We start from the raw sequence: 57,671 nt of genomic DNA, 5'->3' as shown, positions 1-57,671 counted from the left end.
CCTGCTTTTAGCGATAGTGGTACTTTATTTACAAGATAATCCGCCCCTTTAAAAAGACCCATGATTAAAAAGATTAAAGCTAACATTGCTTGCAAAGCGATTAATGCTTGGATGCGTGCCTCTCCTTCTGGAAATCCAGATAAAAACGCAACATATAACGGAATTCCTGCCGTAATCCAACCAACGACAGAAGGATCACCAAAGTGTGTGTGCAACAAATATAAAAAATTGTTAATAATAACAAATACGATCGCTAGTTCAAAAGGAATTCCAAGTACCTCTAGCATTATTGCAGTAATACTCATCGGTACAACACTTAAAATAGCCCCTTGGATCCAGTCTGGCAATTCAATTTTATAATGAATAAATGGTAACCTTAATTGTAGTGGCCCTAACATCGATGGCTGTTCATGTCCATCTTGACGACGTTTGTAAATCCCCATATAGCAACCCCCTCGTTTTAATTTTTGTCCAATCATGTGAAACGAAAGTTTCACATGATTGACGATTTTTCTGTTCTTTCTTTAAATTTCACAATTTCTTTTATAAACGCTTCAGGCTGTTCAAGTGCAACATAATGACCGGCATTTTGAAGAGTAACAACTTCAACATTCGGATTGAGACTTATTAAAACATCGCTCGTATCAGGCGGAATTAAACGATCCTCATCCCCTAAAAGTGCTAAAATTGGAATTTCAAGCTTTTTTAACGTTTCTTCACCTCCTTTATAACGATCACACGCAACAAAATCTTTCATTGCTACTTCTGTTGGTGAAGAAGCGAGCTCTTGCTGTTCTTCTTCTAAAAGTTTAAGACTCGCTCCCTTTGCATACGAAGCGCGAAATAAATTGTCTGGAAACATTCCTTCTTCTAATGTTGCAATAATTTTCGGATGCACTGGTAATTGATAAGAGCTAGCTACTAAAACAATTCCTTTCACTTTTGGATTAAGAGCGGCGAGTTCAAGTGCAATTAACCCTCCCATCGAGTGTCCGATTACGATGCAATCTTCTGTTATCTCATCAGCTAATTGTTTTGCGTAATCATCGATTGTTTCACATTGATGTGCATCGTTGTCACCATGACCTGGCAGGTCGATAAACTTACTGTGATTTTTAAGAGAAGTGAGCGTGCGCCATTTGTTTTTTGTCCCACCTGCTCCATGAATAAAAAGAAACGATAAATTGCTTTCTGTACTCACGATTTACCTCCTATTTAGCTAATTCTGATTCTTCCACGTTTGTTCGATAAATGTATCGCGTCCAGAGCGTTGTCGATATTCTTTATACGCATGAGGACTCTTTTTATAGTAATCTTGATGATAGTCTTCAGCTACGTAAAATGTCGAAGCTGGCAATATTAGTGTTGCAATCGGCTTGTCAAATTTCCCGCTATCAGCGAGTGCTTGCTTTGAAGCTTCTGCTTCCTTTCTTTGCGCTTCATTATGATAAAAAATGGCAGTCCGATAGGAAGAACCGCGATTGATAAATTGGCCATCAGGATCAGTTGGATCGATTTGTGGCCAATACAAATCGAGCAGTTTTTTGTACGGAAAAACTTCAGGATCAAATGTAATTTGTACAGCTTCAAAATGACCTGTCGTTCCTGAGCAAACTTCTTCATACGTCGGATTTTCTTTATGACCTCCTGTGTAGCCTGAAACAACTTTTTTAATTCCCGGCATTTCATCGAAAGGCGACACCATACACCAAAAACATCCGCCTGCAAAAGTTGCCAATTCATAGTTGCTCATTCGGGTTCCTCCTTAAATAGTTTTTAACGTCATTACAGCTGTTCGTCTTGTTAATGACGGAATACTCATTTTCCACTTAACAATGTTTTTGCGATAACAACTCGCTGGATTTGATTTGTCCCTTCATATATTTGCATAATTTTCGCATCCCGCATCATACGTTCTACATTGTAATCTTGAATGTATCCATATCCACCTAGCAATTGAACCGCATCTGTCGTTACTTTCATCGCAACATCAGAAGCGAACATTTTCGCCATCGATGACGCTTGTGTTAACTCTGGATTTTTACCAGTGGACGACATATCATTCACTTTGGAAGCAGACCGATAAACGAGTCCTCTTGCTGCTTCAATTTGGGTAGCCATATCAGCGAGCATAAATTGTAATCCTTGGAATTGAGCAATTTTTCTACCAAACTGTTCCCGCTCTTGTACGTAATCTAGTGCAATGTCGAAAGCCCCTTGTGCAATGCCTAATGCCAATGCACCAATCGTAGGACGTGATTTATCAAAGGTTTTCATTGCAATGATCCAACCTTCACCTTCTTCACCCACTCGATTTTCAACAGGAACTTTACAATCTTCGATGTAAATTTGTGCTGTTGGAGATCCTTTTAATCCCATTTTCTTTTCGAGTTTTCCAATTACAAAGCCTGGTGTATTTTTGTCAACGACAAATGTTGTAATTCCTTTATCCGTTTTCGCAAATACTGTGTAATAATCAGCAACTCCGCCGTTACTAATGAACATTTTTTGTCCGTTTAAAATGTAATGTGATCCGTCACGTTCCGCACGGGTTTTGATTCCAGCAGCATCCGAACCAGCATCAGGCTCTGTTAACGCATAAGCTATGATTTTATTACCTGAAGCTACACTAGGTAAAACCCGCTGTTTTAGCTCGTCACTTCCCCCGATCATAATTGGAAGTGCGCCAAGTTCTTGTACGGCAACCGCTTGTGCAGTATTCGCACAAACACGCGCAACTTCTTCAACGATGATGCAAAAACTTAACAGATCTAAACCTGCTCCGCCATATTCCTCCGGCATATTCGCTCCGAGAAACCCTTGTTCGGATAACATGTTAACCGTTTCAAATGGATATTCGCCCTGTTCATCAATTTCCGTTGCGAGCGGTTTGATTTTATTTTGTGCTAAACGATGAATCGTTTCTTTTATCTCTTCGTATTCTTGGGATAATTCAAACAAGTTCATAAATAGTAACCTCCATAAGCTGTCATTCTGTCACTGTTAGATTTTCGAATTTTTTTTCAAGAACAAATTTTTGAATTTTTCCACTTGCTGTTTTTGGCAGATTATTAACAAAATAGTATTCACGAGGTCGTTTATATTTTGCTAGTTTATCACTTTCTATTAAAAATTGATCGAGTTCCTCGCCTGTTACTTCCTCTCCTTCTTTCAATACAACGAATGCAACAACGATTTCTCCCCAATTATCATCAGGCTTTCCGACAACAGCTGCCTCATCAACACTAGGATGTTCAATTAAGTTATCTTCAACTTCGCGCGGATAAATGTTTTCTGCACCCGAGTTAATCATAAAATCCATTCGATCTTCAATCCAAATGTAGCCTTCTTCATCGACACGCCCCAAATCGCCTGTATGGTACCAGCCATATGCAAGCGCATCTGCAGTTTCCTCTTCACGTTTGTAATATTCTGTCATCATACATGGTCCACGAACGATAATTTCCCCGATTTCACCAATATTACACTCATTATCAGGATGAGTCGGGCTCCCATCTTCATTTAAACGAACAACTTTCACTTCATGTGTCATTACAGCTTTGCCGGCCGAACCCGCTTTTTCAAGCTGCTCATCGGAATAAAGTACGGTAAACACAGGACCCATTTCTGTCGTACCTAACATTTGAACGAGTTCTGCATTCGTTCTAGATAAAAAGCGTTTGATTAATACTGGCGCCATCGATGCTCCACCGTAACCGAGCAAGCGAAGACTTGATAGATCATAATCATCGAAATTTTTATGATTAAGCATCATGTTGACCATCGTCGGCGCTGCAAACATATGTGTCACTTTTTCATCTTGAATCGCTTGCAATACTTTTGGTGTGTCAAAATGATGAAGAAGAATATTCGTTGCACCGACTTGTACTCTAGGCAAAAATGACGTATGCAATTCAGCAGTATGATTCATTGGTGCAGCAGTCAAACCGATGTCATTTTTTGTTATACCCATGCATTGCATCATAATAAATCCATGATGAACCATGTCACGGTGACGATGAAGAACACCTTTCGGTTTTCCTGTCGTTCCGCTCGTGTACATCATAATATACAAGTCTGATTCATCTACATGTACGTTTGGTTTATTACTGTTACTCGAATTGAGCAACTGTTCGAAATCTTTTGCATAGTCTGGTAACTCTTCATCCACGAATACGTAATGTTGTACGTCTGTTCCAAGTTGTTTCGCTTTTTGTACGGTTTCCCGAACCGCATCTTCAAAAACTAATACTTTCGACTCTGCATTGTTTAAAATGTACTGAAGTTCGTTCGCAGTCAGTCTATAGTTAATCGGATTAAATACCGCTCCAATTTTTGCTGCAGCGAATTGTGTTAATGCAAACTCGCTCGTGTTATAAAGAAAGGTTGAGACGATATCGCCTTTCTTTACCCCTAGTTTGAGCAAAGCCTGAGCAAACTGATTTGCTTTAGAGTTAAACTGTTCATAAGTCCACACATGGTTTTTCTTTCGATAAATCAAGCCAATTTTGTCAGGATAGTTTGTCGCAGACCATTCAAGCAACTGACCGACAGTTGTCATCGAATCATTCCTTTCCAAAAAAAATTTTCTAATTGTGGTTCGACGCTAGGAGCGCCGAACCTTATTTTATCCATACGTATAGAAACCTTTGCCTGTTTTACGTCCGAGATGACCCGCACGTACTAGTTTACGTAATAATGGAGCCGCACGATATTTCGAATCTTGTGTTTCCTCGTAAAGTGAGTCTTGCACAAATAGCAATGTATCCAAGCCGATCAAATCTGCAAGCGCTAACGGTCCAATCGGATGATTCGCTCCAAGCTTCATCCCTTTATCTATGTCCTCCGCACTTGCAACCCCTTCTTGAAGAACGAAAATCGCTTCATTGATCATCGGGACGAGTATACGGTTAACAGCAAATAATGGAGATTCCTTTACATCAATTGATTCTTTTCCTAGCGACTCTACTAACTTTGATGCTCTCTCATACGTTTCTTCGGACGTATCAAAACCACGAATGAGTTCAACGAGTTTCATCACCGGTACTGGATTAAAAAAATGGAAACCCATCACTCGTTCTGGATTGTTAATCGCACTTGCCATCTCCGTAATACTAAGTCCTGACGTATTACTAACGACGAGGGCATCTTCCTTTACGATATGACCAAGCTTTTTAAAAATTTCTTTCTTTAACTCCAAGTTTTCACTCACTGCTTCAATGACGCAATCAGCGGATGCAAGCTGTTGCCAATCCGTTGAAGTCGTTAAATTAGCTTCTAACCCCTTTTTCTCATCTTCAGTCATTCTGCCTTTTTCAATTGACCGGTTCCAATTTTTTTGGATTTGTTTTAGACCTCTTTCAAAAAATTGCTCTTCCTGTTCCACCGCAACTACATCATAGCCTGCTTCTAAACATACTTGTGTAATCCCTGATCCCATCGTGCCAAAGCCAACGACTCCTATTTTTTTCATGATTTTACCTCCTCATATATCAGATGATTTAAACGTTCGGAGCTTCTTACTTCAAAATAAAATGTGAGATTTAAACAGGTTAGCGAACATGAGCTTACAAGCAACCAACTGATAGAAATTTCGCCTCACCTGCGGGAAAAATTCGGTTTGCGTTTTTCAAAAAATGCGGCTACACCCTCGTTTTTATCTTCGGTTTCACATAAATCGCCAAACGCAAGGGCTTCAATATGTAGTCCTTGTTCAAGCGTAACGTCTAATCCTTCATTAATCGCTTGTTTCGCTTTTCTTACACCAAGTGGTGCACGACTAGCGATTGTTTCAGCAAGTTGCTTCGCTTTATCGAGCGCTGAGCCATCAGTTACTTCCTCAATAATTCCAACCGATTTTGCTTCTTCGGCGGATAAATGCTCTCCAGAAAAAATGATTTGTTTCGCTTTACCTGGTCCGATTAAACGTGGTAAACGTTGTGTTCCGCCATAGCCTGGTAAAATACCTAGATTGACTTCTGGAAACCCGACTTGGGATTTGGACGACGCAATGCGAATATCACACGCAAGGGCTAATTCCAACCCTCCGCCTAACGCAAAGCCATCAATTGCGGCGATAACTGGTTGTTCAAGTTCGGCAATTTTATTAAAAATCGCTTGCCCTTTCTTTACGAGTTCAACTCCATTTTCTTTATTTAATTCAGGGAAATCTTTAATGTCTGCACCCGCAACAAACGCTTTGCCTCCAGCGCCATAAATAATCACGACATCAACATTAGAAGGAATGTTCTCTACAATTTCATCAAGTTCATCAAGAACTTGTTTCTCCAATGCGTTAACAGGTGGAGAATCAATCGTAATTACACCTATTTTTCCTTCTTGCGAAAATGAAACTTTTGCCATGTAATGGTCCTCCTTATAAAAATATAATAGTTGATATTTATAATTATACATTATAACTCTAAAGCACAGTTTTCATATCGGAATTAATCATATTATAGCTTCTGTCTTTTACATTTGCAAACTATTTTTTGTATTCTACTAGAAATTTCATTATAATAATAAAAAAAGTTAGTTGGTGGTTGCGTGATTATTTACGGTTTATATGGTCCGAGCGGAACGGGAAAAAGTACAAGCTCTCTCTTCTTTGCTCACGAGCAGAACATTCCAGCAATTATTGACGATGGCCTGCTTATTTATAAAGGCAAACGAGTAGCTGGAGCTTCTGCAAAATTCGAAAAAAACTATATTACCGCAGTCAAACGAGCAACTTTTCATATGGAACATCATCGAAATGAAGTTGTGAAAGCGCTTAAACAATATAAAATTAAAAAGTTGTTAATTATTGGAACATCAATCCGAATGGTAGATAAAATAGCTAACGCATTACAACTTGGTCAAATTGATCATTACGTCAATGTAACCGATCTTCGTTCTTCCAGTGAAATAAAAATGGCACTGTACGTGAGAAAAACAGAAGGTAAACATGTTATACCTGTTCCATATTTACAAATAGAACAAAATTTTTTTAAAAAAATGATTACAAAAGGAAAGCGGTTGTTTTCTCATCAACGTGAATATATCGGAGAAACGACGATCGTTCACCCTGATTTTACACGCGGTACGATTCATATATCCGACAATATTTTAAACGCCATCGTTGAAAAAGAAGTCAGTCGGATAAAGGATATTAAAGCTTGTAAACACGTCACGGTACACATGTATATGACGCCGACGATTCAAGTACATGTGAGTTTGCACTATCCACTCTCCCGTCCTCTCAAAGAGGTTGGGACAGATATCCAAAAACGAATTATTGACGCCTTCCAACAATTTTTAGAACTTGAAATTGAACAAGTGAAAGTGACTTTTGAAAAATAACGGCTAATCGCGGATACGCCTTTTAAAACGCGGTGACCGTTTTTCAACGAATGCAGCTACTCCCTCTGGAAAATCATACGGATCGACGAAAGGTATATCGTCTTTCCAAAGCTCTTCGCTCGCATTTACACAATTTGATACAGATTGCTTAATTGCTTTTAACGAAGCGGGTGATTGAGAAGCCACTAATTTACCTAACTTAATTGCATAGCGATCAAGCTTTTCATTCTCAACGACTCGATTCAGCATACCTAGTTGATAGCTTTCGTCTGCGTTTAAAATTTTGCCAGTATAAACGAGTTCTTTCGTCCGACTCGGTCCAATTAAATGAACAAGTCGTTGTGCGAATTTGTTGCTTAACCGAATCCCAAGTCTGCCGACTGGAATTCCCATTCTTGCATGTTCAGAGCCAACCCTCATATCACAGGCGAGCGCGAGTTCTAATCCCGCACCCATCGCAGGTCCATTAATAACCCCAATCGTTGGAATCGGTAGCTTTTCAAACGCTGAAATTGCTTTTTCCATCAACATAAAGCTTGCTTCCGCCTCTTCAATAGACATTTGATGGAATTCTTTAATGTCTGAACCTGCAGTAAACTGCTGGCCACTCCCACGAAGTAATACTACTTTATTTTTCGGATTATCTAACACGACGCCAGCGATTTCTGACAATTCCGTCCACATTTTTGCGGTTAGCGCATTTTTCGATTGGGGGCGATGAATGCTGATAATGGCAAGACCAGCTGTCTCTTGATACGTGATTTTCGCTTCTTCTAACATCATTCGGTGTATTTTTATTTTCATAATGTCTCTCCTTCTCATTGCTGCTCACTTTTATATAATGCAACATTCATGCCAATGTTAAAAGCTAAGAAAATAAAGAGTTTTCATTTGAAAACGTTCCCAAAGAGAAACAAGAGTGTTTCCTAAAGAGACATCTGTATCCTTAGGAAACACTCTGACTATACGATATTATATTTTTTTAATTTTGCATAAAATGCTTTACGACTAATTCCTAATCGTTTAATTGCATCTGAGCGGGTCCGGCATTGTCGAACGACATTCAAAATTGCATTTCGTTCGGTTTCCTCGAGCAATGTTTGTAAATCATCATAATGACTAATTTGTGGAGTCGAGTATTGGACTAACTGAGACTCATCGTCTTGACTGTTTTTATTTCCGTTTCGAATTCGTGCAGGAATATCTTCAATTTTAAAATATGAATCAGTGCTAACGACGAGCATTTGCTCAATGACGTTTGTTAATTCACGTACATTTCCTGGCCATTTATAACTTTTTAATCTATTTAATACTTCGTCGTCAACGGTAACATGTTTATTATACTTCGATGAAAGCGTTACCAAAATATTATCAATTAAAAATGGAATGTCTTCAATCCGCTCACGAAGTGGTGGAATTTCAATCGGAACGACATTGATCCGATAATATAAATCTTCACGAAAATTACCTTTTTTAATCTCCTCATTTAAATTACGGTTCGTCGCACAAATGATCCGGACATCAAGAGGGTGAGGTTTCGTTCCTCCGATTTTATTAAATTCTCTCTCTTGAATCACACGTAAAAGTTTTGCTTGTGTATTCAGTGACATTTCTGCTATTTCATCTAAAAACAACGTTCCTCCGTGTGCAACTTCAAGCAGACCTTTTTTACCACCTTTTTTCGAACCAGTAAATGAACCTTCTTCATAACCGAACAGTTCACTTTCAAACAGTGTATCAGGAATGGACGCAATATTAATCGGAACAAACGGTTCGTTATGTCGTAAACTTGACTCATGAATGGCACGCGCAAATACTTCTTTTCCAACACCGCTTTCCCCTGTTAATAAGATCGTTGCCGTTGATTCTGCGACTTTCTTTGCTAACGATACGGCTCTTTTCATTTTTGGCGCTTCACTTTTTAACAATAAGAAATTCCGCTGTTCTAGCTGTTGACGTAACTGTCTGCTATACTCTACATATTTCTCTAATTCATTTTGCAACTTTTTAAATTCGTTAATATCTTTCATAATCGTAACTGCACCGACCCATTCACCATTTTCATAGTACGGGGTAATATTTGCACCGACATGCATTTTTAATGAATGGACGTAACTGTAATCATTCAACAATGGCTGACCTGTTTTTAACACTTCTAAAATGCGTGACGATTCTTCGATTTCATTTAATTTTTTGCCTTCGATTTTTTCTTTCGGAACGTTAAACTGTTTCGTATACGCTTCATTCACATAAGCGATCGTTCCGTCTTTTAATACGACGATAACAGCATCATGCAAAGACTCAAGTATCGATAAATGATCGATCTTCATTATCCCTTCCTCCCAAAAATGAATGGTCTTGATAGCGAAAACACCCTGTCAAAATGACAAGGTGTTAAAATCCCCACAGTATTAATCTACAAGTTCAACTGTAATAAAATATGCACACAATATTAACCCGATAATAAAGCCAACAATTTCAAACATGTGACCGCCTCCTTGTCCAACATGAATTTGTATATGTATGTATTATAATTATGCCTATTGTATCATATAAAAACATTTTACTAAAAGGTTTAACGTTTGAAATCTTGGCTATCCTGTTAAAAAATCAAGGTTAGGAGTGAACATAATGAAGAGGTTACTAATCGCATCGATACTATTGATTTTGATCGCAGCTTGTGCACATTCAACTGAAAACGAAACTGCACCTACTCATGAAATTGATGCTGTTGAAACGAGTAGCAAAAGCGATACATCTTCTCGTATCACTGTTACGTTGATAAATCAAGATAGCGAAATGGTTGGACAAGCCTTTCTGACAGAAACGAAAAAAGGAGTGAACATCGCCCTTGAAGCTGCAGGGCTTCCTCCTGGAACTCACGGATTCCATATTCATGAAAAGGGAGTTTGTGAACCTGAAAATAAATTTGAAACAGCGGGTGGACATTTTAATCCATTCAATAAAGAGCACGGTACTCTCAATCCAAAAGGTCCGCACGCAGGTGATTTGCCAAACATTATCGTACAAAACGATGGCACCGTCGTTGACGTCATTGATGCTGATCTCGTAACACTTAAAAAGGGAGAACCAAATTCGTTATTAAAACGCGGTGGCACGTCACTCGTCATTCATGCTGATCCTGATGACTATAAAACAAATCCAGCAGGAAATGCTGGAGAACGAATTGCTTGTGGTGAAATTAAATAAAAGACAACACGTTGTGATGATAGTGTTGCCTTTACAACTGTTTATTATGTGCCCGAATGAGTTGACGGACTAAGTGAAGGCTTGAAAATGCCCCAAATGAGAGGCGTTCAAGCCTTGCTTTTTTGGGAAATAATTTTTTAGCAATGACGCGTTCACTATACCCTTTTTCGTAAAGTTTGACAGCCTCAGCTTGAATCAACTCTAAATATTCAAGTTTTTCCTCTAACTTTTGTCTACCATCTTTAACTACCCCTTGATGAGCACAAAATATCGTATCAAACTCAAGTGAAAGTACCGTTTTTAACGACGTAATGTACTTTGAAAGTGACTCTGACCAAAGACTGACTTTCGGTTCTGGTGTTACATAAAGATCACCTGTAAAAAGCCAACCTTCGTTCGGTTCATATAAGCACGTATGATCACGTGTATGACCGGGAGTAAAGATAGGAATAAACGTATGTTCACGGCATTCAATGAGCTCTGGATATTGCTCAGATATTGCGTGGATACTCTTAAAAAACGAGCGTTTCGTGTTCGCTTTATTCGTATAAATCGGTACTGAATATTTTTTTGCCATCCATTTCGCTGTACCACAATGATCACTATGGTCATGAGTTATCGCTACTTTTTCGATTTTTCTCTCTTTCCAAAGTTGACCTAGACGGTATTTAAAATACTTCGGTCCTGTATCGATCATTAAGTTATCAATCATATAGAGATAAACGAACATGTAAGGAAAAAAACGATTAATTGGAAGTTTAATACACTGTACATTTTTATAATAGCTGATGTGCAACGCCTTCCACTCCATCCAAAAAACTTTTTTTATTTAAGATTTTACCCAATATTATAACAATTTCAACATTTCACGGTTAAACGCGTCGAGATCAGCTGGTGTCCGACTTGTCACGAGCTGATTTTGACATACGACAACTTCTTCATCATGCAACGTTGCTCCCGCATTTTTTATATCGATATGAATCGATTTATAACCTGTAACGTCACGTCCTTTTAACGTTTCAGCGGTAATTAAAAGTTGTGGTCCATGACAAATTGTAAATACAGGCTTTTGGCTTTCCATAAATTCTTTTGCAAATTTTACGAAACGATCATCCGCACGTAAAATATCGGGAGAAAAGCCACCAGGAATGAGCAGCGCATCGAATTCAGAAGGTTTGACATCGTCAATCGAAGCATCGACGGAAATTGGTTCATTGCCGTTTTTTCCTTTCAACATTTTACCTTTTTCTTTCTCGATAACGACAACGTTGTGACCCGCTTCTGTTAACGCTTTTTTCGGTTCTGTAAACTCCGATTCTTCAAATAAATCTGTCATTAAAACCGCAATTTGTTTACCCATATCAAATCCACCTCCACTATTATATACGAAAAATAATCAAACATCTGTATTTTTTTTGAGAATTTTATCATTATGTTCTCCGAGAAGCGGTGCTTTTGAATAAATTTTCGCTGGTGTTTCAGACAATTTAATTGGATTGGCAATTTGTCTCTGACCTTCATATGTTACGAGCATATCGCGTGCCTTCACTTGTGGATCCTCTATCATTTCATCAAGTGTCAACACTGGCGAGACACACGCATCGATTTTTTCAAAAATTACGTTCCATTCAGCTAACGTTTTTTGACCGATTTCTTGCTGAATCGTTTTACGAAGTTCCACTTGTGTTTCTTGTGGAGCATCAAGTAAAGAAATTAAATCTGGTCGTTCGATTCCTTCGCAAAACGTCCGCCAAAACTTCGGTTCAAGCGCACCAACGGAAAGATAACGCCCATCCGCTGTTTCATAAACTCCGTAACACGCCCTACCACCAGCTAAAGTAAGCTCACCTTCCGTAACGGGTTTCCCTGCTAAATATTCGGGAAGAACTGTCTGCATCCATGACACGACTCCGTCCATCATCGAAATATCGACGAACTGTCCTTTTCCAGTTACATTTCTTCCCATTAAAGCCGTTAAAATTCCCGCTACTCCCATTAACGCTCCGCCACCGAGATCGGCAATTTGAGTTGCAGGCACTGTCGGTTTCTCCCCTTGCGCTCCCACGTTAAAATGAAGCAAACCTGCATAGCTTAAATAATTAATGTCGTGACCGGGCTTATCTTTATATGGACCCGTTTGTCCAAAACCTGTAATCGCACAATAGACGAGTTTCGGATTCAATTCTTTTAAATCCTCATAACCGAGTCCGAGCCGATTCATCACACCAGGTCGAAATGACTCAATGAGAACATCCGCAGTCTTCACTAGTTCACGAAACTGCTTACGATCATCATCTAATTTTAAGTTTAATGTAACACTTTTTTTGTTACGATTTAATGAGGCGAACATTGCACTATACCCATCAACTCGAGGTTCAGTCCAGCGTGCATAATCTCCAACCTTCGGTTCTTCAATTTTGATCACCTCTGCACCAAAATCAGCAAAAAACTGACTGCAATATGGACCAGGTAACAATCTCGTCAAATCAAGAACACGAATATTTTTTAGCGGTAGCGTCATGACACTCCTCCTTAATAACTTTGTTTATTCGAGATATCGGCAGCGTACTGAATTAGATTTTTCGCACGTTCACCGAAAGATGCAAAACGCTCATCCTTTGTCTGTCCCATCTTATAACGGTAATATATTTGTTGAAGAATACCCGCTAACTTAAAATAAGCGAACACAATATAATAATGAATCTGCTCTACGTCGCGATTTGTTTCGTTCGCATATTCTTCAATCAATTGCCGGCGTGTATAAAACCCTGGTAGATATGTCACTGTTGGCAATACTTGCTTTAAAAATTCCGGATCGTCATGCTGTACCCAATAGCCTAGCGTTATTCCGAGATCAAATAACGGATCAGCGATCGTCGCCATCTCCCAATCAAAAACAGCAACAACTTCTTTATAGTCGTGTGTTAAAAGCATATTATTTAATTTGTAGTCGTTATGAATAACACTTACATCTTGGGACTTCGGCATATGATCTGCGAGCCATTTTGAAATCTCATCAAAACGAGGGGTTTCATCAGTTTTTACACGTAAAAACCGTTTCGTCCAACCTTGAACTTGTCGCTCCAAAAATCCTTCTGGATAGCCGAATGATTCAAGCCCTGCTTTTTTATAATCAACATCATGCAATTTTACAAGTGTATGAATAAATGTACGTGAAATGTTTCTACCCGCTTCTTCTGTTGCATCATCAGCACTTGGAAACGCGTCATTAAGAACGATCCCGTGTTTTCTTTGCATTACATAAAATGGAGCCCCTATGATCGATTCATCTTCACAAAATACGTACGGTTTTGGTACTAAATTAAATTCAGGATAAAGCTTCGACAGTAAATTTGACTCTCGCTTCATATCGTGAGCTTTTGGTGGCAACGGTCCGAATGGCGGACGACGCAACACTGCTTCCCAATCTCCGATACGCACAAGATAAGTTAAATTTGACGACCCGGATGGGAATTGTTTCACTTCCATCGGTTCATCACGTAAATCCAGCTTTTCAATTAAATAAGCTTTCACTTTTTCTCGATCGAATTCTTCACCTTTGCGAACTTCAATAACATCATGATCTTTATTCATTTAGAAGACCTCCTCTATACTCATTTGATATGAATTTTGAAAATCCTTTTTTAATATACAAAGTTGAAAGATAGGGATAAATTTTTTCCTTCCTTCTATCATACTATGAAATGAGTTTTTATAAGTATAAAAACGTAGTAACGAAATAAAAAAAGCGTTCCTACTTCAAAATGAAATAAGAACGCCGTGTCCAATTACATTAACAATTCCCTTATTGTAAAAACTAAAACTTGAGGTTCCTCATAGACAGTTCAAGAAAAATTAGCTTTTCATTATGTTTTTCAACTAAAGATATTTCGAGGGTTATCAACTAACATCGTCTCTACTTGTTCATCTGTTACTCCACCTTTTTTTAGAGTCGGGATAATATTTTCAAAAATGTGAGACACATTCCAGTTTGTGACTAACTGCGCTAGTTCCTCAGGAAATGCTGGCTCTTTTCCTAGCCAGATATTAACAGTATCGTGCGACATCATCAATTGCTCTACGTAACCGCTTCCAATTAAACCGATTAAAACAGAAACCCTTACAGAATCAAAGGGTGCGCCGACGAAACCTTGAATACCAAAACGATCAAAACCGACATAAACGCCGTGTTCAAGTGTGCGTACATGATAATTAATATCGGTATTTCCACACATATGACCGATTAAAATGCGGCTCGGATCGGCCCCTTCAGAGACAAGTAATTCGGCTTGCTCTGGTCCCATCGTTCCTTCTTGAGTGTGCGTGATAATAGAGACTCCTGTTTCTTGCTGAACTTTAGCAGCCGCCCGAAAAAACATTTGTTCATATGGCGTGATTTCATTTTTGCTAGATGCTAGTTTTATAACCCCTGGTTTTATTCCAGTGTTTCCGATTCCGTTAGTTATTTCACCCATAAACATTTCATAAATTTCATCTTCCGCTTGCCCGATACCTTGCTTAAACTTGAAATAAGCCGGGGCTCCTTCTCCTTCATAATAATAGCCTGTTGAACAAATAATATTTAACTCTGCCCTTTCAGAAACTTCTTTTAATAATTCAGGATCGCGTCCGCACTCATTTGGCGTTGCATCCACGACTGTTTGTACACCGTGGGCCTTCATTTGCTTAGCAATCTGCAATCCTCTTTCGAGTAGTTCTGAACGATCGCTAACATAAAGAGAATTTCCGTGATAGCCGGGATAACCGAAAAAGAAATGTTCATGCATTAATGTTTTGCCTAATTGATCTGCACGGATTGGACCTAATACGGTATTAACGATATTTTTACTCATAACGAAATTCCTCCTTAATTTTTTATAGCTAATCTTATTTAGATTGTTCTGGAACATAGCGTAAAGCTGTTTTAATAACTTTTCCGTTCGGGTTTCTCGGCAACTGTTCAAAAAACTCAACATAGGCTGGCACTTTATATTTTGCTAAATGTTTGCTAATCCATTGCTTCACGTCAGCTTCTGTCAAAAATTTATTCGGCTTGACAACGATGCAAGCTTTCACAATTTCACCATACTTCTTATCCTCGACACCAACAATAGCCGCCTCTAAAATGCTAGGATGAGAATAAAGAACGTCTTCCACTTCAACCGAATAAATTTTTTCACCGCCGCGGTTAATCATATCCTTCATACGATCCATAATTGTAATAAATCCTTCTTCATCCATGTACGCGAGATCACCGGTTGCAAGCCATCCATCTATGATCGTTTCTTTTGTCGCTTTTTCATTATTCCAATATTTTTCAATCACCATCGGACCTTTAAAAAGCAATTCTCCGATTTCATTTGTTGGGAGCTCTCGTCTTGTCATCGGATCAACAACTTTTGCTTCTGTAACCGGGGTTAGAACCCCGACGGATTGAATTTTCCTTAACTGATGTCCATCAGGCATAATGGTGGCTGGTGAAGTCGTTTCGGTTAAGCCATACGTGTTGTGTAATTCTAGAGAAGGAACCCAGCTTTTCAGAGCTTGCAACGTCTCAACAGGCATTGGTGCACCTCCGAAAGCGCACACTCTCCAATTTGACACATCATACTTCATATCGTTTTTTTCCATAAGTGTCATCACGTACACTGTCGGCGATGCAATCACATGCGTAATCTTCTCTCTCTCTAGCAATTGCAAAAATTGATTCGGATGAAACATCGGCATCAAAACGGTTTTCCCTCCAAGATAGATAAATGTCATGAGTTGAGCAGCTAATCCTGTAATGTGAAATACAGGTACGGCGATCAATGTTGAATCATCGCTCGTTAATCGGTAGCAATACGTATAGTTCAAACACGTATGAAGCATATTCCGATGTGAAATTAAAGCACCTTTCGGTTTTCCGGTCGTTCCCGAAGTATACATAATGAAAGCAGCATCATCTTCGGAAATACTTTCAAAAACGTCCTCATCTGCAACGTTGTTCACAAGACTAGCAAATGAAATCGTCCCTTTTGGTGGTCGTATATTTGTTACAAAAATGGCCTCAATCTTTAGCTTTTCTTTTATCACTTCAACTTGTGGCCACCACTCTTCATTCGTCATTAACACTTTCGCATTCGAATTCTCAATCATGTAAAACAGTTCATTCGATTTTAACTTTGTATTTAATGGGACAGCGATAGCACCTATTTGTAGAGCTGCATAAACAGAAATAACGAATGGAATTCCGTTCATTAGCAAAAGGGCGACTGTATCTCCTTTTTGAATTCCATATGAATGCTTCAATGTATACGCAACATTGTTAACTTTTTGATTTAATTCTGCATATGTCACTCGGTCATTGCCGTGAACGAGAGCTACCTTGTTTGGAAACCGTTCAGCGCTTTGTTTTAACGTAGCAACTAATGATGATGGGCGATTACGGTACGTTTTCATTATAACCCCATTTACAACTTCATCCACTACAAACGGTTTGACATTTTCTCAGTAATTTGCGATTAAAAATCGCCTCCTTTCTAAAAAAAATTATATATTAAAAATATGCAGCCAAGAGTAAGTAATAGTACGAATTCAAGAAATTTTCGATATTACCAAATTAGTAAAAACTATCGTCCCTTTGTGTTAGGATGATAGTTTCACAAAATTATTTTCGACGACTTTCCGTCATTTGCTGCCAAACTGAGCCAGCAGCTTCTTCCCCACTTTCAATTCGTTTACGGGCCATTTTTGCTTGCAAGCCAACTTCAAATTCAGGATCGGATTCAGCTTCTTTTAAGGCGGGAATTGCACTTTCATCTCCAACCTCATAAAGAAACATCGCTGCGCGCCAACGTACAAGTTTATTATTATCTTTGAGCGCTTCAATCATCGCAGGAATTGCTTTCGTACTTCCGATGTCAGATAAGCAGTCTCCCGCCGTTCTTCTCACTGAAACCGACTTATCTTTTAATGCTTCCAATAAATATGGGAGCACGACTTCATCTTCGATAAGTCCTAGGTACACTGTCGCAAGACGACGAATCGAAGCTTTCTCATCTTGAAGCGCGTTAGCAAGAATAGAAAGATCCTCTACCGTTGGATCCATTTTTTCTAAAGCAGCAAATCGGACTTTCCAATCGTCACTTTTCATCGCTTCACGGGCTTCATCAGACGAAATTCGAGGTCGAATATACGGTTCTCCTTCATCGCGATTAAATGCAGCTTTCACTAATTGTTGAACCCGTTCATCATCGTATGCAGCGGAAATTTCTTCCGCAACTGCGTTCCCTATTTCATCGAATTCACCGTAGCGTACACCTTGTTCGACCCATTTCCGTTCCATCACAACGTTCGGTGAGGACGCTTGCGCTTCCATAATCGCCTGTTGAAACCGCTCGGGCAAACCTACTCTTTTTTCTTCATCTCCCGCGACAAGCTTAATTTGCATCGGAATGTCGCGGAAAAACTGGACGAACACTTGCACTTCGCCAAATGCATCCGCAGTTTGCTTTTGCACTACTACATGGTCGACATCGTTGTCTCCAAATACTTCACGAACTTTAGGCAAAATCTGCTCCCATGCGACTTTCGGATGACGATCAAGCGCAATAAAATTAGCAACGTGATAAAGAGCTTTTACACCCTCGATTGCAAGTAGCTTTTTCATAAGTGGTGGAGTGGTTTCATCTATAGATTTATAATGGAAACTTTTTCGATCCGGTAATGGTTCATTCACAACAATTTTCATCGAATTCGGACTCGGTGTCGGTTCAATTGTAACAATCTTCATTGTTTTGAATCCTTCCTTTCACAATGATTTTCTTCTTGTCATTGTTACAATTTTACCATTGTTGCTGCTTGTAGGCGAATAATTGAAATGACTATTAAAAAGCAGACTATCCGATTTCTCTGCTGATTTCATGCCGTTTTCTTAACACTTGTTTTAACACTTTTCCAGCGGCGTTTCTAGGCAACTGCTCGATAAATTCTACTTCTTTTGGTTTTTTATAAGATGCAAGCTTTTTTGTACAGAAATTGATAATGTCTGAAACTTTTAAAGATTTTCCTTTTTTTAGCACGATGTAAGCCTTTACATTTTCTCCCCAATTTTTATCAGGAACTCCGATGACTGCACATTCGATGATATCTGGGTGTGTATAAAGCACTTCCTCGATTTCTGCTGGGTAGATGTTTTCACCACCGCTTATAATCATGTCTTTCTTTCGATCGACTACATAAACGAAGCCTTCATCGTCCATCCTTACTAGGTCACCGCTATGGAACCATCCACCGGCAAACGCTTCTTCTGTCGCTTCAGGGTTTTTATAGTATTCCTTCATCGTTGTTGGACCACGATATACAATTTCTCCAACTTCACCAACTGGAACGTCGTTCATCATTTCATCGACAACTCTCACTTCTACGTTAATAACAGGCCTTCCGACTGATTCTGGCTTTCTAAGCGTGTCTTCAGGATGCAAGCACGTCGTTACTGGACTCATTTCTGTTTGACCAAACGCATCAAAAAGGCCTGCATTTGAAAAATAGTGCATTATTCTTTTTTTAATTTCAACAGGAGTAATAGCGCCTCCAGTAATGCCAATTTTGACAGAGCTCAAATCAAAACTTGAAATATGAGGGACTTGAAACAAGAAGTTCCACATCGCTGGAACGAGAAAAATTGCATTGATTTGTTGTTTTGATATCGTTTCAAGTACTGCAAGAGGGTCAAATTCTCGGTGGATTACAGATGTGCCTTCAACATAACAGTTATTAATTAACGTAGACATTGCGGCTATATGAAAAAGAGGGGCGACAACAAGCTGCTTAAAGTTTAACCCGATACCTGCTTCCCAAAGCATATTCATTCCGTTTTGACATAGGTTTTTATGTGTGAGAACAGCACCTTTTGGTCTGCCCGTTGTTCCAGACGTGTATACGATCATACAACAATCGTCATCTTGTAAATTCTCATAAGCTTTATATTCTGTCGGTTTGTCAAAAATCGATTCATAACGAACAAAATCTTTTTTGTCTGGTGGGTTTCCAACGACAACGATCGTCTCAACGTTTTCTATCTTTGAACGAATTGATAAGACGATTGGAATATATTCTTCATCAATGATTAACATTTTACTATCAGAGTTTTTAACGATGTACTCAATTTCATTAGCTGTAAGTCGAAAATTAATCGGTACTCCAACAGCTCCAGACATCGCAATTCCGAAAAACACTTCGACAAACGGAAGACCATTTTTTAATACGAACCCGACTTTGTCATCGAATGAGATGTGCTTTGACTGTAACCAGCCCGCGAATTGTTTTGCACGAGTTTCCATATCTCTAAATGTTCGCTCTTGATCATGATAAACAAAAGCCGTTTTATCTGGGGATTTATGTGCCGCCCGCTTAAGCAGTTCTCCAACTAATAGTTGTCGTGATAATGAAAGTGAAGATGTCGTCATACGAATTATTCCTCCTTAGTCACGTTTAATATAATTATGAATATTCTAACAATTATTTTGTTTTTTTTCAATTTGTTATTAAAACAAAAAAGCCCAAGTTTGGGCTTAATCGATTAACGAACGAGTTGACTGTATTCTTTTGCAACCTTATAAAATGTTTTTCGATCACCTTTCACTAATGCTTCATCAATCTCTCTTTCAAGTTTTTTCTTTTTCCATTTCAAAACGGCTTCATCTGTAATTAACTGCGCAAATAAAGCTAAGAAAAAAGAATGTTCTTGTTTAACTTTCGCTCTTGCCAACGCCCTCACTTTTGCATCATACGATTTCCGTGGGTCCATTTTTCAACTCCCCTTTCAAAATCTAATGAGGAACGATCATTTTTAACATTGCTTACACTATATTCTATTCGTGTCGTGCAAACTTTTAACTAAAATTAGTCACTTACCTAAATAAACGGGCGTCTGTACATCTCTGTAAGATTTCCATCAATGATGACGTTGAAAACTTATTTAAGAAATCCGTTTGTAACATAAAAGCTGTACATGAAATAAAGGATTTTTCAATCATTCAGCGAATGATAAATGATAGAAGTATGTAAATATTATCTAAAAGGGAAGAGGGACATAGTTATGAAAACAGTGAAGACTGGACTATTAAAGCCACCGGTTTTTTCATCAGTCGAAGAAGAAAGACAACATTTGAAAGAGAGACTTGCAGCAGCTTTTCGCTTATTTTCGCGGTTTGGTTTTGATGAAGGTGTTGCAGGGCATATTACAGCACGCGATCCAGAGAAAAAAGATCACTTTTGGGTGAACCCTTTTGGAACACATTTTAGCCAAATTAAAGCGTCAGACTTAATACTAGTGAATCATGAAGGTAAAGTCGTTAAAGGCGATCGGCCTGTAAATCGAGCAGCATTCGCGATACATTCACAAGTGCACCAAGCTCGTCCTGACGTGATTGCAGCTGCTCACTCCCATTCTGTTTACGGAAAAACATGGTCAACACTCGGACGCTTGCTTGATCCGATTACACAAGATGCTTGTGCTTTTTACAACGATCATGCGATTTTTGATGATTATACAGGTGTTGTAAATGACGTTGAGGAAGGAAAACGAATTGCAGAAGCATTAGGCGAGCGGAAAGCATGTATTTTACGTAACCACGGACTACTTACAGTCGGGCATTCTGTTGATGAAGCTGCATGGTGGTTCATTACGATGGAGCGTTCATGCCAGGCACAACTTATGGCAGAAGCTGCGGGTAAGCCAATTTTAATAGAAGAAGCTCAAGCACAGCTTACCCGTCAGCAAGTCGGAACACATTTAGCAGGTTGGTTTAGTTTCCAGCCACTATGGGATCGGATTGTGAAAGAACAACCCGATCTGCTTAACTGAATGATGGTGTATCGTAGTCATCAAAAAAAGCCGCAACATAATGAATTAGCGGCTTTTTTTGGATTTAAGATTTTAAACGAACCAATGGCTTTTGCAATGAGGGTTCCATGTTCATCAATGATTGTTCCTTCACCAGTTGCAATGGAATTCCCTCGTTGTACGATTGTAGCTTTAGCAGTTAATATACTATTTTTTCTTGCTGGTGCAGAATAAAAGACACTCAAATTGATCGTAGCAACAGGACTTTTTGCCTGCTGTGCAATTGACTGGCCGATAATTGTGTCGAGTAGTGAAGCGTGAACCCCACCGTGTAGCGTGTCATTTAAATTAAGTACATGGTCATCCACTTTTAGTTCTAATTCAATGTTGCCGTTATCATTCCGATACGGTTTGATTTGCAAATGTTGGATAAAATTACTTTTGCTTAATCGTTTAACTGGATCTATTTCGAAACTCACAGTCAAAAATTCCACTCCTTTTACATAAAAATAATTGAAGAGAGTACTATATTTCTGCACTCTCTTCAATCTATATATGATTTCGCTAAAACTCAAATAACGTAATGAGTTCTCGCTTACGATATGCAAGGGATCACTTTATTCAATTTCAAGTGATTTTGCTTCTCCGTCTTCGACTACACCCATGCGCCATAAAGGCATGAACGCACCGTTTTCGTCGACTCCGGCTACCGTATAAACTTGCTTATCTTCTGGAATATTTTTAACCCCTTCATCGAACGCAGCCATAATCGCTTGTGTATCATCTACTGTCCCCGCTGCTTTCATCGCTTCGATTAAGCCATACAATGATACGTAATGATATCCTGCCTCAGAACCTGGATTCTTATTATAAAGTTCATTGTATTTCTCGATGAATGCTGCCGTTCCAGGATAGTCTGCATTCACAAGTGGATTCACTCCTGTTGCGCCCTCAAGGAACGACATATCTCCATCATAAACGGCTGCCATTTCATCAAGCTTCGCTTGGTCCATAACGAGAAATCCACCTTCAAAACCTAAGTCGCGAGCTTGTTTTGCAACACGAGCTGTCGGCTCAGATGGTCCGCCAATAAACAAAACGTCAGGATTTTTATCTAGAGCATTCGTTACAATCGTGTAGAAATCGGTATCTTTACCGAAGTCGATTGAGCCTTCATATACGACTTCGCCACCTTTTTCTTTCCATACTGGTTTTAATCCTTCAGCCCAATCTTTCCCATACTGTGTAGCGGGTGCTAAAAATGCGATTTTTTTACCAAATCGCTCCATTTGATATTCTGTAAATGGTTCAACATAACCATCATACCCAGGAGGGATACGAACTGTTAAAGAATTATCTTGTTCAAGAATACCAGGTTCACTTGAATATGCTAGTATAATAAAGTCATCTTGTTCATTAAACACTTGCGAAGCATAAATTCCACCACTATGCGGAATGTAAATAAATTTAGCATTCTCTTCTTGGACAAGACGTTTAGCGTTTTGTGCCGAATCGTTTGGCATATACTTATCATCAAGTGTTGCTAAATTAAGTGTGTACGTTTTCCCATCGACTTCAAAGCCGCCAGCTTCATTAACTTCATCAACTGCCATTTTTAAGCCATTCAATGTATTTTCACCATAATAAGCAGCGGCGCCACTTAGTGGACCAGTATAACCAATCGTCACTTCTCCATCCCCACTACTTGAGCTTCCTGATGAAGAGTTATCAGAAGAACCACAAGCTGCAAGTGCTAAAAGTAAAATTACTAGTAAACTTGCAAATAAACTTTTTGTTATACATCTCTTAGTTGCCATTATTTTCTCTCCTTTTTTATTTTGTAAAAACTCCTATCCAAAAACTCTCTTTTTATTTAATTGCTAACCTCACCCCTTTCAAGGCATTAGCAATTTTTTATTTTTCTCTATATTTATCTCTACTATATAAATAATTAGCTATGTTTACACAATATCGATAAGCTGCGGAATAGTGCTATAATGATTTTCGCTTCAGGCAGTCACTTTCCGCAGAAAGCGAAGCATTCTGACAAAGCGGTAGTTATGGAACGCAGAGTAAGAACGCCACGTTTGAGACACCTATATTCAAAGATGGATTGTTCATAGTTTACTCTCAGTGCAGCATACTCGACGAAGCATTATTTGAATCTTTGGCAACATCTGGAAATGCGATTACTCTTCATCCCATAAAGATTTACACTAGTACATCCTGTACGTCGCAGTTACGTTCAACTGTGAATTTAGAAATGAATATTAAGCTCCGATGTAAGCTTTACGTACTTCATCGTTTTCGAATAGTTCTTTCTGTGTCCCTTCGATGACGATACGACCGTTTTCAATGACGTAGCCACGATCTGCAATTTTTAGTGCAGCATTCGCATTTTGTTCAGCTAGCAAGACTGTCGTTCCACTTTTATTGATCTCTTGGATAACAGAAAACATTTGTTCAACGATGAGCGGTGCCAACCCTATAGACGGTTCATCCATCATAACGAGTCTTGGTTTTGCCATCAGCGCGCGACCAATGGCAACCATTTGCTGTTGTCCGCCACTTAATGAGCCAGCAGGATCATCTTTTTTCTCTTTTAAAATTGGAAATAGCTCATACACTTCTTCAAGTGATTGTCTTAATTGTGCTTTTTTATTTCTATGCACGTAGCCACCCATCATTAAATTTTCCTGAACGGTCATATCTGGGAACAACTTTCTACCTTCAGCACATTGCACAATTCCACTTCTCACCATTCTATCCGGAGATGTGCCGCCTACACTTTTCCCTAAAAACTCTACAGTACCGCTAACAGGTTTGTTCAGTCCGCTAATTGTGTTGAAAATCGTACTTTTCCCCGCGCCGTTAGCACCAAGTAGAACAACAAGTTCTCCTTCATTTACTTCAAAATTAATGTCGCTCAACGCTTCAAACGCCCCGAACCGAACAGTGACTTCACTTAGTTTCAGCAACGGCATCCCCTCCTAAATAAGCTTCGATAACGACCGGATCATTTTTGATTTCATCCGGTGTCCCTTCAGCTATTTTTGAACCTTGGTTTAAAACCATTATTTTATCTGCAAGATTCATAATCATTTGCATCTTATGCTCAATCGTACAGACAGTAATGCCGTTGTCGACCATTTTACGCATCAACTCTGCTAATCCGTCTGTTTCTTCTGGATTAATACCTGCAGCTGGCTCATCAAGAAAGACAATTTTCGGATCGGTTGCTAATGCGAGTGCGAAAGCAACTCGTTTTTGAGCTTCTTGCGAAATAAGTGCTACTTGACGATCAGCTAAATGTGTTAAACCAACAAACTCTAATACTTCCATCGCTTTCTCTATCGATTCTTTTTCCTCACGCTTTTCACGTGGAGTGCGGAAGATCGCATCAAATAAGCGTGATTTTGTTCGAAGTCTATGACCGACAATGACATTGTCTAGGACGGTTGACGTTTCAAATAAATGAGTCGTTTGGAACGTTCGAGCAATTCCTAATTTCGCAATGTTGTGCGGTGCGACTTTCGTTATATCTTGTCCGTCAAAGGTAACCGTCCCTGATGTCGCTGGATGAAAGCCACTTATCAAGTTAAAAAATGTAGATTTTCCGGCACCGTTCGGTCCAATAATTGCTGTTATTTGCCCACGTTCGATCGTAAAATCAACATTATTCACTGCTGTTAATCCACCGAACTGTTTCGTAAGCCCTTTCGTTTCAACAAATGCCATGACGTTCAACCCTCCTTCACTTGATTTACATCTTGATTTATTCCAGCTTCTGCTTTGAGACGACGTTTATTTTGAAACTTCATTTTGAAAATAGAAATAGCTCCAACAATTCCCGTAGGATAGAAGATAACGAGTAGTGTTAAAATTGGACCGAAAATTAACATTCTGTATTCTTGTAAACTCTGTAAAAATTGAGTTAAAAATGTGATTAACATCGTTCCAACGATAGGACCAGTAATTGTACCGAGACCACCGACAATTAAATACATTAAAAAGTCAAAGACCATCGGTAAGTTCGCAATATCAGGACCGAGAAATCTCACATACGAAGCATAAAGTGCACCTGCTACTGCGGCAAACACGATCGAAATAATGAAGGACGTTAACTTGTTCGTTTGTGTATTAATTCCAATCGTTTGCGCCAAATCTTCACTGTTTCTAATCGCAATAAATGTTCGCCCAGTCAATGACTTTACAATTCGTGTTACAACTAATGTTGCAACTAAGAAAAAGACTAATGCTAAATAATACATCGCCCGATCTGTATTAAATTCAATGGGTCCGATTGCAGACGGAGCCGGAATACCGATTAAACCACGAACGCCTCCTGTCATTTCATCCCATTTGTCAATAATGAGATAAATGAGATAACCAACGATGAGCGTATAAATCGCAAAAAAGTGTTCGCGTGTTCTTAATGCAATTAATCCGATAATCGCACCGACAACGGTTGTTAAAAGAATCGCTACAATAAATGCTAACCAAAACGACATTTCATAACGTGTTGTAAAAATTCCGAGTGCATAGGCACCGATTGCAAAAAAACCTGCATGGGCTAACGATAAATATCCTGTAAAGCCAGCCAATAAGTTCATCCCATAAATTGCGATAGTATAAATAAAACTTAATGTCATCAATCGCGCAATATATGGATTATCAACCATAAAAGGGAAAATGATGGCGATTACAATGAGCAAAGTAATTCCAATTCGTTTATCCAAAATTTTATTCATTAGTGAGCCTCCTTAGCAAACAGACCTTTCGGCTTCCATGTCATAATGACAACGAGTAAAAAGAACGCGATTAGGTCTTTATAGTCACTTGAAATATACGTAGCTCCTAAACTTTCAGTTATGCCAAGAAGGAAACCACCAAAAATAGCACCAGGAATACTACCCATTCCTCCAATAATAACGATGATAAACGCTTTCATTATTACGAGATGTCCCATTGCAGGAAATAATAGATTAATAGGTGTTGACAATGATGCTGCAATTGCGGCAAGCGCACCAGAAATTGCAAATGTCATCATAGCAACTTTGTTCGCATTTATTCCGACGAGGAAAGCCCCTTCACGATTTTGAGCCATCGCAATGATCGATGCACCGATCATTGTTTTTTTCAAGAACCAGTAAAGTATTAATACAACGGCAATTGATACGACGATTATAAGAATTCGTTGAGCTGAAATTGTAATCGAGCCTAAGTTCATCGTTCCTCCATATGGAGTGTTCATATTACGATACTCTGACCCCCAAACGAGTAATACAAGCGCTTCCAAAAAGAGCATAATTCCAATCGCTGCAATTTTGTCATGAATTGGAGGGGCATTTCGCAAATGATGAAATACCCCGCGCTCCATTAAAACAGCAATAAGAGCAACAACGACCATCGATAAAATGATCCCAAGAATATAATGAAGTCCTAATGATGTCATCGCCATAAATGTGACGTAACCACCGAGCATGTATAATGCACCGTGAGCAAAGTTTGGAATGTGTAAAATTCCAAACACGAGCGTAAGCCCAATTCCGACTAGAATATACACACTCCCTAATGTCAATCCATTAATCAATTGCTGGATAAACAGTTCCATATTTTCTCCCCCTTTAACCCTCTTCTTGCAATTTCCTTTTTAAAATTTTACCGACTGCCGTTTTTGGTAATTCATCGCGGAATTCAACAATTTTCGGCACTTTATATGCAGCTAATTTTTCTTTACAGAATTCAATGATTTCTTCTTCTGTTAACGTTTGTCCATCTCGAGGGACGATCACTGCTTTAATCGTTTCGCCACGGTACGGATGTGGCACACCGAAAACCGCAGCCTCGAGTACTTTAGGATGTTCGTAAATAACATCCTCAATTTCAATCGGATAGACGTTGTAGCCACTAGCAATGATCATTTCTTTTTTGCGACCGACAATGTAAAAATAACCGTCTTCATCCATTTTTGCTAAGTCGCCCGTATAAAGCCAGCCGTTACGAATCGTCTGCTCTGTTTCTTCCGGCATATTCCAATAGCCTTTCATCACTTGTGGACCTTTAATAATCATTTCACCAATTTCACCAACTTCTAATGTCCGCTCACCTGTTTCTTTATCAACAATTTTTACATCTGTACTTGGAAACGGAATGCCGATACTTCCTGCCTTTTGAATCCCAACGACAGGATTACGGTGTGTTGTTGGTGACGCTTCTGACAGTCCATATCCCTCTGCTACTGGTGCTCCAGTAACTTCATGCAACTGTTCAAGTACTTCAACAGGAAGAGGTGCAGATCCACTTGTGCATGACTTAAACGAATCAAGCTTAATGTCATGGTTTTTCGCATAATTTAAAAGACCGATATACATCGTCGGAACACCTGGGAAATTTGTCGGTTTAAACGTCTCGATCGTCTTAACAACTTGCTCTATATCAAATCTCGGTAACATAATTAAATTATTGCCATTATAAAATGCTAAATTCATCCCACTCGTCATACCATATACGTGGAATAATGGAGCAACCATTAAGACTCTTTCTTTACCGGGCTCAGAAACGGGCTTTATTGCAACAGCACTTTGAATCGTGTTCGCAACTAAATTGTAGTGTGTTAGCATTGCACCTTTTGAACGACCGGTAGTTCCTCCTGTATATTGAAGAACCGCAACGTCTTCTTTTGGATCGATTTCAATGTTCGGTACTTGGTCACCAGCATCTTGCATTAACTCATGAAACTGTGAAGCGCTTTCAGCTGAAGCATAGATTATTTCTTTTAATTTTGTATCATTTTTTACAGCTTCGACAACTGGAGAAAGAGGTTCAAACGCAACGATAAACGTTGCCCCTGAATCGCTTAAAATGTAACGTAATTCATCGGGTTTATACAACGGATTTACTTGTACAATCGTTGCTCCACACATTAAAGTTGCAAAATAACTGATCGGGTAAAAAGGTGTGTTTGGTAACATTAAGGCTACCCGATCTCCTTTTTTTAGACCACGCTTCGAAAAAGCGCTCGCAACTTTTTTTACTACCGCTAACAATTCTCCGTATGTCATCTTTTGATTAATAAATGTAATCGCTATGTTGTTTTGATATTTTTTAACCGTTTGCTGTAAAAGTTCAGGAAGTGAAATTTCTGGTATCTCTACTTCAGCTGGTTGGCCTTCTACATAATGTTTTAACCAAGGTCTCTCTTCCACAAGTAAAACTCCTTCCAAACATACTGACTAGTTAGTAGCGTTTGTTTTATTCTAATAGAATTAAGTATGTTTGTAAAGGCTATTTTCTATGCAAAGTTTGGCGATTGATTATACTAATGATGCAATAACCTTCGAAATATAGCGAGTTCATCAAACTTTAAACTTCTACTATACCTTTAACTTTAAAAAGGAATATGAAGATTACTATTTATTGAAATTATTCGATTAGTGTTAAAAAAAGAGCGCGGGTGGCGCGCTCTAACTTTGTTTATTCGTCATCTTCTCCAACAGCTACGACTTCACCGTCTTCAACGACCCCCATACGTTGCGGGCTTAAGTTTGCTCCTCTTTCGTCTACACCATCAATCGTATACACTTGATGTTCTTCAGGTACATTCCGGATTCCTTCATCTAATGCTGCTCGAATCGCCTCAATATCATCAACCGAACCAGCAATTTTCATTGCTTCAATCAATGCATATACAGCGACATAGTGGAAACCTGCTTCAGAACCAGGGTTTTTATCGTGCAATTCATTGTATTTTTCAACAAATTGGGCTGTACCCGGGTAATCAGAGTGCACGAGTGGTAGAACCCCTGACGAACCTTCTAATATATCCATGTTGCCATCCAATACCGCTGCCATTTCATCGAGCTTTGCTTGGTCCATTATGAGAAACCCACCTTCAAAACCTAAGTCACGTGCAGCTTTCGCAACAAGAGCTGTCGGTTCAGATGGTCCACCGATAAATAGTACATCAGGATTCTGTTTCAATGCATTCGTTACGATTGGCTGTACGTCCGTATCTTTATTAAAGTCAATTTGTGTTTCATATACTACTTCGCCACCTTGCTCTTCCCAATAAGGTTTCAACATTTCCGCCCAGTCTTTTCCATATTGGCTTGCTGTAGGGAGAAATGCTATTTTCTTACCGAAACGCTCCATTTGATATTTTGTAAATGGTTCGATGTACGTGTCGTAACCGGGAGGGATTCTCCAAGTTAATTTATTTTTATCTTCTAAAATCCCAGGTTCACTCGTATACGCACCGATTAAAAATCCATCTTGCTCATTGAAAACTTGCATAGCATAAATTCCACCACTATGTGGGTTAAAAATAATTTTCGCGTTTTCTTCTTGAACGAGACGTTTCGCATTATTCGCTGCTTCGTTCGGTAAATATTGGTCATCTAGTGAAACAAATTTAAATTTATATTGTTTACCATCAACTTCAAAGCCGCCAGCTTCATTCACTTCATCAATTGCCATTTTTAATCCACTAGATGTGTTTTCACCGTAGTATGCAGCTGGACCACTTAATGGACCCGTGTATCCAATTGGAACTTCCGTTACTCCTTCATCCGAACCACCCGTGTTATCAGAGCTGGATTTATCGGTCCCTCCACACGCTGTAAGCGCTAACATTAGTATGAAAAGTAAACTATAAAACAGACCTTTCTTTATATTCATTCTATTTTCCCCCTTTATTTATATTTAAGATGACAATAGATAGTTTTGCCCCTCCCTAAAACTAGAAACCACTCCTTTCCATGTAATCGTTTTCATAAAACGGGTAAAATTAACTGACTATTCAGTATCCCTAAGCCTAATCCATTTAGAAAAACTAACCATTTAGTATGTTTCGAAGCTCTTTAAGTCTTTCAGTTTGCTAGATTAGGGGGCAATATCTATCTGTGATTCAACATTCTAATCGATTAAATATTATTTGTAAAGTGTATTTTTAAAATATTTTAATATATTGTAATAAAAAACAAACAAATTAAATAATAAAAAGCGCCCAGGAAACGTTTACTAGGGCGCTTACAGTCTTAAAACTATTCGTTTATTCAGGTACTTATAATCCTAGATCTTCCAGAGTAACTGCTTTTACTTCACCATTTTCAACGACACCGATCCGGAGCAATGATTCATTCGCACCTTCTTTAGTTACACCTTCAAAGGTGTATACTTGATGTTCTGCTGGTATTTGTTGGACAGCTTCAGGAAGTGCATCTCTAATCGCTTTTGCATCATCCACCGTACCAGCAATTTTCATTGCTTCAACTAAAGCAAATAAAGAGACGTAATGTAAACCAGCTTCTGAACCGGGATCTTTTCCTAATTTATCATTGTGTAGTTTGATAAATGCGTCCGTTCCAGGGAAATCCGTATTAACTAGCGGTAGCACACCGATTGTCCCTTCTAACAAGTCCCAATTTCCGTCTAAGACAGCAACCATTTCATCCATTTTCGCTTGGTCCATAATCATAAATCCACCTTCAAAGCCAAGGTCTCTCGCAGCTTTAACTACGAGTGCAGTTGGTTCAGAAGCACCGCCAATGAATAGCACGTCAGGATTATTTTGGAGCGCGTTCGTCACGATTGGTTGTACATCAGTATCTTTGGCAAAATCGATTTCTGTCTCATAAACCACTTCTCCACCTGCCTCTTCCCACACTGGTCGTAGTGCTTCTGTCCAATCTTTTCCATATTGGCTTGCCGTCGGTAAAAAAGCAATTCTCTTACCGTGTGTATCGATTTGGTGTTTGACGAATGGTTCTAAATAAATGTCATATCCTGGGGGAATTCGCCATGTTAACGTGTTACCATTTTCAATAATACCTGGTTCACTCGTATACGCACCGATTAAAAATCCATCTTCTTCGTTAAACACTTGCATCGCATAAATTCCACCACTGTGTGGATTAAAAATGACTTTTGCGTCGTTTTCCTGGATGAGACGTTTAGCATTGTTAGCTGCTTCATTCGGTAAATATTGGTCATCGAGTGAAACAACTTTAATATTATACAGTTGACCATTCACTTCAAAACCTTCTTCATTGATCACATCTGCTGCTAGCGTTAATCCATTTAATGTATTTTCTCCATAAAAAGCTGCTGGACCACTTAATGGACCACTATATCCGATTACAACTTCAATAGCTTCATTTGAATCAGACTTTTCTTCCTTATCATTATCGGAACTAGCAGATTCTTTTTGATTACATGCAACGAGAGCAAGGATGACTAACATGATGATAGAAAGAAAAATTTTCCTTTTCATTTTCAATTCGAAACCCCCTCAACATTAATAGTTTGATTGATGTGCATCATGTTGATAGATAAATAGAAAAAGATTATTATCTACCACCTCCACTATGTTGTAACCGTTTACAATTTAGGTATTTCTTCACGGTTTATAGATTCATTTTAATTGATATTGAATTATTTGTAAACATATAAAATTCATAATATTGTTTTATTTACTATTATATTAAATTTTTATAAATTATCCTTTGCAAATAAAAATTGTCAATTAGCTGAACTTTATACTCTTCACTATAAGTGTGTTATAAAATGTTCTATAATAAAGATTAGCATTTATAAAAGTTGTTCATTCAGTTAAAACATTCCACGATTATTACATAGCATTGGAGGGGTACTATGACACCGATGACGGTTATCGTCATATCAGTAGTTATCACAATCATTGTATTATGGGCAAGTGTATGGGTTATCGTAAAGGGGTACGCTTACAAACATACGATAGATACGGATGTTAATGAGGACGTACAAAATAGGTTTGCTAACGAACGAAATTCAGACGATGACGACAAGGCTTAAGCATATATTCACGCTTAAGCCTTTAACGTTTTAAATTATCTTATTCCGGCGTAAATAGTCGATAATTTTCGTTGAAGCTTCATCAACTGCAACATGTTCGGTATCAATTATAATTTCAGGATTTAAGGGCGCTTCATACGGCGAGCTAATTCCAGTAAAATGTTGGATCTCACCGATTCTAGCTTTCTTATACAATCCTTTCGGATCACGTCTTTCACATTCTTCAAGCGCGCATTTGACATACACTTCAATAAATTCTTTATTACGAAACAATTGCCTCACTCGGTCACGATCTTCCTGAAATGGCGAAATAAAGGCAGTTAATGTAATGATCCCACTATCAACAAATAATTTTGCTACTTCACCAATTCGACGTATGTTTTCTTTTCGATCACGTTCACTAAATCCCAATCCTCGATTTAATCCGTGACGGATGTTGTCACCATCAAGCACGTAGCTTCTCACTTTGTTTTGAAACAACTTTAAATCAACCGCATTTGCTAATGTCGATTTTCCAGAACCAGACAATCCTGTAAACCATATGACTGCACTTCGATGTTGATTAAGTTGATTCCTATCTTCTTTCGTCACCACTGCTTTATGCCACATTACATTTTTTGTGATCGTCATCGTTTCCAAAGCCCCCTATATATACAGACATGTTGACTTCCTTAGCATAAGTGATTAAAAGTTCAAATCGCTTTTAATATTTCTTTCTATTTATTAACACTTTGATTACTTCTGGACGACTGAACTGTACTGGAGGAAATTCCCCTTTCTTGAGCATTTCCCTTACTTTTGTTCCTGACAAAATGATATGTTCTTCTTGATTATGGGGACACGTTCTTGCTGATGCCATGTTGCCACACGCTTTACAATAAAAACTATGTTCGAATTTGAAAATTTGAATTCCGAGTTCCTCTTCGTATTGGCTTATCAATTGTTGAGCTTCATATGTGCCGTAATAATCACCAACCCCTGCATGATCACGACCTACAATAAAGTGTGTACAACCGAAGTTTTTACGGACAATCGCATGAAAAATCGCTTCACGAGGACCTGCATATCTCATCGCAGCTGAAAAGGTCGCTAGCCAAACTCGATCATTTGGATAAAATTCATTTAATAATGCTTCATAGCTTTTCATTCTAAGATCAGCAGGAATATCATCTGACTTCGTTTCTCCAACAAGAGGATTTAAAAATAATCCGTCGACGATTTCAAGTGCAACTTTTTGAATATATTCATGAGCACGATGAACAGGATTACGGGTTTGAAAACCGACAATCGTCTTCCAACCTAATTGCTGAAATTTTTCACGCGTTTCTATCGGATCAAAATGGTATTCAGGAAATTCTTTTTTAGGACGGCGAATTAACGTAATCGGACCAGCAACGTAGATGTTTGGACGCTCAAACAATTTATTTACACCAGGATGATTCCGATCCGTCGTTCCAAAAACATAACTCGCTTCGACTCGTTTGTTCGGTGAATATAGTTCAGTCACATGAATAACACCATATGCATTACCTCGATACATAAGCCTTACTTTATCGCCAATCTTGATTGTCTCTGCTATTTTTTCATCAACTGGCAACGTAATCGGAATACTCCATAACGTCCCATCTGCAACACGCATACGTCGTAAGACTGATTCATAATCTTCACTATTCATAAACCCATCTAACGGACTGTAAGCACCATTTGCCAGTAATTCTAAATCACTTAATGCGACACGATCGATTTCAATTTCTTTAAGTATGTGATGAACATCTGCTTGAAGATCGATCCGATTAATAAGAACACCGCCATGTGGACTACTTACCGTCATTTAAAATCCTCTCCCGTTCTCGTTTCGTTAATTTCATAAGTACCATCGTACCGATCGTAGCGAATAAAACACTAACAATAGCAACTAACGTATACACATCATCATCTAGAAAAAGTTTGACGAATCCGTACGAAATGGCGAGTGAAAACATTGGTGAGACTAACCAAACGGTCACTATTTTCTTTATGATGTTTCGTTTAAAAATCGAGACGCCTACTTTCGAGGCACCCATTCCTAATATGCCAGTCGTCGTAATTTGCGTCATCGGAATCGGTATTCCAAAAATTGAAGCAACGATAACGAGACTTGCGCTTGTACTTGATATTGTAATGCCCTCGAGAAGCGAAAGGTTTGTAATTTTTTTTCCGTTCGTTTCGATCACTTTTCCACCTAAAAATAGAGCTCCAAGCGCTACAAACAATCCGCCTAATAACATTCCTTGTTGAATCGTAATGACTCCTGCTCCGACAAGTGGACCAAACGCATTCGCTGCATTATTCATTCCAGCAGAAAATGCCTCTAAAAAGCCAGCGACGATAATTAAAATAACGAACCATTTATACACCTTTTTCTGATGAATCATCGGAAAAGTTCGTTCACTCCAAATGAGAATTTTCCCAAATAAAAAGGCGAGCATAAATGCGACGATCGGAATAACAATCCACCAGATTATAATATTTAAGACACTTCCAAAAAAAACGGAGTTATAAGCGATTCCGACTCCAACGACTGAACCGACTGTCACTTCACTCGTTGAAAGTGGAATACCGAGCAAATTTGCAATAAATAATGTTAACGTTGCTCCAAATAAAATGATAACTGTGAGTTGAATAGAGATGATCGACGTTGGAATAAGACCAGAACCGATTGTTTTCATAACTGCTCCTCCACCAATCGCAGCTCCAACAAAAATCCCAAGTGCACTAATAAGTAGCGCCAATTTACGCCATTTCACAGCTCCTGACCCGTATGCAATGCCCATCGATGCAGCTGCTCCACTTGCGCCAATATTCATTGCGAAAAATAATGCAATTGCGAATGCTATTATAGTAACCATTTCTCACCACGAACTCTCTATTTAAAATGAGTGAAGACCACACTCAGTTTTCTCAAACTGTACCCAACGTCCTGAGCGTTCATCGGTCGGATCAGTAGCAGGAAGTGTGCACATTTCACATCCAATGCTTGGAAACCCTCGATCGTGCAGTTCATTATAATCCAACTCGTGCAACTTCACATATGTCCATATTTCATCTAATGTCCAATCGATAAGCGGACAAATTTTGATCGATTGAAATTTAACGTCTTTATTAATGTAATTCGTATTTCTTCTCGCTTCCGACTGTTCTCTTCGAATTCCGGAAATCCAAGCAGGAATTTCTATCAATGCTTCGGCAAGCGGTTGGACTTTTCGAATGTGACAACATTCATTTGGCTCTCTTTCCCATAGTCGCTCTCCGAATTTATTCGCTTGCTCTTCAAGTGTTAAGACAGGCTCTATTATTTTAATGTTAAGAGCGGGATAACGCTTTTTTACTTTTTCAATCAATTCGTACGTTTCTTTAAAATGTAAATGAGTGTCTAGGAAAATCACACGGGCATCTTTTTTCACTTTGCTAATTAAATCAATGAGTACAATCCCTTCTATTCCAAAACTACAAGCGTACACGATTTCATTACCGTACTCACGAAATGCCCATCCCAATACATCAAAACAGTCTTTAAAATTTTTTTCAATTTCTTTCGCTTTGTCCTCAGTCCACGTTAAATATGTCAATTTATCTCCCATCGAAATCCCCTTTCCAACGAAACAATGCAAACGATAGACTGACATATACTATTAAATAAATGCCCATAATGTTCCACGTTCACTATGACTGATAAACGATTCAAAACGATAGTGAAGAGGATTTATGTTTATTAAGATTGTTTTGTAAAGAGCGATAGCCTATTGAGGTTATGTAAGCGGAGTTGTGTAAGTAAGGAGTAACTGGGAAAAGAAAATAATAAAAGGAGAGAAAATGAATTCTCTCCCTATCGTACGATGGTCAAGCTAGATGATCTTTTAACTGCTCACGTAATTCACGTTTTAAAAATTTTCCGACAGACGTTTTCGGAATTTCATCAATAAAGATAACATCGTCAGGAAGCCACCATTTCGCAAATTGCGGTGAAATAAAGTCTAAAATATCATCCTTCGATATTTTTCCTTTAAAGTCTTCTTTAAGTACGACAGCTGCAACAGGACGTTCTTGCCAACGCGGATGCGGAACAGCGATGACCGCAGCCTCAAATACAGCTTCATGAGCCATGATTGCATTTTCTAAATCAACTGAAGAGATCCATTCACCACCACTTTTAACGAGGTCTTTCGTTCGATCAACGAGCTTAATAAAGCCTTCTTCATCAATCGTCGCAATATCACCAGTATAAAGCCAGCCGTCACGAATCGCTTCTGCCGTTTTCTCTGGCTCTTTATAATAATGATCAGTAATCCATGGTCCACGTAAAAGCAATTCGCCCATTTCTTTACCATCACGAGGGACTTCGCCATTTTCATTAACAATTTTTGCTTCAACACCCGGTGCAAGCAGCCCCTGTTTAGAACGATACTCCAATCTTTCTTCATAAGGTAACTCTTGTTGGTAACTTTTTAATCGTGATACTGTAACTAACGGGCTCGTTTCCGTCATGCCATACGCATGGAGAAACGGAATGTTATGCTTTTCTTCATATGCACGAATGAGACTTTTCGGCGCTGCCGATCCACCACAAATGACTCTCGTTAAGCTGGACATATCGTAACTTCCTGATTCGATTTCTTGAAGTAAACCGAGCCAAATCGTCGGTACTCCAGCTGTCATCGTTACTTTTTCCGATTCAATTAATTTTGCAAGTACTTTTGGTGTAAAGTTCGGTCCAGGTAAAACTTGTGTCGCTCCAAACCATACGGCTGAAAAAGGCATTCCCCAAGCGTTTACGTGAAACATTGGAACGACTGGCATCGCAACATCCGATTCAGATAAAGCGAGTGTATCGACTAAACCGACAGTCATACTATGCAATACAATACTGCGATGAGTATACAGAACACCTTTCGGATTTCCTGTCGTTGCCGACGTATAACACATACCTGCTGATTCATTCTCATCTAGATCGTCTGGAAATTGAAAATTTGCATTGCCTTCTTTAATCAGTGTTTCATAATGATACACCGGTTTAAGTGACGTATTCGGCAGTTCTTGCTCATCGGTTAAAACGATGAACGCTTTTACCGAAGGAATGTTGTCTTTTATTTGCTCGAGTAGAGGTAATAACCCATCATCAATGAGCAGCACCTTATCTTCAGCGTTGTTTATGATGTACGTTAAATGTTCAGTAGATAGACGAATGTTTATCGTATGCAAAACAGCACCCATACTCGGAATCGCAAAATATGCTTCTAAATGACGATGATCGTTCCACGCAAGTGTCCCGACACGATCACCTCTTTCCACACCTAATTTTTCAAGGGCACTCGCTAATCTTCTCGTCCGTAGACCAAATTCTGCATACGTAAAACGGTGAATTCCAGTAACTGTGCGTGAAACGATTTCTTTTTTTGGAAAATAGTTTTCTGCCCTTTCTAGCAACTTATCTAACGTTAGCTGTGTGTTCATCATTGTTTCATTACCCCCTGTTTTATTTGTAAGCCTTTTCACAATAAAATTTATAATTAAACATTTAATATGAACCGACGGTTCACATAACATCATTACGAAAGTTAAAAAGCAGGACGTTCTATGCAACGTTTGCTTAAGCACGTCCCGTCAGTTAATCCATGTGACGTAGTTTTTATAAATTCATATTTTTTGCGATAATTGTTTTCATAATTTCATTCGTTCCTGCATAAATCGCCATCACCGGAATGTCGCGAAAACGTCTCGCAATTTCATATTCTTCCATATACCCATAGCCACCATAAAGTTGCATACATTCAGTAGCGATTGATTTCGCCATATTTGTTATCCACCACTTCGCCATCGAAACCTTAGTTACGACATCTGTTCCTTCAAGATGCTCAGCGATGAGTTGATCGAGAAATGAGCGACTTACTTCAATTTGTGTTGCCATTTCGACAACTTTAAACTGCGTGTTTTGAAATTTGCTTATCGGCTGTCCGAATGCTTCACGACTTTTCACATAATCAATCGTTTGCGAAAGCATCACTTCAGATGAAACTTGTGCAGCGAGAGCAACGACTAAACGTTCTTGCTGAAGTTTTTCCATCATATATTTAAAACCTTCGCCTTCATTCCCGATTAAATTTTTAGCTGGTACTCGACACTCTTCAAAAATTAATTCAGCCGTATCTTGGGCATGTAAACCGACTTTATCTAGCTTTCTTCCACGAGAAAAACCTGGTGTTCCGCGCTCAATTGCTAGTAAACTGATGCCTTGATGCTTCGGAACTGCATTTGGATCTGTTTTACAAGCAATAATCACGAGATCCGCATGAATTCCGTTAGTTATAAACGTTTTTTGACCGTTAACAATATAATAGTCTCCATCTTTAATAGCAGTCGTCTTAATGTTTGCTAAGTCCGAACCTGTGCCTGGCTCTGTCATACCAATCGCTGTAATCATCTCACCTGAAACACATTTCGGCAGCCAACGCTCTTTCTGTTCTTCCGTTCCGTAGGTAGTAATGTAAGGAACGACGATATCGCTATGCAAACCGATACCGACTAAACTTGAACCTACGCGTTCCAGCTCTTCATTAATAACGACATTAAAGCCCCAATCAACATTTGATCCACCATACTCTTCGTCAATATTAGGGCAGAGAAAACCTTGCTCACCCATCTTCGTCCAAAATTCTCTAGGAATTATACGATCTTTCTCCCATTGTTCGTAGTTTGGAACCGCTTCTTTTTCTAAAAATCTTCGTAACGCTTGACGAAAAATTTGGTGTTCTTCTGACAAATAAAGATGTTTCACGACTCCACCCTCCTTTTATGAAATTTCCAAAAAATCCCATAATTGTAACGTATTTTTAGACAAACTGAGCAGTCATTCAGTTTCTATTATTGTAAACGCTCTCATTAAAAGCGTCAATATGTGATTTTTATTTTTTGTTATAATTTTATAGCTTCTATTTCAAAAAGTCATTTGATTATAGATTCACAGTTTCCTTCTCCTCTATTCCAAACAGGTCAGTTAAATACGGATTTAAAAATAAGCCATCGGGATCGAGTTGTTTACGAACATGAAGAAACTCTTGTAATCTCGGATAAAGCTTATTTAATTGTTCTCGATTTACGCTATGCATTTTTCCCCAATGAGGCCTACCTTCATATTTTTGCATAATTTCTTCCATATCATAAAAATACTGTTCATACGGCATACCTTTGTACATATGGAACGCGATATATGCTGAGTCACGCTCATACGATGGACTAAGCCAGATATCGTCTGCTTTCACAGTACGGCATTCAATTGGAAAGTGTACCGCATACTCATTTTTCTCAATTGTTTCACGAACTTCTCGCAAGGCGTCGGTCAAACAATGTAATGGAATACAATATTCAATTTCGCGAAAACGTACGAGTCGTGGTGTCGCAAACAACTGATAACTGTAAGCTGAAATTGTTGACGTTCCCACTCCTTTCGCTGACACTCGGCTAAAAAACTTGCTCGTTTTCGGCAATAACCTGCAACATTCACTTATGAGATAGAACAAATAGTTTTCTAATAGCAAATTTTTAAAGTGATAGAACGATGCTTTTTGTGGCTGCTTCTCCGTTATGTTCATCGTTTTTATTTGCACGAGTTCCGAATAAGGAAACAAATAGAACTCAAAATGGCGGTTCGATTCTATCAATTGTTCGAGTTGTGCTTCTAATTTCCGATATTCTAGTTTATAACTATGGAACTCATAAACAGGACTTTTTACAATTTTAAACGTCACTTTCACAATGATCCCTAAAGTGCCTAACGACAGAAGACATGCTTTTAACAGATAAGGATTTTCTTCCTCTGAAATAGTTAATACTTCTCCCATAGCAGTGACGAGTACAATTTCAGTTACTTGTGACGAAAGGTTTCCAAATGCAATGCCTGTACCGTGTGTCCCCGTTGATATCGCACCGGCAACACTTTGAACATTGATGTCTCCTAGGTTTTCCTGTGAATATCCACGTGTTCCTAATTCTTCACCAAGTTCATATAACCGTGTTCCAGCGAACACGGTCACTGTTTTTTCGTCTTCGTTCAGATCATCGATGCCTGTTAAATAATCGAGTGATATTAGCCAATCATCCGTTTGCACTAAACGTGTAAACGAATGTCCTGCCCCGACAACTCGAATCGTTTTATTTTGTAGAATCGCTTCTTTTACGATTGTACATACATCAGTAATTGACGCTGGATAAAATGTTTTCGCTGGTCTGCTTTCACTCGTATGTGCCCAATTTCTCCACATCTTTTGTTCTACTGTTTTCATGATCATAGAAATGAAACTCCTTCCCCTCTATATGTTTTATAGTGTTGAACGATTTCATTGCCGTGGAAACAAACAATTTCATTAAAGCGCTCACAAATTTCTCCTGCTTTTGCATGCCGAAATAATACCGGGTCACCAATGTTTAATTGTGAGTTTTCAAACATTATTGGGGTTTGTACTTCACCGGCTCCCTCTAAATCGAGTAACCTCCCATTAGGCGGGTACACCGGTTGGGGAACTTTATCTTTCCCGTGAGGTCCTGACGCAATATATCCCCCACCTAAACATGTAAAAATGTTAGACGCTGGCTTACGCACGACAGGTAAAGCAAAATACAGCGACGGACTATATTTAAAATGTTTATAATAGTCGAATAATAGTGGGGAGTAAAATCCGGAACCGACTGTCACCTCTGTGACAACATCTTCTGTTGATGTCGTGTGTAAACTTCCAGTTCCGCCACCATTAATAAAATCTAATGAAAAACCCGCTTCTTTTAAAGCATCGACTGCTGCTTTTCTCTTTCGTTCAATTTCTTTAATTGATTTTTTCTTCAACGTGTTAACTACTTTGTTTTTTAAGTTTTGAGCAGGTACATTATCTCCGACACCAGCAATTTGCGCTTCATAACCCATCAACCCTCTCAATTCAACACGTGAGGATTGTTTGATTTTATTTGCTAATGCTAATACAGAAGTAACGTCTTTTAACGGCGATCTCCTTACACCGAAGTACAGCATCGGAAACGCCGAACTCATATCTACATCAATACAAACAAAAAATTTCCCGTTCGTTTCGATGGCGAGCGATTCTAGCAAATCGATATGTTCTTGTGCGTCTACCATGCAAAAAATAGTCTTTCCCTTGACCGTTAATGTCGCAATCTCTTTCAACGCCTCTTCGTCCGAGCAAGGATAACCTAACAAAATATCATCAAAGCCTTTGTCCGCTAAAAACACCGCCTCCCTTGGACTAAAGCACATTAATCCTTGATACGTCTCATTGGAGTGCAAAATTCTTTGTAAAACATCGACTGAACGAATCGATTTTGTAGCAATTCGAATTTTTTTCCCATTAGCCTTGTGCGCAATTTGTTCACAATTGTTATCAAACGCTTGCAAATCTAATAATAAAGCAGGGAGTGTAACTTGTTTTGCGATTTTTTCCAACATTCTCTCTTCTCCTCTTTCAATTGAAATCTCACATGGATACGTTATCTTGATTATAAACAAACTTTCTTGATTTGTATAAATTATTTAGAATATAATGATAACAGGTAGTATGAATGAACATCAATAAAGGAGCGAATAAACATGAGAGAAGCGGTCATTGTAGAAGCTGTACGAACGCCAACAGGGAGAAGGAATGGTGCCTTGAGTGGGATTCGGCCTGATGAACTTGCTGCAACGGTCTTAAAAGAATTAGTGAACCGAGCTGGAGTTTCGCCTGACATCATTGAAGATGTCATTCTCGGCTGTGTGTCACAAGTGAGTGAACAAGGTGGTGACATTGCACGGATCGCAACATTAATCGCAGGTCTGCCAATTGAAGTGCCCGGCACAACGATCGACCGGCAATGTGGCTCAAGTCAGCAAGCCGTTCATTTTGCATCACAAGCGATTATTAGTGGTGATATGGACGTCGTTATTGCTGGTGGAATTGAAAATATGTCAAGAGTACCTATGGGCTCAAGCATGAAAGGAGCATCGTATAGCGAAAAGCTCACGTCAAGATACGAAGTAATTAACCAAGGATTATCTGCAGAACGAATTGCGGAAAAATGGGGTTTTGATCGAACGACATTAGACGAGTTTTCTGTAGAAAGTCACCGAAGAGCTTATGTAGCACAACAAGAAGGTCGGTTTGAAAAAGAAATTGTTCCAATAGACGTCACATTGCCTGATGGGACAACGACGACAGTCAAACATGATGAAGGTATTCGCCCCGATACAACCGTTGAGATACTAGCAGGTTTAAAACCTGTTTTTAAAGAAGACGGTCTCATCCATGCTGGAAATTCTAGCCAAATTAGTGATGGGGCATCAGCTCTTTTAATTATGTCTCGTGAAAAAGCTGAACAGTTAGGACTGAAACCTCGCGCTCGCGTTCTTGCTCGTACTGTTGTCGGATCTGATCCGACCTTAATGTTAACTGGACCTATTCCAGCTACAGAAAAAGTGTTGCAAAAAGCAGGCTTAACGATTGATGATATTGATATTTTCGAAGTGAATGAAGCATTCGCTCCTGTCCCACTTGCATGGCTGAAAGAAACGGGTGCCGATCCTAAAAAATTAAACCCAAGCGGCGGTGCAATCGCACTCGGTCATCCACTCGGCGCAAGCGGTGGCCGTCTCATGTGTACGATGCTTCACGAACTAGAAAGAACAGGCGGTCGTTATGGACTTCAAACGATGTGTGAAGGACACGGAATGGCGAACGCAACAATTATCGAACGATTAGATTAATATAGGAGGCAGTGTAATGAACATCGATAAAACAGTGGCTGTTGTTACAGGCGGTGCATCAGGATTAGGAGAAGCAACAGTAAGAAAAATCGTTGCAAACGGAGGAAAAGCAGCTATATTTGACGTTAACGAAGAAAAAGCAACGCAACTTGTTGAGGTACTTGGTGAACAAGTCATGTTTATTAATACTGATGTCACAAGTGAAGAAAGCATCGAAACTGCATTTTCAGAAGTTGTAAATCGATTCGGTGAAGTCACTGCAACTGTTAATTGTGCGGGCATAGGTAACGGAGAAAAAACATATAGTAAACATGGACCACATCGTTTAGAAACGTTTAAAAAAGTGATTGATATCAACTTGATTGGGACATTTAATACGATACGTATCGCAGCCGAAAAGATGGCAGAAAACGAATCGAACGAAAACGGTGAACGTGGCGTCATTATAAATACAGCATCAGTCGCTGCTTTTGATGGCCAAATCGGCCAAGCAGCTTACAGCGCATCGAAAGGTGGTATCGTCGGAATGACGTTGCCAATTGCACGTGACTTAGCAAGCCTCGGCATTCGTGTCATGACAATTGCACCGGGATTATTTAACACGCCGTTATTTGAAAAACTTCCTGAAAAGGTTTTCAACGCACTCGAAGCATCAGTACCTTTTCCGCAACGGCTTGGATACCCAATTGAATACGCCTCACTTGTCAAACAAATTATCGAAAATCCATATTTGAACGGAGAAACTATCCGTCTCGACGGAGCCATCCGCATGCAACCAAAATAAGTCATCTCTCCCACGTGCCTGTCCATGATCAAAAGGAGCGTGGGTCTTTTATTTTGCCAAGTCCTACCGCTTCATTTCAAACGAAATTTAACCGTTCTTCAAAAGACTGACGTTGTTAGTAGAATTCCCGAGGATACTATTGCATCCGCAATGAAAAAACTAGCCTACCATTCAAACCGCCCATGCACATAAAAAGCATGCGCGGTTTTTTATTTAATCTACTGACACTCCCATACCGGATTAGCCATATCAACTAGCTACAAGCACTGCTTCCTTCATATAAATCAAATTTCTGTTACAATAGAGCCAAGTTCACTATAAAAGGAAGTTGACATTCGTGAAAACTGTTGTGACAACATTAAATGCTAAATATATTCATACATGTCTCGCTCTACGCTATTTAAAAGCGTATGCAGAACCTGATTTTCCAGTTGAGATTGCTGAATTTACGATCAAAGATCCGTCGATAAACATTGCAACTGATCTATTTACGAAAAATCCCGATGTAATCGGATTTAGCTGTTACATTTGGAACATCGAAGAAACGATTCCGATCATTAATATGCTAAAAAAAATTAATCCAAACCTTACGATTGTATTAGGTGGTCCTGAGGTCTCATATGATACAGATTATTGGATGAAGCGCATTCCAGAAGTAGACGTCATCGTCATCGGTGAAGGTGAAGCTACGTTTAAAGACCTTCTTCATGCACTTCAAGAAAATCGCAACTTTTCAGATGTAAATGGAATTGCGTATCGAGAAAATGGAGAAATAAAATTTACGTATCCACGAGAAAAAATGAACCTAAATGACATTCCATCCCCATTTCGATTTGAAGAAGATTTGCCTAATTTAGCAAAACGTGTCACATACGTCGAAACAAGCCGTGGTTGTCCTTTCTCGTGTCAGTTTTGTTTATCGTCTATTGAAGTCGGTGTTCGCTACTTTAACATTGATCGGATGAAAGATGAGATTTTATTCTTAATGAACCACGGTGCAAAAACGATCAAATTCGTCGATCGGACGTTCAATATTCGCAAGAGCTACGCAATGGAAATGTTCCAATTTCTTATCGACCATCATCGCGAAGGTTGTGTATTTCAATTTGAAATTACAGCGGACATCATGCGGCCAGAAGTGTTGGAATTCCTTAATGAGCATGCACCACCAGGACTTTTTCGCTTTGAAATCGGCGTACAATCAACAAATGATGAAACGAATAAACTCATAAAACGACGCCAAAACTTTGAAAAATTAGCACGCACCGTTACAATGGTAAAAGAAGGCAAAAAAATCGTTCAGCACCTTGATTTAATTGCTGGACTTCCTGAAGAAGATTACCAATCGTTCCGAAAAACATTTAACGACGTTTTTGCGATGCGTCCCGAAGAACTCCAGCTCGGTTTTTTGAAATTATTAAGAGGAACAGGTCTACGAATTCAAGCGGACGAATTCGGTTACGTTTATATGGATCAGGCACCGTATGAAATTTTGTCGAATCACGTCTTATCGTTCGCCGATATCGTAAAAATTAAACAAGTTGAAGACGTTCTAAACAAATATTGGAATGACCATCGAATAGATATTACACTTGAATATCTTGTCACCCACAGTTTCGATACACCGTTTGACTTTTTCCAAACATTTGGGTCGTACTGGGAATCTCAAGGTTGGTCACGAATCGGACACCAGTTAGAAGATTTGTTTACACGTCTACTTCAATTTATAAAAAATGAAAAACTTCCAGACCGTGAAATAATCGAATCATTAATGAAACTTGATTATTTGCATAATCATAAACATAAACCGCGAAAATTGTGGTGGCCATCCTCAATGAATAAAGAGGAACGTCAAACGATAATAAACAGATTGCTTCTAAAGCCTGAACAACTTGGAGACGCATTTACTAAGTTACAATTAAGCGAAAGAGATTTATACAAACATACCGTAGTCGATTATGTGCCGTTCGATGTTCAGCATTTACTTAAGACAAAAGAGATTTTAAACAAAAAATCACTATTGCTCGTTTACTATGAACCGAAAAATCAGCAATCGTTTCTTTTTTCAGCACCACTAGAAAAACTCAATGTTTCTATAACATAGAAACGTACTATCAAAAGATTGGAGCTTGAACGATGTGTATTTTGTTTGTTGCTTACCGTAGCCATCCCGACTATCCGTTTATTGTGGCTGCCAATCGAGATGAATTTTATGCCCGTCCTACTAAGGAAGCGCATTTTTGGGAAGATGAACCGTTCATCCTTGCTGGGAGAGATTTAGAGAAACGTGGAACGTGGCTTGGGATAACTAAAACAGGACGGTTTTCGGCATTAACGAATTTTCGCGATCCGAACCAAAATCATAAAAATAAACAATCACGGGGGCATATCGTAAGGAATTTCTTGACAGAAGAAGCAACTCCTTACGAATTTTTACTAGATTTGCAACAAGAACGGAACAACTACCCGGGGTTTAACGTTTTCGTTGCTGATACAGAGTCGTTTTACTATTATTCAAATGTTGAAAACGAAATAAAAAAAGTACCAATTGGTATCCACGGTCTAAGCAATCACTTGTTGAATACACCGTGGCCAAAAGTAGAAAGAGGAAAACAACAACTGCGATCCCTTGTAGAAAACAATAAAGTTGAGTCTGATGCACTCTTTCAGTTACTGGCAGACAAAAAACAAGCCCCGCTAAAATCATTGCCGAACACTGGACTTCCTCTTGAAATGGAAAAACAAGTGTCATCCATTTTTATCGAAACAAACCATTATGGCACACGGTGTTCAACTGTTTTGACAATTGATAAATACGGTACCGTCACATTCCAAGAAGTAAGCTTTCCATCACGCAAAGAAAAACATTATCAATTCAAGATTAGTAAAGCCTCAAGATAATCAATCTTGAGGCTTCGTACATTTACTGATTTGTATCGTCATCATTTTCATCGATGATCTCATCTACTTCATCTTGGGCTTCATCAAGGCCCATATCCATATCATCATCTTCATCACCTATACCTGCATCACCATTATCTCCATCCATGTTATCATCATTTACTCCACCGTTGTCATCCTCTACACCAGGAGTATTATTATCTGGAGGTTGATCTTGATTATTATCTCCGCAACCCGCTAACAAAATGGAGAACGCAAACATTGCTGTTAAAAGTAACCTATATTTTTTTATCATTCAATCACACTCCTTCTTTTTTTCTTTCTTAGTTTTTCTTTTTTCTACAAAAATATACAATTAATGACTAAGAAAAAAGATAAAGTGTGAAAAACAGAGCGAAACAGAATTTAAAAGAGTTCTTTTGTGTGCGAATATATTAAGCTGAAATCTTTCCATGGTCTAGCGCTGTTAAACGACGGTTGTTCGTTGCAATAATGTAAATAAAGAACATCCAAATGAGAACAGCAATGACCGATCCAAGATTGAAAATGCCTTTCTCGGCTGTCCATATAATTGAATATCCGATGGAACCACCAATTAATGAGTAATAGACAAATGGTAATAACGTTTTTCGAATCACATGACCTTCTTTACCAAGCATACCTACAACGGCTGATGCAGCAACGACGTTGTGTACACAAATCATATTACCAGCTGCTCCACCAATCGCTTGAAGTGCAACCATCCATGAACCATCGGCACCAATTCGATCAGCAACACCAAATTGGAAATAGGAGAACATCATATTACTAACTGTGTTCGAGCCCGCTACGAATGCACCAAGTCCGCCAACGATTGGAGCGAAGATTGGATAAACTGAACCAGCTAAAACTGCAACACCTTCAGCAAGTGCAATCGGCATTTCCACAAAACCAGCTGCTCCTCCATCACTATTAATGAAGACTTGTACCATTGGAACAGTAAAAACGAGAGCAGTTGAAGCGCCGATCATCGTTTTCGCAGATTCTTTCCAAGCTTTTGCGTAATCAGAAGCATTCATCTTGTGAACAAAAAAGGTTATGACTGAAACGACGATAAAAACAAATCCTGGTGAATATAAAATTTCCCAATTTGAAGAAATGTCTGTTCCAAAAATGTTTGGAATCGAGATTTTTACATCACGAATGGCTGTTTGCAATGGTCCGATTAATCTTGTCGCAAGCAACAACAACGCGACGAAAATATACGGTGACCATGCGCGAACCATACTAATTTTTCCAGCATATAAATCGTTGTTTTTAATTTCTAATTTACCTGTCCATAGCGGATCCCAACGATCTTTCGGTTCAAAATCCCATACCTCGTCTTTTGGCATAAGGAATCCTTTCTTCGCAGCTGGAATCACAATCGCTAAACCGATTAGTCCCCCAATCATTGATGGAAATTCTGGGCCAAGCACGTGTGCAACAATAACGTAAGGAATTGTCATTGACAGTGATGCGAAAAGTGCGAATTTCCATACTTTTAATCCTTCACTAAACGATTTGTTTTTTCCGAAAAATCGTGTTAAAAACGCCGCTAACATTAATGGGACGAAAAGCCCTGCAATGGTATGAAGCGTTGCAACTTTTGCCGCTGTCTCAAATACAAAACCATCAACATCATCGAGACCGGCTGCCCCCATTCCAGGACCAACTCCCCCAAGCATCGGTGTACCGACAGCGCCAAACGAAACGGGCGTACTTTGAATAATCATGCCTGATACGACAGCCGCCATCGGTGGAAAACCGAGACCGACTAAAAGTGGGACTGCTACCGCTGCAGGTGTACCAAATCCAGATGCTCCTTCGATAAATGAACCGAAGAGCCATGCAATAATAATCACTTGAATCCGACGATCTGGTGTAATATCTGTAAATCCGCGACGAATCGTATGTAGTCCGCCACTTTCTTGAAGTGTGTTCAATAATAATACTGAACCAAAAATGATAAATAATAGCGTAATCGCTGTAATAAGACCATGCACGGATGCAGCGGCGACTTGTGAAAAGTCAACCTTCCAAACAAACAATGCCAATAAGACAGCAACGATGTACGATAGTGGCATCGCTCGACTAGCTGGCCATCGAAGCCAAACTAGGAAAATACCAACAACGACTATTGGCAATAAAGCGAGAATGGCCAATGTTCCTGTTCCCATTAGGAATCCCCCTCTTTACATTTTCAGAAAATTATTTCATTATAGTAAATAACAACATTTTTTCTAGAACTGTTCATAAACAACGTTCTGAAATTAATATTGTTATATAACATAATATACAAAAAAAGAGGAAAAAGAAAGGTTTTTTTAAAATTTTTATTTCCTCTTTTTTCATTTCTGAAAATAACTTGGATTTTACCCCTATTTTACTGGATTTCGCAACTGTCCAATTTCTTGAATTTCACAAACGATTTCGTCGCCAGCTTTCATCATAACAGCTCCTAATGGGCTTCCTGTTAAAATGACGTCTCCAGCTTCAAGCGTCATCACTTTTGATAAATAAGCGACCATTTTCCGCATCGATACGATCATTAGTGATGTTTCACTATCTTGTTTTTTCTCACCGTTTAGGTACGCTTTTACAACGACTTTGTCTGGATCAAGTTCTGTCTCTACGAACGGTCCGATTGGCGTAAACGTGTCAAACGATTTACCTACAGTCCAATGTCCATCTTCACGGAAAAACTGTGGTGCTGTCACATCATTTGCTACGGTATAACCGAAAATGTAATCTGTAACTTCATCTTCCGAGATGTTACTTGCACGTTTACCGATAACAACCGCAAGCTCAGATTCAAATTTCACTTCATCAATAGAATCTGGAATGACAATGGGCTCACCTGTTGCAATAACGGATGACGTCGGTTTGTAAAAGAACACAGGGATTTCAGGCAATTCATTCGGTAATTCCGCTTTGTTACCAACATAGTTTGCACCAATTCCAATGATGTGGCGTGGTTCAAATGGAACTAACAGTTCGACTTCTTCGAGTTTAAATAGCTTGTCTGTCTTAGACCAATTCGTGTAAGGATCCCCTTCAATCTGTTGAATCCCTGCATCAGTAACGATTCCTTGATAAATGGTGTTGTCTTTTTTAAAACGAGCAAATTTCATATTAAACACTCCTAACCTGTCGAATTGCTAAATTTTTTATGTACATGTTCATTACTGTTGTTCCCATCGACTCGCGATTATACTCTTTAAAAAAAGCTAAAAGAAGGCACAATGAGAGGCAGTGAATGGGCAATTGCCCATTCATTTACCTTTATTTTATCGTGCTTCTGCTTTTTTTAGTTCTTGCTTAATTTCTGCACAACGACCTGGTTGCGGGAACAATTTACCAGGATTTAATAAATCTTCTGGGTTGAAGACCGCACGGATATTCGTTTGTGCTTCAATTTCTTCATCTGAGAAAATAAAGCGCATTTCTTCTTTCTTCTCAATACCGACACCGTGTTCACCTGTAATTGAGCCGCCAGCATCAGCACAAACTTTTAAGCATTCAGAACCTGCTTTTGAGGCTCGTTCTGCTTCACCTGGAACTCTTGCATCATAAAGGACGAGCGGGTGGAGATTTCCATCTCCCGCATGGAAAATATTTGCAATGCGGAGGTTATATTTTTTACTAATTTCTCCAATTTTTGTTAGTACTTCTGGTAGACGTGTTCTCGGGATTACACCGTCTTGAACGAGGTAATCTGGTGAGATGGCTCCCATCGCACTGAAACCAGTTTTACGGTTTGCCCACCAACGTTCTCGCTCTTCTTCTGTTTGTGCAACTTTTACTTCACGAACATTGTTGTTGTTACAAACAGCGACAATTTCATCCATTTGGTCGTCAATTCCAGCTTCAATTCCGTCTACTTCAATGAGTAAAAATGCTGCAATATCTCTTGGGTGTCCTACCGGATGCGCTCCCGACTCCACACCGTGAATCGCGGTATTATCCATCATTTCAAGTGCAGCCGGAATGATCCCAGCAGAGATAATATCGGATACCGCCTGGCTCGCATCGTTAATATCATCGAAATACGCAAGGACTGTTTTCTTGCCTTGAGGATTTTTTAATACTTTACACGTAATTTTCGTAACGATCCCTAGTGTACCTTCTGATCCCGTTAATAGACCGAGCAAATCATAACCGGGACGGTCTGGAATACCTTCCTCTCCAATTTCAACAACTTCACCGTTCGGAAGCACAACTTCTAAGCCAAGAATGTGGTTCGTCGTAACCCCATATTTTAGACAATGAGCTCCACCAGCGTTTTCTGCCACGTTCCCACCGATCGTACAGGCGTATTGGCTCGAGGGGTCTGGAGCGTAATAATAACCTTTATCAGAAATCGATTGAGTCAATTTTAAGTTAATGTAACCTGGCTCTACGACCGCTTTCCGATTTTCTAAATCTACGTGAAGGAGCTTTTTCATGCGGACCATACTAATGATGACTTCGCCCCCTAGAGGAGTTGCTCCTCCACTTAAACCTGTTCCTGCCCCACGAGCAATGTAAGGAACGTTTTCTTTGTTTAAAAGCTTTACAATCTGTGAAACTTCTTCTGTATTATGCACAAAGGCAACGGCTCTTGGCATTCCTGTTGTCATTGTAAAACCATCACAATTGTAAGCGACTAAGTCTTCTTTTAAATATAAAACATCATTTTCCCCAACGATCTTCATTAATTTGCGAACGAGTAAATCTTCCGGTTGTTTTCTTCGTTTTCTTCCAAACATTCAATCAGCCCCCCTTACACTTCCATAAGTTTTTCAGCTTCTTTTTTCTCTTTTTCATAAGCCCAGTCAAGCAATTGTACAGTATGAACTACCTTCTCACTTCTGCCGTACTTTTTAACACCCATCGCAATTTGCATCATACAACCTGGGTTACCCATTGAAATCATTTCAACATCTTCTGGAATGTCGTCAATTTTTCTTTCTAGTAATTTACTTGCCATTTCTGGATGCGTAATGTTATAAATTCCAGCACTTCCACAGCAACGATCAGCATCTGGCAAGTCAACTAATTCAACACCTGGAATCTCTTTTAATAGTTGACGTGGTTCGAAGCGAATACCTTGAGCGTGAGCTAAGTGACACGCATCGTGATACGTAATTCTAGTTTTCACTTCAACGTTAGGGCGTTTAAAGTCGTTGTCATATAAAAACTTTGAAATGTCCTCAACTTTTGCAGAAAACTCCTTTGCAATAGGTAACATTTTAGGATCGTTACGGAATAGCTCATCATATTCTTGTAATGCCGCACCACAGCCAGCAGCGTTGACAAGTACTTTATCAAAGTCTTTGAACGCTTCGATGTTTTGCTTTGCAAGTGATTTACCTGTGTCTCGATCCCCTGCGTGAATGTGAAGTGCTCCACAGCAACGTTGATTTTTCGGCAAATGAACATCATAGCCATTATGTGTTAAGACGCGGATCGTCGCTTCATTAATATCACTAAACATAACGTCCATGACACAACCTGTCAGCAACGCGACACTTCCTTTACGCTCACCTTCAGCTGGAACAACTTCAGGATATGTGCTTAGTACTGGTTTGCCTACTTCAGGAAGAATCGCTTCCATATCTTTTAAGTGCGTCGGTAAAATGTTCAGCAAACCTGTTTTTCTAGCAACTTTTTGAATACCGCTCTTTTGATAGAGTTTCATCAAGCTACCAAGCTTATTCATACGGCTCGGATGCGGGAAGAATCCTTTTAAGACTGTTTTGCTAACCGCACCAGATATACCTTCTAATGGCATCGCTTGACGAATTTGCCCACGTGCTTCTTCAATTAGGCCACCGACTTGTACAGACGCTGGACATGCCGTCTCACACGCACGACAGTCTAAACAGTCAAAGATCGGCTTAGAAAACGCTTCATTAACATCAATTTTTCCTTCAGCAACTGCTTTAATTAAATAAACACGACCTCTCGGTGACTGATGCTCTTCACCTGTCTCTTGATATGTCGGACAGGCTTCGAGACACATCCCACAGTGAACACAATCCGCCCATTTATTTTCATCCGGGAGATCATCCCATAAGAAGTTTCCAAGAGTCGCCGTATTGCAAGAAGGATCATCTTGCTTTAACGGAATGGAAAGATTTTTTTCATCTACACTCATGTTAAATACCTCCTACAAAACGCTGGCGGTTTAAAATCCGCTTTGGATCATTCGCAAGCTTAATGCCTTCTAAAATTGGAAAATAACCAGGTTTCTCCCCCCATGCATCAATCGTTCCTCTAATCGCGTACGGAGCATGGGTACAGATGACATAGCCACGTTTTTGTTCAACATTTGCTCGTAATGCCTTACTGAAAGACACGATATCTTCTGGGAAACCTTTCACAAATACTTTTGAAATCCCATGTCCAGCTCCACCGTGACCTTCAACTGACACGTTGAATTCTAAAGCTAATGATTCGGCTGCTTCTAATGAAGGGATGACATCCAAGTTATTCGAACCGATTTTAAACGCAGCTTGTGTGTTCGCTTCATTTTCATCGTCATCGTGACCATTCGGTCCAATATGACGGAAACGCTCCCACCACTCACGAGCTTCTTCTTCATGTAAAATTGTATACTCAACACTTTCCGGTAAGTTTTCTTTCACCCAATTTTCTTGATAAATAACGGCTTTTTCACGGTCTTCAAATGCGATTGCAAGCGTATATGTACGCTTACCTGTTAACTTTTCAGATAAAGGTGGCATTAAAACTTCTAAAGAAACAGGCTCCATCATAGAATCAAGAATACGGACCGTAAAATCACGCATATCCTGTGCTTTCCCGTCTTGGAAATGCAAGAGTGTTAAGCCTTCAAATTTTGGTAAAGGACGAAGTTTTATTGTAATTTCACTAATGACGCCGAGTGTTCCCATCGCACCGATAAATAATTTGTTCATGTCATAACCCGCAACGTTTTTCACTGTTTTTCCACCAGTTCGGATGACACGACCATCGGCATATACGATTCTAGTACCGATCACTAAATCACGACCAGATCCGAAGAGAAGACGTTTCGGACCGCTATCATTTGCTGATAGAATTCCTCCGATTGTTGCATGTTCAGGCCATGGCGTATCAAGAGCGAGACGTTGTCCTTTTTTTGCAAGTTCGTCAGATATTTCTTTTAACGTCGTTCCCGGCTTCACCGTTAACGTTAAATCACCGACTGAATGCTCGACGATTCCACTGTATTTCGCAAGTGACAACAAAATGTCAGCTTGCTCTAATGTTCCGCCGTACCCTCTTTTCGTACCCCCTGAAATGATATTTACCGTTTTCTCATATTTATGTGCGTATGCAAGCACTTTAGAAATCTCTTCTTCCGAAAGCACTTCTATAATTTGTGCTCCACCATTTCCGAGTATATGTTGTTTCCCGTCATGATGTTTAATTTGTTCCTTTGGCAATACGCCTTCTAAATCAGAAGAAATCATCATTGCCGCACTCCTTTCAATTTCTGATTGCTTATTCTGTGACATTACTATTCAACAATTGTTCAACATAATTTAAATGCCGGTACATCGCTTCTCTAGCTTGTTTCGGCTGGCGCGCTTTAATCGCCTCATAAATATCAATATGCTGTTTCATAACATGAGAAGATAAAGAGTGATCTGATAAAATAATCCGCTGACAATCCATAATCGCTTTTTTCGTCGTCGTTGACACCATTTCCATCAAATCAATCAATATTTCATTCCCACTCGCTTTGACGATTTCTTCGTGAAAACGATAATCCGCTTCCCACGCTTCTAGCGTCTTCGCATCTGCCAGTTCATCTAGCGCTTGCTTCATATTCGCTAGCTGCTTTTCTGTTGCATTAACAGCAGCAGTTTCAGCAATCCCGACTTCCAAAATTTTGCGAACTTGATAAAGCTTATTAATATCACTTTTTCTAACGAGTAGTACATCGGGAATAAGCTGAGCTGTATCTAGATGGCAAACGAACGTTCCTTCACCGTGCTTAACGTCTACAAGACCTCTACCTTTTAACGTCGTTAGTGCATCCCGGACAGCTGAGCGCCCGACATCAAACATCTCACACAACTCACGAACGGACGGTAGTTTCTCTCCTGGAGTTACTTTGCCAGAACGTATCCAATCTTCGATTTGCTCTACAACGATGTCAGATACCTTTTTACCAGAGATTTTCTCAGCTTGAAGCATGTAACCCCTCCTTATCCTCATGTCTTACTCTCTTAGTCTAAAAATCTATAAATCTTCTTGTTCAGAAACTTAGAGATCACTTATCAGACATCTGATAAGTTTAAATATATTAAAACATTGTACTATAACAATGTCAATGAAAGTTTTTAAATCGTAAACAAAAAAGTACCTAATTACAGGTACTAAAACGTAGTCACGGAATTAATTTCGCTAAAATAATAACAATGGAACTTAAAACGATGACACCCGTAGACAAAGTAAACATATCTGTTCGATCAAATAAACTTAAATTTTTATTTCGACTATGCAACATTTATTCCTCCTTTGGCAATTTGTAGCCTATTCCTACTAGTATATGTATACCCTCTTTTATTGTTTTTATAACTAGTATTAATTTCACATGTTTTTAAGTGAAAAGTTTTTACAATTTTTACGCTAAGTTCTGTTCATAGTATTGCTTCAGTAAATACTTAAGTCATGGAATTGATAGGACTGATAGGAGGAACATTGGACAAAATTTTAGTACAACAATCGTTGACCATATGTCAAAGGGGGCGTTCTGAACAAACTGAGCTTGTATACGTCTGGAAATTCGTTAGTGCATTATAGATTGACTCCATCCACGTATTCGATCATTCACCGTTACGTTTCTCTTTTCTGATTAACTCTCTATCCTCATCTCTAAGCACATTTAAAACCGAATACACAAAAAATAGCAGGAAAGGATTCATACTGCGCAATCCATTCTGCTATTTTTTTAATCTCGTTTATTTATCCATGACAACAATGTAATAGGCACGGATAGGTCCATGCACACCGACAACGAGGTTTAATTCAATATCAGCACTATTACTTGGTCCGGAAATGAAGTTAATGCATGACGGGGTTACTTCTCCGCGCTTGATGCGCTTATGAATTTCTGCAGTTGCTTGTGTCATGCGTGGCACGATTGAGCTTTTCGGGATAATCGCGACATAGGTTGTAGGCAGTAAACTAACGGTTCGACCTGTGTCAGCATTACTGAATAAGACGACTGTTCCTGATTCAGCAAGTGTAATTTCGCTAAATGTAATGCCGATATGAGCTTTCTCAGCAATTGCAATGTTTTCTTCCCTCTTTAACTCAGGATTCCAACGATGAACATCACAGCCTTCAGAGGGCAACTCTTCGTCTAACAATAAGCCTAAGCCGAATTCTTCATAACGAGGATCGTTTGACGTAATGACAGTCTTTGCCGATTCATGTTCAATAACAGCCTTCAGTGCTTCAGAAAGCGAATCACTTGTCGTCTTTCGTACATTAGTATGAATTCGCTCGCACTGTTCAACGAGCACGTTAACAAGTTCATCATCCGTAGCGTCCTTCAACACGTCGAATTGAGGAGCATATGACCACGTTGGGCGCTCAACTTGCTCTGGCTGGGGCCGATTTAACTTCTCACTAATGCGCCGTAAAAATTTTTCCCGATTATGAATCTGTCTTGTCGTCATGTTCGTTCCTTCCTTTCTCACGGTTTTTAAACCAATCACGAAAACGTTCTTTTTTCGGAGTAGGAAAATCGCGTGTTGTCGTCCACTCTTTTAACGGTCCGGGACCTTTTGTAACTTTCTCATCAGACGTAAATGGCTTTAAAACATACGGTGCGACTTTCGTTCCCATTTTAAACATACTCGGCAATTTCACACCGATTTCAAACCCTTTCATCGCGAGCTTCTCATACGTTGTTACCTCACCTTCATCTTCTACGATCTGACGACGGTGTTCGATGAGTAATTCATGCAACGGAATTTTTACAGGACACGCTTCTGTACAAGCTGCGCATAAGCTTGATGCATATGGTAATTCTTTATAATCACCATAACCACCGAGTATCGGACTGAGTACAGCACCAATCGGACCTGGATAAATGGAACCGTACGAATGACCTCCGACATGACTGTAAACAGGACAGACATTAATGCAAGCCGCACAACGAATACAATGCAGTGCTGACTGAAATGCTGTTCCTAACGCTTCCGAACGTTTATTATCAACGATAACAAGGTGGAATTCTTCAGGACCATCAACTGCTCCATCCTCATGAGGACCAGTTAAGCCTGTAATATAGGAAGTTAACTTTTGCCCAACGGCACTTCTAGTGAGAAGACTTACCAAAATATCTAGCTCTTCCCAAGTTGGAACGATTCTCTCCATCCCCATAACTGTAATTTGCGTTTTCGGAATCGCAGTTGCGAGTCTCGCATTCCCTTCATTTGTAACAAGTGTAATTGAGCCTGATTCAGCTACAGCAAAGTTACACCCCGTAATCCCTAGGTCGGCAGACAGAAACTCTTTACGAAGCAATTCTCGCGCGAAAAGAGTTAGCTCTTCAGGCTTTTCTGTTTTCGTATAATTTTTCTTTTCTCTAAATGTATCCCGAATTTGTTCTTTATTTTTGTGTAACGCTGGAACGACGATATGTGAAGGCGGATCTTCATCTAATTGTAAAATGTATTCACCTAAATCTGTCTCAACGACATCGCATCCCATTTCTTGCAATTCAGCATTTAAATTAATTTCTTCTGTGACCATTGATTTTGACTTTACGATTTTCTTAGCGTTTTTAGCCTGTACAACTTGTTTAATGTACGCATTCGCTTCTTCTGCCGTTTCTGCAAAAAAGACATGTCCACCTTGCTTTGCGACATTTTCACTTAACATATTTAAATACACTAGTGTTGCATAAATAAGATCAGAAAATTCTATTTATTATCATTCTCTCGTCAGAGCCAAAAAAGGAAAACCTG

At 39.2% G+C, this 57,671-nt stretch carries 50 protein-coding genes and 2 pseudogenes (1 of these 52 running past the window's edge); 8 read left to right on the top strand and 44 right to left on the bottom strand.

Annotation, left to right across the window (positions count from 1 at the left end; all coding sequences use genetic code 11):
* The 7 genes and pseudogenes from ABU914_RS07800 to ABU914_RS07770 form a co-directional block, all read right to left on the bottom strand.
* On the bottom strand, positions 1-443 hold the 5' end (the start) of the coding sequence (locus ABU914_RS07800; RefSeq protein ID WP_379669174.1) for a hypothetical protein. Its footprint begins 931 nt before the window's first position; the window shows 443 of its 1,374 coding nt (coding positions 1-443); the start codon lies at positions 441-443; its stop codon lies beyond the left edge, outside the window.
* 50 nt (positions 444-493) lie between these two features.
* On the bottom strand, positions 494-1,201 hold the full coding sequence (locus ABU914_RS07795) for an alpha/beta fold hydrolase (protein ID WP_379669173.1): 708 nt from the start codon (positions 1,199-1,201) through the stop codon (positions 494-496).
* A 24-nt stretch (positions 1,202-1,225) separates the two neighbouring features.
* Positions 1,226-1,753, bottom strand: a pseudogene (msrA, locus tag ABU914_RS07790) (peptide-methionine (S)-S-oxide reductase MsrA); the annotation flags it as partial.
* A 65-nt stretch (positions 1,754-1,818) separates the two neighbouring features.
* Complete coding sequence (locus ABU914_RS07785; RefSeq protein WP_379669172.1) at positions 1,819-2,967, bottom strand: acyl-CoA dehydrogenase family protein; 1,149 nt, start codon at positions 2,965-2,967, stop codon at positions 1,819-1,821.
* 22 nt (positions 2,968-2,989) lie between these two features.
* A complete protein-coding gene (locus ABU914_RS07780; RefSeq protein WP_379669171.1) occupies positions 2,990-4,561 on the bottom strand; it encodes a fatty acid--CoA ligase in 1,572 nt (523 codons plus the stop codon).
* Positions 4,562-4,627: 66 nt separating this feature from the next.
* Positions 4,628-5,473 carry a 3-hydroxybutyryl-CoA dehydrogenase gene (locus tag ABU914_RS07775; protein WP_379669170.1) on the bottom strand — a complete coding sequence of 282 codons (846 nt, stop codon included), beginning with the start codon at positions 5,471-5,473 and terminating at the stop codon, positions 4,628-4,630.
* Between the two features lie 125 nt (positions 5,474-5,598).
* The gene (locus tag ABU914_RS07770) at positions 5,599-6,363 is read right to left on the bottom strand and encodes an enoyl-CoA hydratase/isomerase family protein (protein WP_379669169.1); all 765 of its coding nucleotides are present in this window, start codon (positions 6,361-6,363) and stop codon (positions 5,599-5,601) included.
* A 183-nt stretch (positions 6,364-6,546) separates the two neighbouring features.
* Here ABU914_RS07770 and ABU914_RS07765 point away from each other — a divergent pair, with 183 nt between their 5' ends.
* Entirely contained in the window at positions 6,547-7,341 is a 795-nt protein-coding gene (locus tag ABU914_RS07765; protein WP_379669168.1) for an Asp23/Gls24 family envelope stress response protein, read from the top strand.
* A 3-nt stretch (positions 7,342-7,344) separates the two neighbouring features.
* On the opposite strand, the gene ABU914_RS07760 is transcribed toward ABU914_RS07765, so the two are convergent.
* Complete coding sequence (locus ABU914_RS07760; protein ID WP_379669167.1) at positions 7,345-8,145, bottom strand: enoyl-CoA hydratase/isomerase family protein; 801 nt, start codon at positions 8,143-8,145, stop codon at positions 7,345-7,347.
* Between the two features lie 158 nt (positions 8,146-8,303).
* Positions 8,304-9,671: a sigma-54 interaction domain-containing protein gene (locus ABU914_RS07755; protein WP_379669166.1), complete on the bottom strand. Its 1,368-nt coding sequence runs from the start codon at positions 9,669-9,671 to the stop codon at positions 8,304-8,306.
* Between the two features lie 301 nt (positions 9,672-9,972).
* Here ABU914_RS07755 and ABU914_RS07750 point away from each other — a divergent pair, with 301 nt between their 5' ends.
* Entirely contained in the window at positions 9,973-10,551 is a 579-nt protein-coding gene (locus tag ABU914_RS07750) for a superoxide dismutase family protein (protein ID WP_379669165.1), read from the top strand.
* 31 nt (positions 10,552-10,582) lie between these two features.
* Here ABU914_RS07750 and ABU914_RS07745 read toward each other — a convergent pair whose 3' ends face one another.
* From ABU914_RS07745 to ABU914_RS07705, 9 genes are all read right to left on the bottom strand, one after another.
* Complete coding sequence (locus tag ABU914_RS07745; protein ID WP_379669164.1) at positions 10,583-11,347, bottom strand: MBL fold metallo-hydrolase; 765 nt, start codon at positions 11,345-11,347, stop codon at positions 10,583-10,585.
* Positions 11,348-11,398: 51 nt separating this feature from the next.
* Positions 11,399-11,911 carry a type 1 glutamine amidotransferase domain-containing protein gene (locus ABU914_RS07740; RefSeq protein ID WP_379669163.1) on the bottom strand — a complete coding sequence of 171 codons (513 nt, stop codon included), beginning with the start codon at positions 11,909-11,911 and terminating at the stop codon, positions 11,399-11,401.
* A 36-nt stretch (positions 11,912-11,947) separates the two neighbouring features.
* Positions 11,948-13,072 carry a CaiB/BaiF CoA transferase family protein gene (locus ABU914_RS07735; RefSeq protein ID WP_379669162.1) on the bottom strand — a complete coding sequence of 375 codons (1,125 nt, stop codon included), beginning with the start codon at positions 13,070-13,072 and terminating at the stop codon, positions 11,948-11,950.
* 11 nt (positions 13,073-13,083) lie between these two features.
* Complete coding sequence (locus tag ABU914_RS07730) at positions 13,084-14,145, bottom strand: phosphotransferase family protein (RefSeq protein ID WP_379669161.1); 1,062 nt, start codon at positions 14,143-14,145, stop codon at positions 13,084-13,086.
* 281 nt (positions 14,146-14,426) lie between these two features.
* Complete coding sequence (locus ABU914_RS07725) at positions 14,427-15,404, bottom strand: phosphotriesterase family protein (protein WP_379669160.1); 978 nt, start codon at positions 15,402-15,404, stop codon at positions 14,427-14,429.
* 34 nt (positions 15,405-15,438) lie between these two features.
* Positions 15,439-16,992, bottom strand: a complete 1,554-nt coding sequence (locus ABU914_RS07720; RefSeq protein ID WP_379669159.1) for a class I adenylate-forming enzyme family protein — start codon at positions 16,990-16,992, stop codon at positions 15,439-15,441.
* A 208-nt stretch (positions 16,993-17,200) separates the two neighbouring features.
* Positions 17,201-18,325: a virulence factor gene (locus ABU914_RS07715; RefSeq protein WP_379669158.1), complete on the bottom strand. Its 1,125-nt coding sequence runs from the start codon at positions 18,323-18,325 to the stop codon at positions 17,201-17,203.
* Between the two features lie 106 nt (positions 18,326-18,431).
* Complete coding sequence (locus ABU914_RS07710) at positions 18,432-20,000, bottom strand: acyl-CoA synthetase (RefSeq protein WP_379669157.1); 1,569 nt, start codon at positions 19,998-20,000, stop codon at positions 18,432-18,434.
* Between the two features lie 113 nt (positions 20,001-20,113).
* Positions 20,114-20,341 carry an IDEAL domain-containing protein gene (locus ABU914_RS07705; RefSeq protein WP_379669156.1) on the bottom strand — a complete coding sequence of 76 codons (228 nt, stop codon included), beginning with the start codon at positions 20,339-20,341 and terminating at the stop codon, positions 20,114-20,116.
* Positions 20,342-20,632: 291 nt separating this feature from the next.
* Between ABU914_RS07705 and ABU914_RS07700 the strand changes: the two genes are divergently transcribed.
* Positions 20,633-21,400 carry a class II aldolase/adducin family protein gene (locus ABU914_RS07700; RefSeq protein ID WP_379669155.1) on the top strand — a complete coding sequence of 256 codons (768 nt, stop codon included), beginning with the start codon at positions 20,633-20,635 and terminating at the stop codon, positions 21,398-21,400.
* A gap of 20 nt (positions 21,401-21,420) precedes the next feature.
* On the opposite strand, the gene ABU914_RS07695 is transcribed toward ABU914_RS07700, so the two are convergent.
* From ABU914_RS07695 to ABU914_RS07655, 9 genes are all read right to left on the bottom strand, one after another.
* The gene (locus tag ABU914_RS07695; protein ID WP_379669186.1) at positions 21,421-21,858 is read right to left on the bottom strand and encodes a PaaI family thioesterase; all 438 of its coding nucleotides are present in this window, start codon (positions 21,856-21,858) and stop codon (positions 21,421-21,423) included.
* Positions 21,859-21,996: 138 nt separating this feature from the next.
* On the bottom strand, positions 21,997-23,196 hold the full coding sequence (locus ABU914_RS07690; RefSeq protein WP_379669154.1) for an ABC transporter substrate-binding protein: 1,200 nt from the start codon (positions 23,194-23,196) through the stop codon (positions 21,997-21,999).
* Between the two features lie 453 nt (positions 23,197-23,649).
* Positions 23,650-24,357 (bottom strand): ABC transporter ATP-binding protein, encoded by a 708-nt coding sequence (locus ABU914_RS07685; RefSeq protein WP_379669153.1) that lies wholly within the window; start codon positions 24,355-24,357, stop codon positions 23,650-23,652.
* On the bottom strand, positions 24,341-25,117 hold the full coding sequence (locus ABU914_RS07680; RefSeq protein ID WP_379669152.1) for an ABC transporter ATP-binding protein: 777 nt from the start codon (positions 25,115-25,117) through the stop codon (positions 24,341-24,343). The genes ABU914_RS07685 and ABU914_RS07680 overlap by 17 nt, the downstream gene beginning before the upstream one ends.
* Before the next feature lie 5 nt (positions 25,118-25,122).
* Entirely contained in the window at positions 25,123-26,130 is a 1,008-nt protein-coding gene (locus ABU914_RS07675; RefSeq protein ID WP_379669151.1) for a branched-chain amino acid ABC transporter permease, read from the bottom strand.
* The gene (locus ABU914_RS07670) at positions 26,130-26,993 is read right to left on the bottom strand and encodes a branched-chain amino acid ABC transporter permease (RefSeq protein WP_379669150.1); all 864 of its coding nucleotides are present in this window, start codon (positions 26,991-26,993) and stop codon (positions 26,130-26,132) included. Before ABU914_RS07670 ends, ABU914_RS07675 begins: the two co-directional genes overlap by 1 nt.
* A gap of 13 nt (positions 26,994-27,006) precedes the next feature.
* A complete protein-coding gene (locus tag ABU914_RS07665; RefSeq protein WP_379669149.1) occupies positions 27,007-28,587 on the bottom strand; it encodes a long-chain-fatty-acid--CoA ligase in 1,581 nt (526 codons plus the stop codon).
* 268 nt (positions 28,588-28,855) lie between these two features.
* Positions 28,856-30,058 (bottom strand): ABC transporter substrate-binding protein, encoded by a 1,203-nt coding sequence (locus ABU914_RS07660; RefSeq protein ID WP_379669148.1) that lies wholly within the window; start codon positions 30,056-30,058, stop codon positions 28,856-28,858.
* 385 nt (positions 30,059-30,443) lie between these two features.
* Positions 30,444-31,652, bottom strand: coding sequence for an ABC transporter substrate-binding protein (locus ABU914_RS07655; RefSeq protein WP_379669185.1), 1,209 nt, complete (start codon positions 31,650-31,652; stop codon positions 30,444-30,446).
* Between the two features lie 380 nt (positions 31,653-32,032).
* Between ABU914_RS07655 and ytzI the strand changes: the two genes are divergently transcribed.
* Complete coding sequence (gene ytzI, locus ABU914_RS07650) at positions 32,033-32,212, top strand: YtzI protein (RefSeq protein ID WP_379669147.1); 180 nt, start codon at positions 32,033-32,035, stop codon at positions 32,210-32,212.
* 30 nt (positions 32,213-32,242) lie between these two features.
* Here ytzI and cysC read toward each other — a convergent pair whose 3' ends face one another.
* The 8 genes from cysC to ABU914_RS07610 form a co-directional block, all read right to left on the bottom strand.
* Entirely contained in the window at positions 32,243-32,842 is a 600-nt protein-coding gene (cysC, locus tag ABU914_RS07645; protein WP_379669146.1) for an adenylyl-sulfate kinase, read from the bottom strand.
* Between the two features lie 73 nt (positions 32,843-32,915).
* The gene (gene sat / locus ABU914_RS07640; RefSeq protein ID WP_379669145.1) at positions 32,916-34,043 is read right to left on the bottom strand and encodes a sulfate adenylyltransferase; all 1,128 of its coding nucleotides are present in this window, start codon (positions 34,041-34,043) and stop codon (positions 32,916-32,918) included.
* Positions 34,030-35,100 carry a sulfate permease gene (locus tag ABU914_RS07635; RefSeq protein WP_379669144.1) on the bottom strand — a complete coding sequence of 357 codons (1,071 nt, stop codon included), beginning with the start codon at positions 35,098-35,100 and terminating at the stop codon, positions 34,030-34,032. The genes sat and ABU914_RS07635 overlap by 14 nt, the downstream gene beginning before the upstream one ends.
* Positions 35,101-35,121: 21 nt before the next feature.
* Positions 35,122-35,832 carry a phosphoadenylyl-sulfate reductase gene (locus tag ABU914_RS07630; RefSeq protein WP_379669143.1) on the bottom strand — a complete coding sequence of 237 codons (711 nt, stop codon included), beginning with the start codon at positions 35,830-35,832 and terminating at the stop codon, positions 35,122-35,124.
* A 259-nt stretch (positions 35,833-36,091) separates the two neighbouring features.
* Complete coding sequence (locus ABU914_RS07625; RefSeq protein ID WP_379669142.1) at positions 36,092-37,705, bottom strand: long-chain fatty acid--CoA ligase; 1,614 nt, start codon at positions 37,703-37,705, stop codon at positions 36,092-36,094.
* Between the two features lie 172 nt (positions 37,706-37,877).
* Positions 37,878-39,023, bottom strand: coding sequence for an acyl-CoA dehydrogenase family protein (locus ABU914_RS07620; protein WP_379669141.1), 1,146 nt, complete (start codon positions 39,021-39,023; stop codon positions 37,878-37,880).
* 175 nt (positions 39,024-39,198) lie between these two features.
* Positions 39,199-40,527 (bottom strand): D-arabinono-1,4-lactone oxidase, encoded by a 1,329-nt coding sequence (locus ABU914_RS07615; protein WP_483880147.1) that lies wholly within the window; start codon positions 40,525-40,527, stop codon positions 39,199-39,201.
* Positions 40,528-40,529: 2 nt separating this feature from the next.
* The gene (locus ABU914_RS07610; RefSeq protein WP_379669139.1) at positions 40,530-41,699 is read right to left on the bottom strand and encodes an amino acid deaminase/aldolase; all 1,170 of its coding nucleotides are present in this window, start codon (positions 41,697-41,699) and stop codon (positions 40,530-40,532) included.
* A gap of 141 nt (positions 41,700-41,840) precedes the next feature.
* Between ABU914_RS07610 and ABU914_RS07605 the strand changes: the two genes are divergently transcribed.
* The 4 genes from ABU914_RS07605 to ABU914_RS07590 all read left to right on the top strand — a co-directional run bounded on the left by ABU914_RS07605 (position 41,841) and on the right by ABU914_RS07590 (position 46,677).
* Positions 41,841-42,992 carry a thiolase family protein gene (locus ABU914_RS07605; protein WP_379669138.1) on the top strand — a complete coding sequence of 384 codons (1,152 nt, stop codon included), beginning with the start codon at positions 41,841-41,843 and terminating at the stop codon, positions 42,990-42,992.
* Positions 42,993-43,008: 16 nt separating this feature from the next.
* Positions 43,009-43,776, top strand: a complete 768-nt coding sequence (locus ABU914_RS07600) for a 3-hydroxyacyl-CoA dehydrogenase (RefSeq protein WP_379669137.1) — start codon at positions 43,009-43,011, stop codon at positions 43,774-43,776.
* Positions 43,777-44,113: 337 nt separating this feature from the next.
* The gene (locus ABU914_RS07595; RefSeq protein WP_379669136.1) at positions 44,114-45,880 is read left to right on the top strand and encodes a B12-binding domain-containing radical SAM protein; all 1,767 of its coding nucleotides are present in this window, start codon (positions 44,114-44,116) and stop codon (positions 45,878-45,880) included.
* A 32-nt stretch (positions 45,881-45,912) separates the two neighbouring features.
* A complete protein-coding gene (locus ABU914_RS07590; protein ID WP_379669135.1) occupies positions 45,913-46,677 on the top strand; it encodes an NRDE family protein in 765 nt (254 codons plus the stop codon).
* A gap of 22 nt (positions 46,678-46,699) precedes the next feature.
* Here ABU914_RS07590 and ABU914_RS07585 read toward each other — a convergent pair whose 3' ends face one another.
* The 9 genes and pseudogenes from ABU914_RS07585 to ABU914_RS07545 all read right to left on the bottom strand — a co-directional run.
* Positions 46,700-46,972 carry a hypothetical protein gene (locus tag ABU914_RS07585; protein ID WP_379669134.1) on the bottom strand — a complete coding sequence of 91 codons (273 nt, stop codon included), beginning with the start codon at positions 46,970-46,972 and terminating at the stop codon, positions 46,700-46,702.
* Between the two features lie 139 nt (positions 46,973-47,111).
* Positions 47,112-48,875: an L-lactate permease gene (locus ABU914_RS07580; RefSeq protein WP_379669133.1), complete on the bottom strand. Its 1,764-nt coding sequence runs from the start codon at positions 48,873-48,875 to the stop codon at positions 47,112-47,114.
* A gap of 201 nt (positions 48,876-49,076) precedes the next feature.
* On the bottom strand, positions 49,077-49,829 hold the full coding sequence (locus ABU914_RS07575; protein WP_379669132.1) for a fumarylacetoacetate hydrolase family protein: 753 nt from the start codon (positions 49,827-49,829) through the stop codon (positions 49,077-49,079).
* 156 nt (positions 49,830-49,985) lie between these two features.
* On the bottom strand, positions 49,986-51,446 hold the full coding sequence (locus ABU914_RS07570) for an FAD-linked oxidase C-terminal domain-containing protein (protein WP_379669131.1): 1,461 nt from the start codon (positions 51,444-51,446) through the stop codon (positions 49,986-49,988).
* A 14-nt stretch (positions 51,447-51,460) separates the two neighbouring features.
* Positions 51,461-52,837: a (Fe-S)-binding protein gene (locus ABU914_RS07565; RefSeq protein WP_379669130.1), complete on the bottom strand. Its 1,377-nt coding sequence runs from the start codon at positions 52,835-52,837 to the stop codon at positions 51,461-51,463.
* Between the two features lies 1 nt (position 52,838).
* The gene (locus ABU914_RS07560) at positions 52,839-54,158 is read right to left on the bottom strand and encodes an FAD-binding oxidoreductase (RefSeq protein WP_379669129.1); all 1,320 of its coding nucleotides are present in this window, start codon (positions 54,156-54,158) and stop codon (positions 52,839-52,841) included.
* A gap of 28 nt (positions 54,159-54,186) precedes the next feature.
* Positions 54,187-54,885 carry a FadR/GntR family transcriptional regulator gene (locus ABU914_RS07555; protein ID WP_379669128.1) on the bottom strand — a complete coding sequence of 233 codons (699 nt, stop codon included), beginning with the start codon at positions 54,883-54,885 and terminating at the stop codon, positions 54,187-54,189.
* A 767-nt stretch (positions 54,886-55,652) separates the two neighbouring features.
* Positions 55,653-56,375: a LutC/YkgG family protein gene (locus tag ABU914_RS07550; protein ID WP_379669127.1), complete on the bottom strand. Its 723-nt coding sequence runs from the start codon at positions 56,373-56,375 to the stop codon at positions 55,653-55,655.
* Positions 56,353-57,594, bottom strand: a pseudogene (locus tag ABU914_RS07545) (LutB/LldF family L-lactate oxidation iron-sulfur protein); the annotation flags it as partial. The pseudogene ABU914_RS07545 and the gene ABU914_RS07550, both read right to left, overlap by 23 nt.
* Between the last annotated feature and the right edge of the window lie 77 nt (positions 57,595-57,671).

Origin of the sequence: Pueribacillus sp. YX66 (assembly GCF_041725775.1) — a bacterium.
GTDB lineage: Bacteria > Bacillota > Bacilli > Bacillales > UBA6769 > Pueribacillus.
This window is presented reverse-complemented; position numbering and strand designations above follow the sequence as displayed.

What these genes read in the sequence shown, in the direction of transcription:
- ABU914_RS07675 (WP_379669151.1), bottom strand. Translation starts at nt 26,130, where the DNA reads ATGAATAAAATTTTGGATAAACGAATTGGAATTACTTTGCTCATTGTA.
- ABU914_RS07630 (WP_379669143.1), bottom strand. Translation starts at nt 35,832, where the DNA reads ATGGGAGATAAATTGACATATTTAACGTGGACTGAGGACAAAGCGAAA.
- ABU914_RS07560 (WP_379669129.1), bottom strand. Translation starts at nt 54,158, where the DNA reads ATGATGATTTCTTCTGATTTAGAAGGCGTATTGCCAAAGGAACAAATT.
- ABU914_RS07710 (WP_379669157.1), bottom strand. Translation starts at nt 20,000, where the DNA reads ATGACGACATCTTCACTTTCATTATCACGACAACTATTAGTTGGAGAA.
- ABU914_RS07770 (WP_379669169.1), bottom strand. Translation starts at nt 6,363, where the DNA reads ATGGCAAAAGTTTCATTTTCGCAAGAAGGAAAAATAGGTGTAATTACG.
- ABU914_RS07660 (WP_379669148.1), bottom strand. Translation starts at nt 30,058, where the DNA reads ATGAATATAAAGAAAGGTCTGTTTTATAGTTTACTTTTCATACTAATG.
- ABU914_RS07555 (WP_379669128.1), bottom strand. Translation starts at nt 54,885, where the DNA reads ATGCTTCAAGCTGAGAAAATCTCTGGTAAAAAGGTATCTGACATCGTT.
- ABU914_RS07750 (WP_379669165.1), top strand. Translation starts at nt 9,973, where the DNA reads ATGAAGAGGTTACTAATCGCATCGATACTATTGATTTTGATCGCAGCT.
- ABU914_RS07655 (WP_379669185.1), bottom strand. Translation starts at nt 31,652, where the DNA reads ATGAAAAGGAAAATTTTTCTTTCTATCATCATGTTAGTCATCCTTGCT.
- ABU914_RS07700 (WP_379669155.1), top strand. Translation starts at nt 20,633, where the DNA reads ATGAAAACAGTGAAGACTGGACTATTAAAGCCACCGGTTTTTTCATCA.
- ABU914_RS07680 (WP_379669152.1), bottom strand. Translation starts at nt 25,117, where the DNA reads ATGGCATTTGTTGAAACGAAAGGGCTTACGAAACAGTTCGGTGGATTA.
- ABU914_RS07615 (WP_483880147.1), bottom strand. Translation starts at nt 40,527, where the DNA reads ATGAAAACAGTAGAACAAAAGATGTGGAGAAATTGGGCACATACGAGT.
- ABU914_RS07550 (WP_379669127.1), bottom strand. Translation starts at nt 56,375, where the DNA reads ATGACGACAAGACAGATTCATAATCGGGAAAAATTTTTACGGCGCATT.
- ABU914_RS07785 (WP_379669172.1), bottom strand. Translation starts at nt 2,967, where the DNA reads ATGAACTTGTTTGAATTATCCCAAGAATACGAAGAGATAAAAGAAACG.
- ABU914_RS07705 (WP_379669156.1), bottom strand. Translation starts at nt 20,341, where the DNA reads ATGGACCCACGGAAATCGTATGATGCAAAAGTGAGGGCGTTGGCAAGA.
- ABU914_RS07575 (WP_379669132.1), bottom strand. Translation starts at nt 49,829, where the DNA reads ATGAAATTTGCTCGTTTTAAAAAAGACAACACCATTTATCAAGGAATC.
- ABU914_RS07740 (WP_379669163.1), bottom strand. Translation starts at nt 11,911, where the DNA reads ATGGGTAAACAAATTGCGGTTTTAATGACAGATTTATTTGAAGAATCG.
- ABU914_RS07715 (WP_379669158.1), bottom strand. Translation starts at nt 18,325, where the DNA reads ATGAAGATTGTTACAATTGAACCGACACCGAGTCCGAATTCGATGAAA.
- ABU914_RS07730 (WP_379669161.1), bottom strand. Translation starts at nt 14,145, where the DNA reads ATGAATAAAGATCATGATGTTATTGAAGTTCGCAAAGGTGAAGAATTC.
- ABU914_RS07720 (WP_379669159.1), bottom strand. Translation starts at nt 16,992, where the DNA reads ATGAAAACGTACCGTAATCGCCCATCATCATTAGTTGCTACGTTAAAA.
- ABU914_RS07780 (WP_379669171.1), bottom strand. Translation starts at nt 4,561, where the DNA reads ATGACAACTGTCGGTCAGTTGCTTGAATGGTCTGCGACAAACTATCCT.
- ABU914_RS07725 (WP_379669160.1), bottom strand. Translation starts at nt 15,404, where the DNA reads ATGAGTAAAAATATCGTTAATACCGTATTAGGTCCAATCCGTGCAGAT.
- ABU914_RS07775 (WP_379669170.1), bottom strand. Translation starts at nt 5,473, where the DNA reads ATGAAAAAAATAGGAGTCGTTGGCTTTGGCACGATGGGATCAGGGATT.
- ABU914_RS07670 (WP_379669150.1), bottom strand. Translation starts at nt 26,993, where the DNA reads ATGGAACTGTTTATCCAGCAATTGATTAATGGATTGACATTAGGGAGT.
- ABU914_RS07580 (WP_379669133.1), bottom strand. Translation starts at nt 48,875, where the DNA reads ATGGGAACAGGAACATTGGCCATTCTCGCTTTATTGCCAATAGTCGTT.
- ABU914_RS07590 (WP_379669135.1), top strand. Translation starts at nt 45,913, where the DNA reads ATGTGTATTTTGTTTGTTGCTTACCGTAGCCATCCCGACTATCCGTTT.
- ABU914_RS07610 (WP_379669139.1), bottom strand. Translation starts at nt 41,699, where the DNA reads ATGTTGGAAAAAATCGCAAAACAAGTTACACTCCCTGCTTTATTATTA.
- ABU914_RS07625 (WP_379669142.1), bottom strand. Translation starts at nt 37,705, where the DNA reads ATGATGAACACACAGCTAACGTTAGATAAGTTGCTAGAAAGGGCAGAA.
- ABU914_RS07755 (WP_379669166.1), bottom strand. Translation starts at nt 9,671, where the DNA reads ATGAAGATCGATCATTTATCGATACTTGAGTCTTTGCATGATGCTGTT.
- cysC (WP_379669146.1), bottom strand. Translation starts at nt 32,842, where the DNA reads ATGACGATCACAAAAAATGTAATGTGGCATAAAGCAGTGGTGACGAAA.
- ABU914_RS07605 (WP_379669138.1), top strand. Translation starts at nt 41,841, where the DNA reads ATGAGAGAAGCGGTCATTGTAGAAGCTGTACGAACGCCAACAGGGAGA.
- ABU914_RS07570 (WP_379669131.1), bottom strand. Translation starts at nt 51,446, where the DNA reads ATGTTTGGAAGAAAACGAAGAAAACAACCGGAAGATTTACTCGTTCGC.
- ABU914_RS07735 (WP_379669162.1), bottom strand. Translation starts at nt 13,072, where the DNA reads ATGACGCTACCGCTAAAAAATATTCGTGTTCTTGATTTGACGAGATTG.
- ABU914_RS07635 (WP_379669144.1), bottom strand. Translation starts at nt 35,100, where the DNA reads ATGGTTACTATAATAGCATTCGCAATTGCATTATTTTTCGCAATGAAT.
- ABU914_RS07585 (WP_379669134.1), bottom strand. Translation starts at nt 46,972, where the DNA reads ATGATAAAAAAATATAGGTTACTTTTAACAGCAATGTTTGCGTTCTCC.
- sat (WP_379669145.1), bottom strand. Translation starts at nt 34,043, where the DNA reads ATGACGGTAAGTAGTCCACATGGCGGTGTTCTTATTAATCGGATCGAT.
- ytzI (WP_379669147.1), top strand. Translation starts at nt 32,033, where the DNA reads ATGACACCGATGACGGTTATCGTCATATCAGTAGTTATCACAATCATT.
- ABU914_RS07690 (WP_379669154.1), bottom strand. Translation starts at nt 23,196, where the DNA reads ATGGCAACTAAGAGATGTATAACAAAAAGTTTATTTGCAAGTTTACTA.
- ABU914_RS07760 (WP_379669167.1), bottom strand. Translation starts at nt 8,145, where the DNA reads ATGAAAATAAAAATACACCGAATGATGTTAGAAGAAGCGAAAATCACG.
- ABU914_RS07600 (WP_379669137.1), top strand. Translation starts at nt 43,009, where the DNA reads ATGAACATCGATAAAACAGTGGCTGTTGTTACAGGCGGTGCATCAGGA.
- ABU914_RS07565 (WP_379669130.1), bottom strand. Translation starts at nt 52,837, where the DNA reads ATGAGTGTAGATGAAAAAAATCTTTCCATTCCGTTAAAGCAAGATGAT.